We start from the raw sequence: 49,949 nt of genomic DNA on the forward strand, positions 1-49,949 counted from the left end.
ACGGGCACATCCCTACGCGCCAGCCGCCTTCAGCGCACCTCCATTTTCGGATTAGAGCGACGCCACGGAGCCGCTGAAGTGCCGGCGGCCCGAACGGGGATTCCACGCCACGAAGTCGGACCGCTGCCAGCCTTCGCCGGGCGTCTGCCCCGTGGTGATTTCCAACGCAACACGGGCCGGCAGGAACACCGGCGACTCGAAAGTGACATCCCACGTGAACGTTTCACCCTTGGCTGGCCCGACATCCGCAAGGGCCCTCGAGGCAAGGTACATCCCGTGCGCGATGGAGCGGCGCATGCCCAGGGCCTTGGCAGAAAGAACGCTCAGGTGGATCGGGTTGAAGTCACCGGAAACGGCGGCATACGCCCTTCCCGTGTCGACCCCCAAATGCCAAATCGCGGTGGGGTCCGGAGGCGTGAAATCGGCCTGGCGGTTGTGGGGCGTCGGCTTATCGATGCCGGGGAGGAACACACCCTTGGCCAGGTAGGAGGAGCGCCCGGTCCACTTGATGTCCGGCGTATCCGCGCCACGGATCTCGGACACAACGTCAAGTTGCGTGCCGGCCCGGTGGCCCCGGAGGTTCTCAACCCTGGCCTGGATGTCCAGGGATTCCGTGAAGAGCACCGGCGATCTCTGCTCCACATGGTTGCTGAGATGGACCATGCCCAGGAGCGGCAGCGGGAAATCGTCGCGGTTCATCACACTCATGGCCAGCGGAAATGCCAGTGCGTGGAGGTATCCGGCCGGGAGTGTGTCCCTGGCAGACAGCCCGATGAGGTGCTGGTACGCGGTGAGGTTGCCGACGTCGGCCCTTACCCCGCGCACTTCGTGGCTAGTAGCCGGAAGGTTTGATCCGTTGTTCGTGCCCAAGACGCGCCGCCGCGCCGCCTGCGCGGCGGCATTGACGTACAGCTTGGACAGGGAAGGCATCTCCCCGAGGATGACCGGCCCGACTGTACTCATGCCCCCACCAGGTTCTGTCCGCAGACGCGCAGCACGTCGCCGTTAATGCCCCCCGCGGCGTCGCTCGCCAGGAAGGCAATGGCCTCCGCGACGTCGGACGGTTGGCCACCTTGCTGCAGCGAGTTGAGCCGCCGTCCCACTTCGCGGACGGCAAACGGGATCCGTGCTGTCATGTCTGTTTCGATGAATCCGGGCGCCACCGCGTTGATGGACCCGCCGTTCGCCGCCAGAAGGGGCGCAGAAGCGCGCACCATACCCATCACGCCGCCCTTGGACGCCGCGTAGTTGGTCTGGCCGCGGTTGCCCGCGATGCCGCTGGTGGATGCCACCGAGACAATCCGTGGTGAATTACGGAAGTGTTCAGAAGCAAGGAGCGCTTCGTTGATCCTGAGCTGGGCGGCGATGTTGATGTTTAGGACGGAGGTCCAGCGGCCGTGGTCCATATTGGCGAGCAGCTTGTCCCGGGTAATTCCTGCGTTGTGGATGACGATGTCCAGACGGCCGTGACGCCGCACAGCGTGGTCGATGATCCGCTGGCCGGCTTCTGCGCTGCTGATATCCAGCTGAAGCGCCGTGCCGCGGACTTCGTTGGCAACGGCAGCCAAATGGTCCCCGGCTGCCGGGATGTCTACGAGGACCAGGGTGGCCCCGTCCCGGTGGAGAGTCCGGGCAATAGCCGCACCGATGCCGCGGGCGGCGCCGGTGACCACAGCAACCTTGCCGGCGAGCGGCTTCTCGAAATCCGGGGGCAGGTTGCCCTGCTCGGTTGCGACAGTCAGGAACTGGCCGTCCACAAATGCCGACCGGCCGGAGAGGAAGAACCGCAGTGCGGCAAGGGTGCTGGGGCTGGTGCTCTGCACTCTCTCGGACAGGACGATGCCGTTCGCTGTTGCGCCGGCCCGGAGTTCCTTGGCCAAGGACCGCAGGAAGCCATCCACGCCTTGCCGGGCAGCCGACTGTGCCGGGGATGCAGTTTCAGCGGCAGGCCGGGAGATGGTGATGACGCGGGCGCTGGCGCCGAGATCACGCAGCGAGGACGCCGCTGACAGCACAGGCTTTTCAAGGTCCTCGGGCCGGTTCAGCTCATCCAGGACCAGAATGATCGCGCCAAGTTTTTCGCGGGGCACCGCGTGGCGCCGGACGTCCAGGTCCCAGGAAAGCAGCGTGGCGGCCAGTTGGTCGGCTCCGGCCGTGCTGCCCTGGACCAGGATGGGGCCGGTGACCAGGGACTGGCCCGGCTTGTAGCGGCGCAGCAGCGCAGGCTGGGGCAGGCCCAGCCGCTTGGCGATGTTCCTGCCCACACCCTGGTTGACCAGGGTGGTGTATTTGTCCGACATCCGGTGCCCCTAGAGTGCTTCGAGAATTGCGACGACGCCCTGGCCGCCGGCGGCGCAGATGGAAATGAGACCGCGTGCCGGCCTTCCGTCGACAGTGCCCTTGGCCTGCAGCATCTTGGCCAGCGACGCGACGATGCGTCCGCCGGTGGCTGCGAACGGATGGCCCGCGGCCAGGGAGGAACCGTTGACGTTCAGCTTGCTGCGGTCGATGCTGCCGAAGGCACCCTCAAGTCCCAGCCGGGTGCGGCCGAACTCATCATCTTCCCAGGCGGCCAGGGTGCTCAGGACAGTCCCGGCGAAGGCTTCGTGGATCTCAAAGAAGTCGAAGTCATCCAGCGTCAGTCCGTTGCGGGCCAGCAGCCTGGGGACCGCAAACGCGGGGGCCATAAGCAGTCCGTCCTTGCCGTGGACGAAGTCCACGGCAGCAGCTTCACCGTCCACGACGGTCGCGAGCTTCGGCAGGTCATGTGCATCAGCCCAGTCTTCGGATGCGAGCAGGACCGTGGAGGCCCCATCGGTCAGCGGTGTGGAGTTTCCGGCCGTCATGGTGGCCTCGGTGCCGAGACTCTTCCCGAAGACGGGCTTGAGGGTAGCCAGCTTCTCCAGTGTGGTGTCCGCCCTCAGGTTGGAGTCCTTGGCCAGGCCGCGGTATGGCGTTAGGAGGTCATCGAAGAATCCTGCGTCATACGCGGCGGAAAGGTTGCGGTGGCTGTTGAAAGCCAGCTCATCCTGCGCCTCCCGCGAAATGTTCCACTGCGCGGTGGTCAGCGCCTGGTGCTCGCCCATGGACAGGCCGGTGCGTGGCTCCCCCGTACTCGGAGCATCGGGGGCCAGGTCCTTGGGCCGCAGCCGGCTGAGCACCTGCAGGCGCTGCGGAAGGGTCTTGGCGCGGTTGAGGTCCAGGAGTATCTCGCGAAGGCCCTCACTGACAGCAATGGGGGCATCCGACGCCGAGTCGACACCACCGGCGATGGCGGAATCGATCTGGCCCAGTTTGATCTTGTTGGCCAGGCCTAGAACCGTTTCGAGGCCGGTGGCGCACGCCTGCTGCAGGTCGTAGGCGGGGGTTTCCGCCGACAACGCCGAACCCAGGACTGCCTCGCGTGTGAGGTTGAAGTCGCGGGAGTGCTTGAGTACGGCCCCCGCCGCAACCTCGCCGATCCGCTCATCCTGGAGGCCAAACCGGGCGATAAGACCGTCAAGTGCTGCTGTGAGCATGTCCTGGTTGGACGACTTCGTGTAGGCCCCTCCGGACCGGGCAAACGGGATCCGGTTTCCACCCACAATCATGGCCCGGCGGACCGGCCGCGCCGCGCCGGACGTCGTGTGGCTGGCGAATTCGTGGGGTCCGGTGCCGGACTGTCCATTGACGGACATGGGTGACTCCTCTGATCTACGACGGTTACCGATACCCAGCGTACCTGATACGCTGAGTATCGTGAACAACCTCCACTCAGAAGCCCAGACGCCGGCTGCCGGCGGAAATGCCGACGGCCGCTCGGCCCGCTGGCAGACCCACCGGGAGGAGCGACGCCGGGAGCTCATCAAGTCCGCACGGCGGGCTGTCCACGCGCTTGGCAGCGACGCCTCCATGGAGGAAATTGCAGCGGCGGCCGGAACCTCGAAGTCAGTCTTCTACCGCTATTTCGGTGACAAAGCCGGTCTGCAGCACGCCGTCGGGGAAGTTGTCCTGAGTCAGATGCAACGCAAGATCCTCGAAGCGGCCCGGGGTGCCCAGACGCCACGGGAAGGGCTGCTTGCCATGATCTCGGCGTACCTCCAAATGGCTGAAACCAGCCCCAACGTCTACAGCTTCGTCACCCGCTCTACGCCGGTGGACGCGGACGGCCCACAGGGGTCGCCGGCCATTTCGGGAGCCCTGGGCCACTTCTTCGATTCCATCGCCGAGATGATTGCCGCACCGATGCGGACCCACCTCGGCGACGGGAAGGAAGCGGTGATCGGCTACTGGCCCACAGCGGCTATCGGGCTGGTCCGCAATGCCGGCGAGCAATGGCTGAGCACACCTGATTCGGCGGCGAAGCCGGACCAGGAAGCCATGGCCCGCCAAATCACGGCCTGGCTATGCGTGGGAATCGCGCCCGAGCTTAGCCTTGCCAGTACGCCATGATCGGGCCCCAAGAACCTCACACCCTGCTGTCAGAACCAACGAAGGACATTGACATGACCGAAGTAGTGGACCGCCGTACCGACCCGGACGCTGACGTAACCAATACAGCCGTGACCAACGCTGCGGCGGAGGGCCCGGCCGCCGGCCACGGTACGGCAGGGCAGCCCGCCGTTGACGTTGCCGCCCTCGGCGAGCAACTCCTGGGCAAATGGGCGGACTCTCGTCGCCAATCCCGCGCGCTGGCCAGTGACCCTGCATTGCACAAAATTGAAGGACTGACGCACACCGAACACCGGACGCGAGCCTTCGGCCAGTTGAAGTACCTCGTGGACAACAGCGCCGTGCACCGGGCCTTCCCGTCGGCACTGGGCGGTTCCGATGACCACGGCGGCAACATCGCGGCGTTCGAGGAACTGGTCACCGCCGACCCGTCCCTGCAGATTAAGGCTGGTGTCCAGTGGGGCCTCTTCGGCTCGGCCGTGATGCACCTGGGCACGCAGCAGCACCACACAAACTGGCTGCCAGGCATCATGAGCCTGGAGATCCCCGGCTGCTTCGCCATGACGGAGACCGGCCACGGTTCCGATGTTGCCAGCATCGCCACCACCGCAACCTACGACGTCAAAACCCAGGAATTTGTGGTCCACACACCGTTCCGCGCTGCGTGGAAGGACTACATCGGCAATGCAGCCATCGACGGCCTCGCCGCTGTTGTGTTCGCCCAGTTGGTGACCAAGGGCGTTAATCATGGCGTGCATGCCTTCTACGTTGACCTCCGGGACCCCCAGACCAAGGACTTCCTGCCCGGGATAGGTGGGGAGGACGACGGCGTCAAGGGGGGCCTCAACGGGATCGACAACGGCCGGCTGCATTTCGACAACGTCCGCATCCCCCTTACGAACCTCATGAACCGGTACGGCGATGTGGCACCGGACGGAACCTACACGTCATCCATTGCCAGCCCCGGCCGCCGCTTTTTCACCATGCTGGGAACCCTCGTCCAGGGCCGAGTGTCCCTCGACGGCGCCGCTGTGGCGGCGTCGAAAGTCGCACTGACAGCAGCCATCCGCTACGCCACCGAACGCCGCCAGTTCAACGCCTCGTCCCACACCGACGAAGAGGTACTGCTGGACTACCAGCGCCACCAGCGTCGCCTGTTTACCCGGCTGGCCACCACGTATGCCGCGGGCTTCGCGCATGAGCAACTCCTCCAGAAGTTCGACGACGTTTTCTCCGGCGCCCACGACACCGATGAGGACCGACAGGACCTGGAGACCCTGGCCGCAGCCCTGAAGCCGCTGAGCACCTGGCACGCCCTGGATACCCTGCAGGAATGCCGTGAGGCGTGCGGCGGGGCAGGCTTCCTGATTGAAAACCGCTTCGCCTCCCTTCGCGCGGACCTGGACGTCTATGTCACGTTTGAAGGCGACAATACCGTTCTGCTGCAGCTTGTGGCCAAGCGCCTGCTGTCCGACTACGCCAAGGAGTTCAGGAATGTCGATTTCGGCGTGCTGGCGCGCTACGTGGTTTCCCAGGCAACGGGCGTCGCGATCCACCGCACCGGCCTGCGGCAGGTGGCGCAGTTTGTCGCCGATACCGGATCCGTCCAAAAGGCTGCTATCGCGCTCAGGGACGAGGAAGGCCAGCGCGCCCTCCTGACGGACCGCGTCCAGACCATGGTGGCCGACGTCGGGGCCGCCCTGAAGGGCGCCAACAGGCTGCCCGTCGAAAAGGGGGCGGCCCTCTTCAATCAGCACCAGAACGAACTGATCGACGCCGCCCAGGCCCATGCCGAGCTCCTGCAATGGGAGGCGTTCACGGAGGCGCTGGACGATGTCACGGACCCCGGCACCAGGCGGGTCCTGACTTGGCTGCGTGACCTATTTGGCCTGTCGTTGATCGAAAAGAACCTGTCCTGGTACCTCATGAACGGCCGGCTATCCATGCAACGGGCACGCACCGTTGGTGATTACATCAACCGGCTCCTGGTCAAGATCAGACCGCACGCACTGGACCTTGTGGACGCCTTCGGGTACGGCGACGAGCACGTGCGCGCCGCCATCGCCACGGGTGCCGAGAAGGCCCGGCAGGACGAGGCCCGCGCGTACGTCAGGGCACAGCGGGCCAGCGGCGACGCACCCGTCGACGAAAAGGTGCTGCTGGCGCGTACCTCTGCCGGCGGCCGCACCCAGCGGAACTGACTGCCTGCTCCGCGTTACACGCCTGGGTCGACGCACGACGGCGCCGCTCCTCTCGGCGGGGAGCGGCGCCGTCGTGCGCTGTTTGGATGCTGTTGTTACTGCTGTCCGTCAGGAAGCACTGAGCGGTAGACCTCAAGGGTGGTCTCTGTGATGGAGTCCCAGGAGAAGTGCTCCTCCGCGCGGCGGCGGCCGGCCAGGCCCATGGCACGTGCCCGTTCGGGATCGGACACCACCTCGGTCAGAGCGGCGGCAAATTCCGTCACGAACTTCTCCGGATCAAGCGGTGTGCCGGTACCGTCGGTGACCTGCTCTAGGTCCACCAACAGGCCCGTCTCGCCATGCTGGACCACCTCGGGAATACCGCCCGTAGCGCTGGCCACCACGGCAGCACCGCAGGCCATCGCCTCGAGGTTGACGATGCCCAGCGGTTCATAGATGGACGGGCAGGCGAACGCTGTGGCGTGGCTGAGGACCTGGATGAGTTCGTTGCGCGGCAGCATCCGTTCGATCAGCACGACGCCGGTCCGCTGGCTCTGCAGCTCCTCGATCAGGCGGGCGGTGTCTGCTGCGAGCTCGGGGGTATCCGCCGCCCCGAGGCACAGCACAAGTTGTACGTTGGCCGGCAGCTTCGCGGCGGCACGCAGGAGGTACGGCACGCCCTTCTGGCGCGTGTTGCGTCCGACAAACACCACGCTCGGCTTGTCCGGGTCGATGCCCAGGGCGCGGACGGCGTCCTGGTTTTCGTCGCGCTGCCACAGTTCGACGTCGATGCCGTTGTGGACCACCCTGACCTTGGCGGGGTCGACGTCGGGGTAGCTGCGAAGGATGTCCTGGCGCATGCCTTCCGAGACGGCGATGATCGCTGCTGCGGCCTCGTAGGCAGTTTTCTCGACCCAGGAGGACAAGGCGTAGCCGCCGCCAAGCTGTTCGGCCTTCCACGGCCTCAGGGGCTCCAGGCTGTGGGCGCTCAGTACGTGCGGGATGCCGTGGAGCAGGGAGGCCAGGTGGCCGGCCATGTTCGCATACCAGGTGTGCGAGTGGACCAGATCGGCACCTGCCACGTCCGGCACGATCCGCAGGTCCACCCCGAGCGTCTGGACGGCGGCGTTGGCCGAGCCCAGGTCTTCGGGCACGGAATAGGAGGTCACCCCGGCACCGTGGTAGTCGGCGTCGCGGGGAGCCCCGAAAGCACGAACCTGCAGGTCAACGTGCTTACTCAGCACCCTGCTCAGTTCGGCAACGTGAACTCCGGCGCCTCCATAGATCTCGGGCGGGAACTCTTTAGTCACAATGTCTATTCGCACGCTACCCAAGGTAGTCGTTCCGCAGTATCTGTTCTAGTGTGAAGGAGTCCGGGCATGCCGGACTGTTTGGGGAGTTACGAAGGCGTACAGGAGCGACCACCATGCCGTTGAACAAAAAAGTCCTGGCCATTGTCCTCGCAGGCGGCGAGGGAAATCGACTGATGCCACTGACGGCAGACCGCGCAAAACCTGCAGTGCCTTTTGCCGGCAGTTACCGCCTGATTGACTTTGCGCTGTCCAACCTGGTGAATTCGCGCTACCTGCAGATCGTGGTTCTGACACAGTACAAGTCACACAGCCTTGATCGCCACATTTCCGAGACCTGGCGGATGTCGACGCAGTTGGGCAACTACGTGGCGTCCGTGCCGGCGCAGCAGCGGGTCGGCAAGAGCTGGTTCCTGGGCAGCGCCAACGCCATCTACCAGTCCCTGAACCTGATCTATGACGCCAACCCCGACATCGTCGTCGTCGTTGGCGCCGACCACGTCTACCGCATGGACTTTGCCCAGATGGTGGAACAGCATGTGCTGAGCGGGGCCAAGGCCACTGTGGCCGCCGTGCGCCAACCGTTGAACATGGCAAACCAGTTCGGCGTGATTGAGGTGGACCAGGAGGACCAGCAAAAGATCGCCGCATTCGTGGAGAAACCCGCCACAACTCCCGGATTGGCCGCCGATCCGACCCAGTTCCTGGCGTCCATGGGCAACTACGTCTTTGACGCCGATGCTTTGGTGGATGCCCTCCACGTCGATGCCGAACGGCTCGATACCAAGCACGACATGGGCGGGGACATCATCCCCTACTTCGTCAGCCAGGGAGAGGCTGGAGTGTACGACTTCACGCTCAACGACATCCCCGGTTCCACCGAACGCGACCGGACGTACTGGCGTGACGTGGGCACCATCGATTCGTTCTACGACGCGCACATGGATCTCATCTCCCCGTTGCCGGTGTTCAACCTCTACAACTCTGAATGGCCCATCTACACGCGGCAAAGCATCTCCCCGCCCGCCAAGTTTGTCCGCGGCGAGAATGACACCGTGGGCACCGCCCTGGACTCCATTGTTTCCAGCGGTGTGGTCATCTCCGGCGGCGTGGTGGAGGGTTCCGTCCTCTCCAATGACGTCTTTGTGGGTAACGGCAGCAGAGTCATCGACTCGGTCCTGATGGACAAGGTGAACATCGGCGAAGGTGCCGTCGTCAACCGGGCCATCCTGGACAAATACGTGAAGGTACCGGCCGGCGCCGCGATCGGTCTGGATCCGGAACTGGACCGCGCCCGCGGTTTCAAGGTGACCGAGACCGGTATCACCGTACTCGCAAAGGGACAACAGGTGCCTGAGCCTGGGGAGGCGGAACGGGCGCTTGCAGCCCGGAACCTCCACCTTGTGCCTAATGCCATCCAGGCGGCAACGGCCAACTATCCCGAGATCCGCGAATCAGTGGAACAGGCCGCGGCGGTTCATGCGGAGACGGCATTGCAGGCCGCCCAAGGCGCCCACCGCGCGTAGGCCGCAACGGGCAGGCCCGGCAGGACCGCTTGTCGCTGGATCCGGTCGGGCCGGATCTTCGTGAGGCTGTAAAATCGGTACAATGAGCTCCCCAGATCTGACGCCTGAAGAAATCCAGGCCTGCCTCAAGGTTTTGAACACCATCCACGTTTACGACGAGGAACACCCTGACTATGTCACGGTGCGCCGCGCTACCGGGAAGATGTTCAAGGCCGTGAAGCGTCACCGCCGCGTGACCAAGCGGGACTTGATCTCTGTAGCCGACCGGGCCGTCATTGCACAGACCGCTACGGCAGCACCGGACAGGATCGACGACGAGACCCGCGGCAACAAGCTGGAGACGTCAGCGACGGGCAAGGTGGCCGGGCGCCTGATCCGTTCCCGCCCCTGCTATATCTGCAAGACGCACTACACGCAGGTGGACGCTTTTTATCATCAGCTCTGCCCGGAATGCGCCGCCTTCAGCCACAGCAAGCGGGATGCCCGCACCGATCTGACAGGCCGGCGTGCGCTGCTCACCGGCGGGCGCGCCAAAATCGGGATGTACATCGCCCTGCGCCTGCTCCGGGACGGCGCCCACACCACCATCACCACCCGGTTCCCCAAAGACGCCGCGCGGCGCTTCGCGGCCATGGAAGACAGTGGCGACTGGCTGCACCGGCTCCGGATTGTGGGCATCGACCTGCGCGACCCGTCACAGGTGATGGCCCTGACGGATTCGCTCAACGCCGCGGGCCCCCTGGACATCATCATCAACAACGCCGCCCAGACCGTGCGCCGGTCCGGCAACGCCTACAAGCCCCTGGTGGACGCCGAGGACGAGCCGTTACCCGCCGCGCTGGAGCCCGCCAACGGCGGACCGGAACTGGTGACGTTCGGCCACGCCCACGACAAACACCCCCTCGCCCTGGCGAGCAGTGTCACCGATCACCCGGTGCTGGCCGGTGACGCCATCACCTCACTGGCGCTCTCCACCGGCTCGGCCTCGCTGGAGCGGATTGCCGCCGGTACAGCGATCGACGCCGGCGGGCTCGTCCCGGACCTGGCCGGCATCAACAGCTGGACGCAGGTGGTGGACGAGGTTGACCCCCTGGAAATGCTGGAAGTGCAGCTGTGCAACGTCACGGCCCCGTTCCTGCTGGTCAGCAGGCTCCGGGATGCCATGAAACGCTCCACCGCGCACCGGAAGTACATCGTCAACGTTTCCGCCATGGAAGGCCAGTTCTCGCGGGCATACAAGGGCCCCGGGCATCCGCACACCAACATGGCCAAAGCGGCCCTGAACATGATGACCCGGACCAGCGCCCAGGAAATGCTGGACGCCGACGGGATCCTGATGACCGCGGTGGACACCGGCTGGATCACCGACGAACGTCCGCACTTCACCAAGGTCCGGCTTATGGAGGAAGGCTTCCACGCGCCCCTGGACCTGGTGGACGGCGCCGCCCGCGTCTACGATCCGATCGTGATGGGTGAAAACGGCGAGGACCAGTACGGGGTCTTCCTCAAGGACTACAAGCCCAGCCCCTGGTAGGACCGACGCTGTCCTCTCCGGGGCGTTGGGCGTAGGCTCGGCGGCATGAGCAGCGAAGCAACGTCCACCGGGTCAACGTCCAGCGAACCAGCGTCCCAGGTCCAGAACCTGGAACACCACGAATGCTGGGCCCTGTTGCGGACGGTTTCCGTAGGCAGGCTGGCCGTCCTGGTGGACGGCCAGCCTGATATCTTCCCCATCAACTACACGGTGGATGGCGGAACATTGGTCTTCCGCACCGGCGCAGGAACCAAGCAGGCCGCCGCCTCGGGAGGTGCCGCTGTGGCGTTGGAGGCCGACGGCGTGGATGCCGTCAGTGGCCTGGCCTGGAGCGTGGTGGTCAAGGGACCGGCAAAGGCCATCACAGGAACCGAGGGCATCCTGGATTCCGCAGCCCTGTATCTTTTCCCATGGCAGGCCGGGAAGAAGGACACGTTTGTCCGGGTGAGCCCGGGCACTGTGTCCGGGCGCCGGTTCAAGGTCACCGCGCCCATGACGTGGTGGACCCAGCTCAGCGGAGCGGCCAAGGCAGCTCCCGAGTAGCGCCGGGCAAACCCGGCCACGCCGAGTGGAAGCCCCCGCCTAAGCTGCCTAAGCCAGCCGGGTGATTTCCACGCTCACGCTGAGCGCGGAGCCTCCACCGCCGGACAGGATGCCCTTCAGCGGCGGTACGTCCCGGTAGTCACGTCCCCTGGCAACAGTGACATGGTAGTCGCCTGCCGGCTTGTGGTTGGTGGGATCCCAGCTGCGCCACTCGCCGTCCCAGAACTCCAGCCACGCATGTGACTGGCCTGCGACAGTCTCGCCGATGGCCGCCGTCGACCTCGGGTGCAGGTAGCCGGAGACGTACCGGGCGGGAATGCCGCAGCTGCGCAGCGCGCCGATGGCGAGGTGCGCGAGGTCCTGGCAGACGCCCTGCCGTTGTCCCCAGGCCTCCTCTGCGTTTGTGGTAACCGCAGTGGAACCGGACATGTATGTCATCTCGCCGCGCATCCATTCGAAGATGGCCATGGCTGCCTCGTGCGGGTTCTTGCCCTCCACGACACCTGGAATGACGCCCAGTACCTCGTCACCGGGACCGCTCAGCTGGGATTGCGGCAGCCAGTCACTGAACGTATTCAACGACTCCTTCGATGCCAGGACGTCCCAGCCGGCGATGTCGGAATCGGCCGGGATTTTTTCCGTCCGGTGCACTTCGACAGTGATGTTGGAAACGACCTCCAGGTGGTCGTGCGGCATCTGCATGTCGAAAGCGGTGACCCTCGTGCCCCAGTAGTCCCGGTAGTTGCCCACGGCCGCCTGCGTCGGCGAGACCTTGAGCACGGACTCAAGGACCACCTGCTGGGGGTCGGTCAGCGGGGTCATGCGGGCTTCGTTGTAGGAGAGCGTGACGCGCTTGTTGTACTTGTAGGCCGTGGTGTGGATGATGCTCAGCCGGGTCATGAAACTTCTCCCACCCAGGCGAGCTCGTCTGCCTGATTGAAGTATTTACGGGAAATGGCGTCCGAGGCCTGCGAGACGGCCTTCTGCACGCGTTCCATATGCTCGGGCAGTTCGGACATCAGATCGTCCGTCCGGTGGAACTCGAGGAACGTACGGGCCTGGCCCACGATCCGACGGGCATCGTTGATGAAGCCCACCCGCTGCGCCGAAGGGTCCAGCTTGGCGAGGCACTCATCAGCGTCGCGCAGGGCGTAGACGATGGACCGCGGGAACAGCCGGTCAAGCAGGAGGAACTCGGCTGCATGCTGGTCCCCGAACGCGGCCCGGCGCGTCCGCAGGAACGACTCATAGGCCCCCGCGCACCGCAGCATGTTGACCCAGGACATACCCGCAGAAAGCACATCCCGGGTGGAAAGCATCCGCGCCGTCATGTCCGCGCGCTCCAGGGACCGGCCCAACACCAGGAACAGCCAGCTTTCGTCATGGCTCACCGTGGTGTCGGCCAGGCCGCTGACCATGGCCGTCCGTTCCAGCGTCCAGTTGCAGAAGCGGTACGTCCCCACGACGTCCTTACGGTGCTGGCTCAGCCCGTAGTAAGTGGTGTTGAGGCTTTCCCACAGGCCCGAGGACACGGTCTCCCGGGCACGGCGGGCATTCTCGCGTGCGGCTCCCAGCGACCCGGCGATGGAGGTTGCGCTGGTTTTGTCATACGCCAGGGCATGGAGAAGTTCGGGCAGGCCGAAGTCTTCGCTCTGCGGCCGGGCACCCATCACTGCGAGCAGTTCCTGGGCCACCCTGCGGCGTTCGTCCATGGGGAGGTGGTTCAGGCGTTCCAAGTGCACGTCCAGGATGCGGGCGGTGCCGTCGGCCCGCTCCACATAGCGTCCGATCCAAAATAGGGACTCAGCAATACGGCTAAGCATTCGCGGTGACCTCCTGCGCGTCCGAAATCTGTGGGAATGACCCCGTTAACAATTGTGCCGGTTCGATGGCCCGGGTCACTGCTGCTGCTCCGACTGGCGGTCGCGCCAGTTGCTCTCCACTGGCCAGACGGATACCCGTTCGCGGATGGATATGGTGGGCCGCGGAACAGTTTCTACCGGCACCTGAGGTGAGTCTGCCAGCACCCAGGTGTCCTTGGAGCCGCCGCCCTGGCTCGAGTTCACTATGAGGGAGCCTTCCTTGAGCGCCACCCTGGTGAGTCCGCCGGGGAGTACCCAGACGTCGTCGCCGTCGTTGACGGCAAAGGGGCGCAGGTCCACGTGCCGCGGGCCGAACTTGTCCCCGCCCAGGGTGGGCACGGTGGAAAGCTGCAGGACCGGCTGGGCGATCCAGCCCCGCGGGTCAGCGATGACCCGTTTGCGCAGGGCCTCGAGTTCATCGTGGGAGGCGTCCGGCCCGATGACCAGGCCTTTGCCACCGGAGCCGTCCACGGGCTTCACCACGAGCTCAGCGAGGTTGTCCAGGACATACTCCCGGGATTCCTTCTCCTCGAGCCGGAACGTGTCCACGTTCGCGATGACGGGCTCCTCGCTGAGGTAGTAGCGGATGAGGTCCGGAACGTAGCTGTAGACAAGTTTGTCGTCGGCCACGCCGTTGCCCACCGCGTTGGCGATGGTCACGCCGCCGGCCCTGGCGGCGTTAACCAGTCCCGGGCAGCCGAGCATGGAATCCGAGCGGAACTGCAGGGGGTCCAGGAACTCGTCGTCGATGCGTTTGTAGATCACGTCGACCCGTTGTTCGCCGGCCGTGGTTCGCATGTAGACGCGGTTGCCGCGGCAGATGAGGTCGCGGCCTTCGACGAGTTCCACGCCCATCAGGCCGGCCAGCAGGGTGTGCTCAAAGTAGGCGCTGTTAAAGACACCGGGGGTCAGCACCACCACCGTGGGATCGTCGACGCCGGCGGGCGCCGTTTTGCGCAGGGCGGACAGCAGCCGCCGGGGGTACTCTTCGACCGGCCGGATGAGCTGCTGGCCAAACGCTTCGGGCAGGCCCTTGGCCATGGCCCGCCGGTTTTCCAGCACATAGCTAACGCCGGACGGAACGCGCACGTTGTCTTCCAGGACGCGGAAGGTGCCCGCAGCGTCGCGGACCACATCGATGCCGGAGATGTGCACACGGACCCCGCCGGCCGGCTCAAAGCCGTGCACCTGGCGGTGGAAGTGGGCGCTGGTGGTGACGAGCTGGCGCGGGATGACGCCGTCTGCCACCACGTTCATTTTGTCGTAGACGTCGTTCAGAAAGGCTTCCAGGGCCCGGACACGCTGCGCCACGCCCATTTCCAGCACGGTCCACTCATCGGCGGGGATAACGCGGGGGACGATGTCGAGCGGAAACGGCCGCTCCTCCCCCGCGAAGTCAAACGTCACGCCGCGGTCCAGGAACGTCCGTGCCATGGAGTCCGCCCGGGCGCTGACGTCGGCCAGGGAGAGCTTGCTCAGGGCATCGGCCACCTGGCCGTATGACTCGCGTGCTTCCTGGCCGGGGGTGAACATCTCGTCGTAGGCGCCCGTGCGCCCGGTGGCCTCGGAGTAATCCTGGAATAGGTCTGACATGTCCTTTAGCCAACCATCTTTTTGTTTCGAAATCATTACTGCCATCCATTGTGGCGTGTTGCCGAGGGGCAACGGCGGTTCGTTGAATCCGTGTCCTATCGGGCAAGGTTAGTGAGTGCCAGAGACAAGTAATGCCGGGAGCATCGGAGACAGCGGCAACAGCCACAGCGGACCGCGCGCCAGGCTCCGTGAACTGAAGATACGTTCCGGCAGGCTCCTGCCCGGACTCCTGACAGCCACCCCCGCGCTTGCCGTTGCCTTCGCCGTACATGCCATGGTCCCGGCACTGCCGGCCATGACCATCGCGGTTGCGTTGGGCCTGCTCGCCGCCAACCTGCCCGGCACGGCAACGTGGATCGCCGGCCGGGCCAGGCCGGGCCTCGACTTCGCGGGCAAGCACCTTATGCGCGGAGGCATCGTCCTGCTGGGCCTCAAAGTGAGCATCATGGACATCCTGGGCCTGGGCTGGCTGACCATGGTCCTCATCACTGGCGTGGTGTTTCTGAGCTTCGGCGGCACGTACCTGCTGGTGCGGCTGTTCCGGCTGCCGCGTGAGACCGCCCTGCTGGTGGCCACCGGCTTTTCGATCTGCGGGGCGTCCGCCATCGGAGCCATGGCGGCTGTGCGCCGGATCCGGCATGCGGATACCGTTTTGCCGGTGGCGTTGGTGACCTTGTGCGGCACCCTGGCGATCGGCATCCTGCCGCTGCTGATGCATCCCCTGCACTTGAGCCCCCTCGCTTTCGGCGCCTGGACGGGTGCGTCGGTGCACGACGTCGGCCAGGTGGTGGCTACGGCGCAGACTGCCGGCACCGCGGCACTTGGCATCGCCGTCGTCGTTAAGCTCACCCGCGTGCTGCTGCTGGCACCGGTTGTTGCCGTGGCGGGCCTGCACCACCGCAGGAGCACATCGGGCAAACACGCGCTGCCGCCGCTGGTGCCCCTGTTCGTGGTGGGTTTCGTGGCCATGGTTGCGATCCGGTCCACGGGCTGGCTCTCCGACGGCTTGCTCGACGCCGGCGCCGGACTGCAGGACATTCTCCTGGGAGCGGCCCTGTTCGGGCTCGGGTCTGCCGTGCGGATCCGCACACTGCTGCACACCGGAGCGAAGGCACTGCTCGCAGCGCTGGCGGCTTGGCTGCTGATCGCGTTGCTGGGCCTCGCGGCGGCACTGCTGATGACCGCCTAGGCCGCGGCGGGATGGGGCGCGGCAGGCCCGGATCCCGTGATTAGATAGCTGAGTGTCACATGAGAATCTGCAGCGTAATGAAGCCGCTCAACGGTCAGAGCTGATCAGCACCCACAGTTACGACGTTTCCCTGGATGTGCGGCAGGCAGCGGACCCGGACGTGGCGGGCTACACCAGCCGCAGCGTCATCAACTTCTCCGCAGCCATGACGGGCCAGGGGCAGGCGGCGTCCACCTTTCTGGATTTCATCGCCGGCGAAGTCCACAGCGTGTTACTCAACGGCAAAGGGCTCTCCGTGGCCGACGTGGTGGATGGTTCCCGGATCCGCCTGGACAACCTGCAGGCCGAGAACCAGGTCACCGTCACCGGCACCGCCCTGTACAGCCGGTCCGGCGAGGGCATGCACCGCTTTGTGGATCCCGCCGACGGCCGGTGCTACCTCTACACGCAATACGAACCCGCCGACGCACGGCGCGTGTTCGCCAACTTTGAACAGCCCGACCTCAAGGCCGAGTACACGTTTCACGTCATGGCACCGTCCGGCTGGGAGGTGGCCTCAAACGGTATGGAAGCGGCCCGCACGCAGCTGTCGAGCGATCCGGACACCAGCCGCTGGGACTTCGCCACCACCCGCCCCATGTCCACCTACATCACTACCATCCTTGCCGGGCCTTACTTCAAGGCCCAGGACCACTGGAGCGCCGCGCTCAACGACGGCACACCGCTGGAAGTACCACTGGCGCTGTACTGCCGTGCTTCCATGGCGGAATCCTTCGATGCCGCGGAACTCTTCCGCCTGACCAAAAATGGGCTGAACTTCTTCAACCGGCTGTTCGACTACCCATACCCCTGGGGGAAATACGACCAGGCCTTCGTCCCGGAATACAACCTGGGCGCGATGGAAAACCCAGGCTTGGTCACCTTTACCGAAAGCTATGTGTTCACGTCCCGCGCCACCGACGCGCAGTACCAGGCCCGGGCGAACACGCTAATGCACGAGATGGCGCACATGTGGTTCGGGAACCTCGTCACGATGCAGTGGTGGGACGATCTGTGGCTGAAAGAGTCCTTCGCGGACTACATGGGCACCCTCGGCGTGGACCGTGCCACCGACTGGGACACCGCGTGGGTGAACTTCGCCAACAAACGCAAGGCCTGGGCCTACGTCCAGGACCAACTGCCCACCACGCACCCGATCGTGGCCGACATCCCCGACCTCGAGGCCGCCAAGCAGAACTTCGACGGCATCACCTACGCCAAGGGCGCGTCCGTGCTCAAGCAGTTGGTGGCGTATGTGGGGTTTGACGCGTTCATCGCCGGCTCACGGCAGTACTTCCGCGACCACGCCTACGGAAACACCACCCTGGCGGACCTGCTGAAGGCCCTCAGCGCTGCTTCCGGCCGGGACCTTACCGGCTGGGCTGCCGCCTGGCTGCAGACCTCCGGCATCTCCACGCTGTCGCTGGAGACTATAACGCACGACGGCGTCCTGGGCGCCGTGACGATCGTCCAGGAGAGCCAAGACCCCGTTACCGGACGGGAGGAACTGCGGCCGCACCGGCTGCGTGTGGGCTCGTACAACTTCGACGCCGACGGCGCCCTGGTCCGCACCGGGAGCGTCGAAACCGACGTTGCCGGAGCACGGTCGGAGATCCCGGAACTGGCCGGGCAGCCGCGGCCCGCCCTCCTGCTCGTTAACGATGATGACCTCACCTACGCCAAGGTACGGCTGGACCCGGTGTCCGAGGCGACAGTCCTGGCGTCGCTGGACCGGATCACCGACCCCATGGCCCGCGCCCTCTGCTGGACCGCGCTGTGGAACTCCGCCCGCGACGGGGAAAGCCCCGCCTCGCGCTATGTTGAGGCCGTGACGTCGTTCGGACCGGCCGAAACGGGAGTCGGCGTGCTGCTGAACATCCTCGAGAACGCCTCCACCGCCGTCGAACGCTACACCCCCGTGGCCCAACGCGACGCGGTACGCGGCACTTTCATGGCGGCCGCCGACGCCCAGCTGGGTAAGGCACCGCCGGGCTCGGACCATCAGTTGGCCTGGGCGCGTACGCTCGCCGCCGTAAGCCGTCATGATGCTGCCCTCCTCCTCCGGCTCAAGGGCCTCCTGGACGGCACGGTGGTGGTGGACGGCCTGGCCGTGGACGCCGAGCTGCGCTGGAGCCTCTGGCACGCCCTGGCGGCCAACGGGCAGGCCGCCCCCGACGAGCTGGACGCAGAACTTGAACGGGACACCACTGCCTCTGGCCGGGCGGGCCATGCCACGGCGATGGCTTCCCGGCCGGAACCCGGCGTAAAGGCCGCCGCCTGGCAGGAGGCCGTGGAGGGGACGGAGCTGTCGAACCAGCTTCTTAGCGCCACCATCGTCGGCTTTGCCACGGCTCCCGCTGCCCTCCTGGAACCCTATGTGGAGCCCTACTTTGAGTGCCTCCGCGGCGTCTGGGACAACCGGAGCATCGAAATCGCCAGCCGGATCGTCCGGGGGCTGTACCCCCTGGCGCAGAACCTGCAGGCGGGGACCCCGCCGGTGGAGCACCCCGTGGTGCTCCGCACGGATGCCTGGCTGACGGCCAACACTGACGCGCCCCGGGCGCTGCGCCGGATCATTGTGGAGCAGCGGAGCCACCTGCTCCGGGCGCTCACCGCACAGCTGCAGTAAGTCACCGGCAAGGGCTTACGGGACCCGGTGCAGCCAATCCACGGCGCCGAACTTGGTGGTCACCCGGTCCCGGGCGGCACTGAGCTCGGCTGCAGTGAGTTCGGAGGGGGTGGCGGCGTACCGTTCGCTGAACACTTGCATCATGGCGGCGATGATCTCTGTGCGTGCCAGCCCGGTCTGCCGGCGCAGCGGATCAACCCGCTTCTTGGCGCTGCGCGTCCCCTTGTCCGAGAGCTTCTCCTTGCCGATGCGCAGCACCTCGACCATCTTGTCGGCGTCGATGTCGTAGCTCATGGTGACGTGGTGCAGCATGCCCCCGTTGGCGAGGCGCTTCTGGGCAGCACCGCCGATCTTGCCCTGGTCCGTGGCGATGTCGTTCAGGGGTACGTAAAACGCCGTCACCCCGATTTTCTCGAGGGCGGCCATTACCCACGCGTCCAGGAATGCGTACGAGTCCGCGAAGCTGATCCCGTCCACCAGCGTCTGCGGGAGGTACAGGGAGTAGGTGATGCAGTTGCCGGCTTCCATGAACATCGCTCCGCCGCCGCTGATCCGGCGGACCACAGAGATGCCGTGCCGGGCCACGCCGTCGGGATCCAGCTCGTTCCGAAAGGACTGGAAACTGCCGATCACCACGGATGGTTCCTCCCAGTCCCAGAACCGCAGGGTGGGGTTGCGACGGCCGGCGCCCACCTCTTCGGTCAGCACCTCATCCAGGGCGACGTTGATATGCGTCGGCAGCACGGCGGGGGCGATGATGTTCCAGTGGTGATCTGTCCAGGCCGTTGCCTTCGCCAGCGCGCGGCGGACCGTGACGGCCACGGCGTCGGCCGAAAAGCCGAACAGGATGGCGCCGGGAGGCAGCGAAGCGGTGACGGCCGCGGACAGCTCCAACGCCGTCGTGCTTTCCGGAAGTCCTGTCAGCGCCCGGTTGATGGCGGGCAGCGCCTCATCGGGTTCAAGGAAAAAGTCGCCGCTGAGGGAGACGTCGGCGAGGCGACCGTCCACAACGTCGAAGTCCACCACCACAAGTTTGCCGCCCGGGACTTTGAACTCACCGTGGTGGCTGCGGGGGCGGTCTTCAGCGGCAAATGGTGAGGCAGTCATGCCAACCATCCTGCCCCACGATCAGGGCTCCCCGAAACGGCAAAACCCCGGACGCAAAAAGCCCGCACCGTTGCCGGTGCGGGCTTTCCAAAGAACCTTGGGGGTGAAGTGAATTACTTCGCGCCGCCGAAGCCCTTGAAGCGAGCGTTGAAGCGCTCGACGCGGCCTGCAGAGTCCATGATGCGCTGCTTGCCCGTGTAGAACGGGTGGGACTCGGAGGAGATTTCGACGTCAATGACCGGGTAGGTGTTTCCGTCTTCCCACTCGATGGTCTTCTTGGAAGACACGGTGGACTTGGTCAGGAAACTGACGCCGGAAGCCAGGTCGTTGAAAACAACAGCTTCGTACTTCGGGTGGATATCAGACTTCATAATGGGGCCTTTGTTCGCACAACTGGATTTTGCCAGCTGCCAGGTATGAATGGGATGGCTGGTGTCTGCTTCCATGCCGCAAGGCAAGAAGCGCAGGACAGCCAGCTGTTAATAATAGCGGATCAGCGCGGACCCTGCGAACTGCGGGGCCGGAGTTCCCAGAACGCCACGGCGGAGGCCGACGCCACGTTGAGGGAGTCCACGCCGGTGCGCATGGGGATCTTCACGGCGAGGTCGACGGCGGCGAGCGTCCCGGCGCTCATGCCGGCGCCTTCGGTGCCGAGCACCAGGGCCAGCCTGTCCGGATTGCGTGCGGCAAGCGCGTCCACGTCCACGGCGTCCTCGGTGAGTTCCAGCGCGGCAACGGTGAAGCCGGCTTCCTTGAGCAGCGACAGGTCCTGCGGCCAGGACTCCAGCCGCGCCCAGGGCACCTGGAAGACCGTTCCCATGCTGACCCGGACACTGCGGCGATAGAGCGGATCGCCGCAGCGCGGTGAAATCAGGACGGCGTCGATGTCCAGTGCCGCGGCCGACCGGAAGATGGCGCCCACGTTGGTGTGGTCCACGATGTCCTCCAGGACCGCGACCCGGTGCGCGCCAGCCAGCAGCCCGTGGAGGGGCACCGGCTCCGGCCGCTGCATGGCCGCCATGGCGCCGCGGTGCAGATGGAACCCGGTGATCTCTTCGAGCAGGGCGGCGCTGCCAATGAAGGCGGGAACGTCCGGGTAGGCGCTGAGGACATCCTGCAGGTCAGCCAGCCATTTCTCCGCCAGGAAGAACGATCTTGGCCGGTGGCCGGCCGCCAACGCCCGGCGGAGGACCCGCGAGGATTCGGCGATGTACATTCCTTCGGCCGGTTCGCGGAGCTTCCGCAGGTGCACGTCCGTCAGCTGCGTGTAGTCCGAGACGCGGGGGTCCCCGGCGGATTCAAGATAGTGGATTGTCACCGGCAGATTATTTCAGCAGGTTGGCGATCATAAAGCCCAGCGCCATCAGGCCGAGCGCAAAGATGATGGTCCGCAGCACAACCGGGGACAGCCGCCGCCCCACTTTGGAACCCAGGAGACCGCCGATCGTGGAGCTCACGGCGATCAGGAGCACCACCGGCCAGTTGATCCGGTCAAAGGCGAAGAGCAGGTAGGACACCGCGGCCACAAAGTTCACACCGAGGACCAGGATGTTCTTCATGGCATTGGCGTTCTGGATGGTGCCGGTCAGGAATACGCCCAGGATACCCACCAGGAGGATGCCCTGGGCGGCCACGAAGTATCCCCCATAGACGCCGGCCAGGTACACCAGGACAATTAGGAGAATGCCGTGCCTTTTGTCCTTGATGGCGTGCTCGGGGTTTTCCTCGCGATTGCGGACCCATGCCTGCAGCCGCGGCTGGAACACCACCATCAGCAGGGCAAGCACCAGGAGAACCGGGGCCACGTAGTGAAAGACCTTCTCCGGCAGGTGCAACAGCAACCATGCCCCGGTGATGCCGCCCAGCAGCGACGCCGGCAGGAGCTTCAGCAGCTGCAGGCCGCGGCCCTTGAGCTCGCGGCGGTACCCCCACGCACCCGCAGCGGTGCCGGCCACAAGGCCCATCGCGTTGCTCATGGAAGCCACTACCGGAGTGACCCCAAGTGCGATCAGGACCGGGAACGTGACCAGTGTGCCGGAGCCTACAACGGCGTTGATGGTGCCGGCCCACAGGCCGGCAAAAAACACAAAGATGCTGCTGAGAAGATCCACGGTTGGCGGCGCTGCGGCCTAGCGGCGGGCGGTGGCGGTGTAACGGCCAGCGTTGACGGTGACGTCAAGTTCCACGCCAAATGTCTTGCTGAGGTGCTCCGCCGTCAACACGCCCGCGAGGGGTCCGGCTGCCACCACGTTGGAGTCTCGGAGCAACATCGCATGGGTGAAGCCCGGTGGCACCTCTTCGAGGTGGTGGGTAACCAGGACAATGGCCGGAGCGGACTCATCACCGGCCAGTTCGCTGAGGCGGTGCACCAGGTCCTCGCGCCCACCCAGGTCCAGGCCGGCCGCAGGTTCGTCCAGCAGAAGAAGTTCTGGATCAGTCATGAGGGCGCGGGCAATCTGTACCCGCTTGCGCTCACCCTCGGACAGGGACGCGAAAGCCCGGTTCAGGAACGGACCCATGCCCCAGTCATTCAGCAGCCTGAAGGCCCGGCGTTCGTCAGCCTTTTCATAGCCTTCACGCCAGCGGCCCGTGACACCGTACGCCGCGGTGACAACAACATTGAGGACCGTTTCGTGCCCGGGAATCTGGTTGGCCAGGGCGGCGGAGGACAGGCCGATGCGGGGACGGAGTTCAAACACGTCCACGGAGCCGAGGATTTCCTCCAGGATGCCGGCTACACCGCTCGTTGGGTGAAGACGGGCCGCGGCAATCTGCAGGAGAGTGGTCTTGCCTGCGCCGTTGGGTCCCAGGATGACCCAGCGTTCGCCCTCTTTGACCTGCCAGTCAACCTTGTTCAGGAGCGTTTTAGCCCCACGGACAACGCTGACGGCGGCCAATTCAAGAACATCACTCATAGGAGTAGACACTAGGACAAAACAGGGGCGGACTGATAACTGATGCTTGGGCAGCGATACGGGTCACAGCCGCCGCCCCGCCTGCCGGCCCGCAGGGGTTCGCCATCAACCTGGCGCAATCAATTCGGAGGGCTCTCCCCCGCTGACTAAGATTGCAGCCATGACTTCGAACGTGACTGCGGTCAGCTATGGCCTAAAACTGACCGCCTCCGGGCTCGATACCGTGCACGACGCACTGACGGGCAGTGGCGCCACGGTCCAATCACAATCAAGGGGCGGGGACAATCGGTTTGAGGTCCACACTGCCGAGCTCACTATCGCCGACGGCACGGACGACGGTATTTCCGCACTCCGCAGGGCGGTGGCCGAGTCGGCGCAGGCCGGCCTGGACACCGCCATCGTTCCCGCAGGTTTGCGTTCGGCTCCGCGGAAGCTGCTGATCATGGACGTTGATTCGACGCTGATCCAGCAAGAAGTCATTGAGCTCCTGGCGGCCTACGCGGGCAAGCGGGAGGAGGTGGCGGCAGTCACCGAAGCCGCTATGCGCGGTGAACTGGACTTTGCGCAGAGCCTCCACGCGCGGGTGGCCGTGCTCGCAGGACTGCCGGCCGCCGTCGTCGATTCCGTCCGGGCGGAAGTGAAGCTGAGCGACGGTGCCGCTGAGCTGGTTGCGGCATTCAAAGCTGCGGGCCATGTGGTGGCCGTGGTGTCCGGCGGCTTCAACCAGATCCTGCGTCCCATCGCGGAGGATCTGGGCCTGGACTACTGGCTGGCTAACGAGCTTGAAATTGTGGACGGCGCCCTGACCGGCAAAGTAATTGGTGCCGTCATCGACCGTGCGGCGAAGGAAAAGTACCTGCGCGAGTGGGCGGCCGCCGAAGGCATCGCAATGGAACACACGATTGCCGTGGGCGACGGCGCCAATGACCTGGATATGCTCGGGGCCGCCGGGATCGGAGTGGCGTTCAACGCCAAACCTGCGGTCCGGGCCGTCGCGGATTCTGCGATCAACATGCCGTATCTCGACGCGGTGCGCCACATCGCCGGGGTCTGAAGCAACCTCCGCCGATACGCCCAGAAGGCACGTCGCGGCAATGGTCTCAAGGAACAATGCTGCGACGTGCCATCTCGCGTTGGTGAAGTTTAGTTGACGCCCTTGCCGAAGTAGTCGGAGCCGCCGGCGTACTCCGTGTGGCCGGATTCGACGTCGGCCGTAGCCATGCCGGCCACGACTTCAGCGAACTCCTCCACGGAGTACAGCTTTCCGGCCTCAGCGCGTCGGGCTTCGATGGCGCCCGGGTTTGAGCGGTCCAGCAGCGTGGCCGTGACGGTGCCTTCGATCATGTCGCCGGACACAACCACCAGCGAGATGCCCTTCTCAGCCAGGTTCGGGAGGAGCTCACGCAGGGCGTCCTCGCCGGCACGCTTGCTGCGGGCCACAGGCTCGTATTCGGGCATGGTGGGCACGGAGTTGATGAAGTGGGCCTGGTGGCTGGTCACGAAGACCACACGGGAGCCTTCCTTCATCAGGGGCACGGCGGCGTTGAGCATATTGACCTGCGCATCGCGGTTGAGCTTAAGTGCGTAGTCGTCTGCCATGCCGGACTCCATGCCGCCGGACGCGTTGAGCACCAGGACATCCAGCGAACCGAAGTTCTCCATGGCCGCGCTGGCCAGGGCCTGCACGCCTTCCTGGGTGGTGAGGTCCGCACCCACGGCGGTGGCGCGGCCGCCGGTAGCTTCGATTCCGGCTACCACCTTGTTGGCGCGCGGCGCCTTCTGGCGGTAGTTAACGACGACGGCGGCGCCCTCGGCAGCGAGGTTCTTGGCCACTTCGGCGCCGATTCCCCGTGAGGATCCGGTCACGATGGCGGTTTTGTTGTCCAGCAGTCCCATATGGGCTCCTTTGTTCGAAACGTCTAAATCCGTTGAGGTCTGGTGTCAATCATGCCAGCGCCCAGTCCACAATCACTTGTGTGACCCCGACAAAGAAGGCAGCTCACCCTCGTTTCAGTGGCCCATGCCGAGTCCGCCGTCGACGGGGATGACGGCACCGGAAATGTACGCGGCCTCGTCGCTGGAAATCCAGCGGACCACGTTGGCCACTTCCGAAGCCTCGGCAAAGCGGCCGGCTGGTATGCCGGAGAGGTAGTTTTTCTGGGTGGCCTCGGGCAGTTCCGCCGTCATATCCGTGTTGATGAATCCGGGGGCCACCACGTTTGCTGTGATCCCGCGTGAACCCAGCTCACGCGTCAGGGAGCGAGCGATGCCCACCAGGCCGGCTTTGGAAGCGGAGTAGTTGATCTGGCCCGGCGCGCCGTAGAGGCCCGAGACCGAGGAAATGAGGACCACGCGGCCCTTGCGCATCCGAATCATGCCCTTCGAAGCGCGCTTGATGACCCGGAAAGCTCCGGTGAGGTTGGTGTCGATCACCGATGTGAAATCGTCTTCGCTCATCCGCATCAGGAGCGTGTCCTTGGTGATTCCCGCGTTTGCCACCAAGACCTCAACGGGACCGTGGGCAGCTTCCACCTCGGCGAAGGCCGCATCGACGGAGGCTTCGTCGGTCACATCGGCCTTTACGCCCAGAATGCCGGCCGGCAGCTCCGATGGGCTCCGGAAAGTCACGGCCACCTTGTCGCCATTGGCCACAAAAGCCTGCGCGATGGCCAGGCCGATGCCGCGGTTTCCACCGGTAATCAGGACACTGCGGGCCGATGTAGCTGCTTCAGACATTAAACGCTCCGGGATTCTGCGGCACGTGCAGCCGCGGGTAGGACGGGGTGTGATTTTTGCTGCCTCCGATCTTAGCCCGCGTTTGGGCGCCACTGCCGATGGTGAGAGAATTGAGGCAAGCCTTTGGAGCGTGATCAATCAACCGTGACCCTTGAAAACCATGCCGGACAGTCCGTGCCCGGAGACCCCGAAAGTTTCTCCGGGGATTCCGGGGTCTACAGCATTACGGACGCGGCGGACGCCCACTCGGAGGACATGCGCCGGCGCATGATCAAGTACGCGCTGGCCATGGGAATCCGAATGGTCTGCCTCATCCTTATTTTTGTGGTGGACGGCTGGTTCAAGCTTGTTATGGTCGCTGGCGCCGTCTTCCTCCCGTGGATTGCGGTGGTGATCGCGAACGGCAGCGACCAGGCGGAGATCCACAGCGACTCGCTGCTCGACTCGGCCCCGCTGGCCGAGCTGGAAAGCCAGGCCGGGCTGCCGGAACAGGACGGCACCACGTCCACGGTCATCCAGGGCGAACTCATTGATGACGACGACGAACCCACGCAAGGACAGGAACGGCGCGCCTCATGAACATTTTTGACCTGGCTGCAGGGACTGCTGGTCCACCGCCGGCCATGGCTGCTATGTGCTCCCGCAAGGCGTGCCGTACGGAAGCGTCCTGGCAACTGCTCTGGAACAACCCCAAGATCCATACGCCGGAACGCCGCAAAACCTGGCTTGCCTGCAACGACCACCGTGACTGGCTCGAAGACTACCTCCAGACCCGCGGCCTGTGGAAGGAAACCCTGGTCCTGGATTCGGGGCATGCCGCCGGCCGGGCGCCGGTAGGGCAGGACGGCTGAATGTACCGCTTTCTCTTCTCCAGCAAATGGCTGGGATACCTCCTGCTGGCCGCCATTTTCGCCGCCGCCTGCGTGTTCCTTGGCCGTTGGCAGATGGACCGCCGCGCAGAGACACTCGCGGAGATCAACCGCGTGGTCACCAACTATTCCGCCACGCCCATCGCCTTCGACGCGGCAAGGGACGAGTTCGCCGCGCTGGACCCGTCGAAGGAATGGACCCAGGTGGAACTCCAAGGCACCTACGCTCCCGACGGTCAGCGCATTGTCCGCAACCGTCCGCTGAACGGGCAGCCCGGGTATGAGGTGGTTGTCCCCTTCAAGCTCGAGACCGGCGAAACTGTGGTGATTGACCGCGGCTGGCTGCCCATCGGCAACAAGAACCCGGGCAGTCCCGATTCCATTCCGGCGCCTCCTGCCGGCCCAGTGACCGCCGTCGTCCGCCTCAAGCACGGGGAGCCCCAACTGGACCGTGGCGCCCCCGAGGGCCAGATTGCTTCCATCGATCTCCCCACCTATGCGGACCAACTGGGATACCCGGTGCTGACGGGCGCCTACGGACAGCTCGCGTCTGAATCTCCCGCCCCCGCTGACGCGCCCGTCCCGTTCCCGAAGCCGGCCACTGAAGAAGGCACGCACCTGTCCTATTCCCTGCAGTGGTTTGCCTTTGGCGTACTGATGTTCGTGGGCTTCGGGTACGCCGCACGGCAGCAGGCCAGGAATGCTGCGATCGACGCCGAGGATGAGCTTGAGGGTGAAGACGGGTCGCGGGATTCCGGCAGCCCCGTGCATTCCGCCGCTGCGGCAGCCCGCCGTCGTCCGCCTGTTGCCCGCAAACGCAAGAAGGCGACCGCCGAAGAAGAGGAAGACGCCCTGCTGGACGCGCAGGGCTACTGAAGCTGACTGGGTTCGTTGCGTTTGTCGTCCCGAGAGATGCGTTCGCCTCGTCGGTTCCGTTCGCCTCGTCGGTTCCGTTCGCTTCGCAACGCGGGTGATTTCCCGCGTGCTGGCTCGTTCCTCGCCTCTGACGCACGCTACATAAATCACCCACGCTGCTCCGCTCGTGCATGGGTGCGTTAATCGCACAAGCGGAGCAGCGATCAAGATCGGCGTCAGCGCACGTGGGGGTCCAGTTAGGAACAGGAAAGTTCCGCCGGGCCACCTAAGGAAGGTCCCAAGGTGGCTGGACAAGTCCCTCGCGGCGTAGGGACTGGCGGTCCGCTGACGACTGAACCAAAGCTGGAAGGTGACAGTGGCACGCGCGCTGCGGAGCGTACCCGGCCACGGAACGAGTCAGCACGTGGGCAATCCCCGGCCTCGCGCAGCGAACGCAACGGACGCCGAGAAGGCTAAGCGAGCGTAATCAGGTCCAGGTAGTCTTCGTTCCAGTGGTCCTCGATACCGTCGGGCAGCAGTACGACGCGTTCGGGGTTCAGTGCCTCGACGGCTCCTTCATCGTGGCTCACGAGGACGACGGCGCCGGTGTAGTTGCTTAGTGCCCCGAGGATTTCGGCTCGGCTGGCCGGGTCGAGGTTGTTAGTGGGCTCGTCAAGGAGAAGCACGTTCGCGCTTGAGGCCACGATGGTGGCCAGAGCCAGCCGGGTCTTCTCGCCGCCGGAGAGCACACCGGCGGGCTTATCGACGTCGTCTCCGGAAAACAGGAACGAGCCCAGGATGTTGCGGACTTCCGCGTCGTTCATGTCCGGGGCGGACGAGCGCATGTTCTGCAGGACGGTGCGGTCCACGTCGAGCGTCTCGTGCTCCTGGGCGTAGTAGCCCACCTTCAGGCCGTGGCCCGCCACGACCTCGCCGGTGTCCGGCTTGTCGACGCCGGCGAGCATCCGCAGGAGGGTGGTCTTGCCGGCGCCGTTGAGGCCCAGGATGACCACCTTGGAACCGCGGTCGATGGCAAGGTCCACGTCGGTGAAGATCTCCAGCGAACCGTAGGACTTGCTGAGTCCGTCCGCTGTCAGCGGAGTCTTGCCGCAGGGTGACGGATCAGGGAAGCGCAGGGCTGCCACGCGGTCGGTCGCGCGGACGGCTTCGAGGCCTCCCAGCAGACGTTCGGCACGCTTGGCCATGTTCTGCGCTGCGACGGCTTTGGTGGCCTTGGCGCGCATTTTGTTGGCCTGGTCGATGAGGACCTGGGCTTTCTTCTCCGCGTTTGCGCGCTCACGCTTGCGGGCGCGCTCGTCCGTTTCGCGCTGGAGCAGGTAGCGCTTCCAGTTCATATTGTAGAAGTCGACCTTGGCGCGGTTGGGATCCAGCAGGAACACTTTGTTGACCGTGGCTTCGAGCAGCTCGGTGTCGTGGCTGATCACGATCAGGCCGCCCTGGTGGTTCTTCAGGAACTCGCGGAGCCAGGTGATGGAGTCAGCGTCGAGGTGGTTGGTGGGCTCATCGAGGAGCATCGTTTCGGCGTCCGAGTACAGGATCCGGGCGAGTTCCACTCGACGGCGCTGGCCGCCGGACAGGGTCTTGAGCGGCTGGTTCAGCAGCCGGTCCGGGAGGGCCAGGTTGGAGCAGATCGCGGCGGCCTCGGCCTCGGCCGCGTAGCCGCCGGCGGCCAGGAACTCGGATTCCAGCCGGTCATAGCGGTTCATCGCCTTGCGCTGGATCTCGGTGTCCTCGCTGGCCATGTCCTCATGGGTCTGCTTGAGCTTGTTGACGGCTACGTCCAGGCCGCGGGCGGAGAGGATGCGGTCGCGGGCCAGCTGTTCCATGTCCGGGGTGCGGGGATCCTGCGGCAGGTAGCCGATCTCGCCGCTGCGGGTAACCTTGCCGCCGGCGGGCTGGCCTTCGCCCGCGAGTACCCGGGTCAGGGTGGTCTTGCCTGCGCCGTTACGGCCTACGAGGCCGATCTTGTCGCCCTTGTCGATGCGGAAGCTCACCTGGTCCATGAGGAGCCGGGCGCCGGCGCGCAGTTCAAGATCCTGGACAGTAATCACAGCAGGTAAGGCCTTTCACAACAGGGAACGCCGCAGCTCATCGGATGACGTCTGGAAGCAGCCGGGCAGAAATGGCCGACAGAACGGCCTTTCCAAGTCTACCGGCCTCAGCTTGGCCCCATAACCGCTGCACCGCAGTCGTGCGTTGGCTCAACGGTTGTGCCCGGCCGTCAACCCCGGGCATCCCGTTTAGTAGGTCCCCTACAAAATGGCGGACGACGGCGGCCGGTAACGTCAGGATGACCCCCATGCTTCGCTTGTACAACCACGACAGGAACAACCCCATGAGCCAGACAGACACCGCCGCCACCGGCACCTCTTCCCGCCTCCGGAGCCGGTGGAATGCCACCGACCTGGGCCTGATCGCCGTCTTCGCAGCGCTCGTTGCCGGCTCCGCTATGGTTCCTGGCATCGCGGCGAACGTGTTCGGCATCCCCATCACTTTCCAGACCCTTGCGGTGATGCTCACCGGACTGATGCTCGGCCCCGGCCGGGGATTCGCCGCCGTCGGCCTGTACACCCTCCTGGGCCTGGCCGGCCTGCCGATCTTCAGCCAGGGCCGCAGCGGCCTTGGCATCCTGGCCGGACCGTCCGCCGGCTACATCATTGCTTTCCCCATCGCAGCAGCCGTCGTCGGGTGGCTCGCTACCGTGGTGATCCGACGGACAACCCGCGCACGGGCACTGTGGTTCTTCGCGTCGGCGATGGTCACCAGCATCGCCGTCGTGCACACGCTCGGAGTTGTAGGGATCGCCCTGAACACCAAAGCGTCACTGGGTGACGCCTTCCTTGCAGACCTGATCTTCTACCCCGGCGACGTGATTAAGAACATCCTCGCCGCGGTGATCGCCGTGGCACTGCACCGGGCATTTCCCGACGTCCTGGTCCGCCGGGTGAAGCGGATCAGCAACTAGTCCCGCTATGGCAACCATTTCCTTCCGGCAGGCCTCAGTGGCCGTTGCCGTTGACAACCGCCCCGAACCGAAGTCCCTGCTCCAGGACGTCACGCTTGAGCTGACGGAACAGCGCATCGGCGTGATCGGTGCCAACGGGTCCGGCAAGTCCACGCTGCTGCGGCTGATTAACGGCCTGGTCCAGCCAACTTCCGGCAGCGTGTCCGTGGACGGCGCCGATACTGTCCGGGCGGTGCGGGCAGTCCGCCGGCAGGTGGGGTTTGTCTTCACGGATCCGTTGTCCCAGCTGGTCATGCCCACGGGGCGCGAGGACGTGGAGCTTTCGCTGCGCCGCCCGGTCCGCAACGGTGCGGAGCGGCGGAGGCTGGCGGAAGCGGCCCTGAAGCGCCTTGACCTGCTGCCGCTCGCGGACCAAAGCATCTACGAACTCTCCGGCGGTGAACGCCAACTGATGGCCCTCGCCGCTGTTCTGGCCGTGAGTCCCAATGTCTTAGTGCTGGATGAACCGTCCACCCTCCTGGACCTCCGGAACCGCGAACTCCTGCGCCGCACGCTATCCGGGCTCGACCAGCAGATCGTGATGTCCACTCACGACCTCGACCTCGCCCTGGAGATGGACCGTGTGCTGGTGGTGGAGGCGGGACGCGTGATGTTCGACGGCGGCCCTGCCGCGGCCGTCGACGCATACCGGGACCTGGTCACCAACGGCCTGGCCGCGCCGTGAGGGGGCACGGCTTCCTGCTGGCCAACTACGTCCCGGGGAATTCCGTCATCCACCGGACGCCGCTGGCAGCGAAGTTCCTGCTGGTGGTGGGCTGCGGCCTCGTGTCATTCCTGGTGGTCGACTGGCTGGTATCCGCCGCGGTACTGGCCACGCTCGGCGTCCTGTTTCTCCTGACGGGCGCCGGAGCCCGCCGGCTGGTCGGTGCTGTCCGTCCGGTTGGCCTTGTGCTGATGGTCATCGGCCTGTTCCAGTGGTGGCAGCTGGGTGGACCCACAGCCGCCCGGATTGTCCTTAACATCCTGGTCTGCGTGGTGGCGGCGTCCCTGCTGACAGCCACGACCCCTATGCAGCGGATCCTCGACGGCGTGGTGGCGCTGGCCACGCCGTTCCGCCGCTTTGGCGCGGACCCCGAGCGTTTTGCGCTGACCATCGCCATCATGCTCCGCAGCATCCCGTATATCGCCGGCGCCTTTGCAGACGTCAGGGATTCCGCCCGGGCCCGCGGGCTTGAACGCAACCCGCGTGCCCTTGTGCTGCCCGTCTTTATCACCACCGTGGCCTTCGCCCGCCAGACCGGCGAAGCGCTGGCTGCCCGCGGGCTGGGCGACGCGGAAGACTGAGGGGCCGTTAGAGGTGCTTTGTTCGGCTCAGGAGTCCTGTCGCCCGCCGGCCAGCAACTCGTAGCGCAGCAGCGCCGCCGTTCCCATGCCGCCGGCAATACTGATCAGGGCCAGTGCAAGGGAGCCATGGTTCCCGGTGCGCCGGGCCTGGGCGAGAAGCCGGGTCACGAGTACCGCCCCGGATGCCCCGTAGGCGTGGCCCAGTGCCAGCGCCCCGCCGTCAAGGTTGGCCCGCTCCGGATCAATGCCCAGCTGGTCCAGGCAGGCCAGGGTCTGGGACGCGAAGGCTTCGTTGAACTCCACCAGGTCGACGCTGTCAGCGGACAGCCCCCTCGACTGCAGGAGCCGCTGTCCGGCAACCGCTGCGCCGATCCCCAGCACGTCGGGATCCACGCCGGCCGTGTCCGAGCCCAGCACCAGGAGCCCGTCGGCGGCTCCCAGTTCCCGGGCCCGCTGCAGGGAAGTGATGACGACGGCGCACGCGGCGTCTGCGTCGAAGCATGAGTTGCCTGCTGTGACCGTCCCCTCTGGCACAAAAGCGGCGGGGAACCGCTTCAGGACGGCGGCGGACAGACCGGCGCGGGGGCCGTCGTCGGCACTGATGGGACCGGCTGGCGTTTGCAGCGTGGTGATTTCGGCGGCGAAATAGCCTGCCTTAGTGGCGGCCAGCGCGCGCTGGTGGCTGCGGAGCGCCGAGGCATCCTGCCGTTCCCGGCTGACCTCGAACCGGGCCGCTACGTTCTCGGCAGCGACCCCCATGTCCGGGTCGCCGAAACTGTGCGGCACAAACTGGGCCCGGGCAAAAAAGGCGGGCTCGCCGTCGTCGTCCCGGTAGGCCCGCAACGGAGCCGTGCTGATGCTCTCCACTCCCCCGGCGAGATACACGAGGTTTCCCCCGGCGGCCACCAGCCGGGCCGCCAGGACGATCGCGTCGAGGCCTGACCCGCACTGGCGGTCGACGGTCAGTCCCGGCACGCTGACCGGCAGTCCTGCCTCAAGAAGGGCCAGACGGGCCACGTTACCGCCGCCGCCCACGGCGTTGCCGATCACCACATCCGTGACCGCTTCGGCCGGCACCTGGGTGTCTGCCAAGAGGTCAGCCAGGACCGGCGCGAGAAGCTTGTGCGCACGCAGTTCCTTCAGCGCGCCGTTGGCGCGCCGGACCGCGGTACGCCGCGCCGCGATGATCACCGGCTGCCGGTCCGCGGGCACAAAGTCACCAGGCGGCAAGCCATGGGGCTGCAGGTCAGCGGTCAAGATGCCGCGCCCTCGGGTCGTGGGAGCCGATCCATTCCAGCAGGATATTCCGGCTGATCTTGCCCCGGTCCGTCGTGGGAAGTTCGGACAGTGCGAAGTACTGGTGGGGCCGTTTCTCCCGCGGCAGGATGTTTGCGAGTCCTGCCTTGAGCTGCAAGGCCGTGATTCCGCCGTGGGACGGAATGACGCCTGCAACCACCCGTTGGCCGCGGAGGTCATCGGGTATTCCGGCGGCTACAGCAGCAGCCACGCCCGGCACGGCCGCCAGGGCGAGTTCCACTTCGTGCGGATACACGTTCTTGCCCGAAGTCAGGATCATGTCGGCGCGCCGGCCCAGGATGTGCAGCTCGCCGTCGGCGAGGTAGCCCTGGTCCCCCACCGTGAACCAGCCGTTGAAGGAACGGAGCGCCTGGCCGTCGTCACCCCAGAGGTAGCCGTTGCTGAGCATGCCGCTGCGGACGCAGATGTTGCCGGCTTGGCCGTCCTGCAGTTCGGAACCGTCGTCGTCCAGGATTCTGACGTCCACGCCCGGGAACGGGTGTCCGATTCCAGTACCCCCGGCGTCCAGCAGTTCCCCCGCCACTAGCCCCGCACCGGAGACAAAGCTCAGTTCGGATGCGCCGTAATACTCAAAGATGGTGGCGTTCAGCGCCCAGCGCCGTGCTGCCTCAAGGGTGCGTGCGTCCAGCTTCGAGCCGGCGCAGATGATGGTCCGGATGCCGGCGGCATCAACGCAGCCGGTCAGGCCGCGCTCACTCAGCAGCCGCAGCATGGTGGGCACGAGGATCAGCCGGGTCACGCCGTCGTGCGTAATGGCGGCGTGGACATCACCGACGTCGAACCTCCCCAGCGTCTGGAATTCTGAGCCCGCGTAGAGGCACTCAGCGAGGGCGTAGAGGTTAAGGCTGGCGGCCAGGGGTCCGGGCGCGAGCGTGACGTCGGTCTGGGCGAGGCCGAAGAACTCAATAGATGCGTCGAAGGACTGCCGCCAGGACTGCCTGGACCGGGTGAACGCCTTGGGCACGGAGGTGGTGCCGGAGGTGAGTCCGATCAGGAAGGTCGAGTCCGGCGGCCCGTCCGCCAACGCATCCGATGCGGAAACTGCGCCCGGCTCAGCTGATTCCGCCAGCCGTTGAACGATTTCCAGGTGCAGGGACGCCGGCCAGGCCGGATCCAGGACTGCGCATTGACGCTCGCCGGCGACGGCTGCGGTGAACTTTACGGCGAAGTCCACGGAGTTGGCCTCCGCCAGGACTGTGATGGCTGCCGTCCCTGGAAGAGCGGCTGCGGCGGCGTCCCGCAGCTCAGCCCAGCGCAGGCGCTGGCCGGCCACCACAACGGCAGTGTCATGGGGGCGTTCTTCGGCCCAACGCTGGATTTTGTCGAGAAAAGGCATCGAACCAACTTTACCGGGCTGACTCGGCTTCGGTGCTGCCGGTAAAGGCTATTGTGACTTCATGAGCTTCAATGACAACGTCCAGCTGGACCCCTCCCAGGTCCAGGACCGGCGCGGCATGGGCCGCGGTGCCAAAGTCGGCGGCGGGATCGGGGGCGGGATCATCCTGCTCATTGCAGTCCTCCTTGGCGTCAATCCAGCAATGTTGGAAGGCCTGACCGGCGGCACTGGCACGGCTGACCAAAATCAAGGGACGGCGCCGGCCTGCGCCACGGGGGCCGACGCTGACGCCCGGCTGGACTGCCGGATTACCGGCACGGTCAACAGCCTGAACGCGTTCTGGCCGGCCTATCTCCAGGAATACAACGTGCAGTACCCCCAGCCGAAGACCGTGATCTTCGATGAAGCCGTCAACAGCGGTTGCGGGACAGCCTCGAGCGCGGTAGGCCCCTTCTACTGCCCCACGGACAGCACCGCCTATTTCGACCCCGGCTTCTTCCAGGAGCTCGTGAACCGCTTCGGATCCTCGGGAGGTCCTTTGGCGCAGGAGTACGTGGTGGCCCACGAATTCGGCCACCATATCCAGAACGTGCTGGGGTACCTCGACCGTGCGCAGCAGGATCCGCAGGGGCCGGCGTCCGGTGCTGTCAGAACGGAGCTCCAGGCCGACTGCTATGCCGGGCTCTGGGTAAAGCACGCCTCAACCCAGCCCGGACCCGACGGCCAGCCGTTCCTGGAACCGATCACCCAGCAGGACCTCAAGGATGCCCTGTCCGCAGCTTCGGCGGTGGGCGATGACCGGATCCAGGAGGCCGCCACGGGCAGGGTCTCGCCCGAGGCCTGGACGCACGGCTCCAGCGAACAACGGCAGAAATGGTTCTACACCGGCTATACCAGCGGCGACATTAACCAGTGCGACACGTTCTCGTCGCCTAGCCTGTGACAGGATCTGTCGCCGACGGCAGCACGAACTAGAAAAGAACGACGACGGCCGGCTTCCTCCGCTGGGGAGGTAGCCGGCCGCCGTCGTACTTTCCATGTCAGATGTTGAAGCCGAGGGCCCGCATCTGGTCCTTGCCGTCATCGGTGATCCGCTCCGGTCCCCACGGCGGCATCCACACCCAGTTCAGGCGCCAGTCGTCCACCACGCCGTCCAGGGACTTGCCTACCTGCTCCTCGATGACATCGGTGAGCGGGCAAGCTGCCGTGGTGAGCGTCATGTCGATCAGCAGCGCACCGTCCTCGTCGGAGTACTTCAGGCCGTACAGCAGCCCGAGGTCCACGATGTTCACCCCGAGTTCAGGGTCGATGACGTCCTTGAGTGCCTCTTCGACGTCCTCGAGGCCCGTGCGGGCCACATTGATTTCGGTCATGGCAAGTCCTAACTAGGCCTGGGCAGCAGCGATGGTGGCTGCGCCGGCGCCCGTGGCGTAACGGTCGTAGCCTTCGTCTTCAAGGCGGTCTGCCAGCTCCGGGCCGCCCTCTTCGACAACCTGGCCGTCCACGAATACGTGGACAAAGTCAGGCTTGATATAACGCAGGATGCGGGTGTAATGCGTGATGAGCAGCGTGCCCATGTTGCCCGTCTCATGAGCGCGGTTGACGCCTTCGGACACAACCTTCAGGGCGTCAACGTCCAGGCCCGAGTCGGTCTCGTCCAGGATGGCGAACTTCGGCTTGAAGAGTTCCAGCTGGAGGATCTCCACGCGCTTCTTCTCACCGCCGGAGAAGCCCTCGTTGACGTTGCGTTCGGCGAAGTCAGCGTCGATGCGCAGCTGAGCCATGGCCGCCTTGACGTCCTTGGTCCAGGTGCGCAGCTTGGGTGCTTCGCCGTCGATGGCGGTCTTAGCGGTGCGCAGGAAGTTGGTCATGCTCACACCGGGGACCTCCACGGGGTACTGCATGGCCAGGAAGATGCCGGCACGGGCACGCTGGTCAACGCTCATGGCGAGGACGTCTTCGCCGTCGAGCGTGATGGTTCCGTTGGTGACCTTGTAACGCGGGTGCCCGGCGATGGTGGAAGCCAGGGTGGACTTGCCTGAACCGTTGGGGCCCATGATGGCGTGGGTCTGACCGGTCTTGATGGTCAGGCTGACGCCCTTCAGGATCTCCTTGGTGCCCTGCTCCGTGTCAATGCTGACGTGCAGGTCCTTGATCTCAAGAGTAGACATAGGTCTTGTTCTCCTCTGCACCGCGCCCTCCGGCGGTGGTGCGGTCTGTATCTGGAAGTTTTGGTTCTGTTGCTTGGTATTGCCGCGGGCGGCTGATCTGTCCGGCTGATGCTGCTAGCTGACGTTCGGGGCTTCCGCTCCGTTGAGCACGTTCGTAAAGTCCACGTAGACCTCGTCGCCGACGATCTCGACGGCGAACACGGGGACGGGATCGTAAGCGGGCAGCTGCAGCGGCTCACCGCTGCGCAGATCGAACTGGGAGCCGTGGCCCCAGCATTCGATCATGCACCCTTCCACTTCGCCCTCGGACAGAGAGATGTCCGCGTGCGAGCATGTGTCCCCGATGGCGTGGATGTCTCCCATGGAGTCCTTGACGATGGCTACGGGGTAGTCATCGATCAGAATCCGAAGAGCCTGCTTGAGCTGGATTTCATCCGTTTTGCAGACAAATTCGCCCTTTGGCTGGTCAGTCATCTGTTTTCCGCGCCGTCTAGTTGTTCGTGACGGCGAGTTCGCGCTCAACAGCCTCGGTAAGCCGCTCTTCGAGGGCCGGTACCTTGATCTGCTGGATGATCTCGTGCAGGAAGCCACGGACCACCAGGCGGCGGGCAACATCCTCGGGGATGCCGCGGGCCATGAGGTAGAACAGGTGCTCGTCGTCCAGCCGGCCGGTGGCGCTGGCGTGGCCGGCTCCCTTGATCAGCCCGGTTTCGATCTCGAGGTTCGGCACGGAGTCGGCGCGGGCGCCGTCCGTGAGCAGCAGGTTGCGGTTGGCCTCGTAGCTGTCAGTGCCTTCGGCTTCCTTGCGGATCAGGACGTCGCCTACCCACACGGCGTGGGCGTTGCGGCCCTGCAACGCACCCTTGTAGAGCACATTGGAGGTGCAGTTCGCCACCGCGTGGTCAACGAAGAGCCGTTGCTCCAGGTGCTGGCCGGCGTCGGCAAAGTACAGGCCGAACATTTCCGCTTCGCCGCCGGGGGCGGTGAAACGGGCCGAGGGCGTGACGCGGACCAGGTCCCCGCCAAGGCTGACCACGACGTGCTTGAACTTGGCGTCGCGGCCGATCTTTGCCTGCTGGGAGGAGGCGTGAACGGCGTCGTCGTTCCATTCCTGGAGCGAGACAACAGTGAGGTTGGCGCCGTCTTCAACAACGATTTCGATGTTTTCGGACACAACGGCCGAACCCTGGTGGTTGAGGACCACAACGGCCTTGGAGAACTTCTCCGCTACTATCACCAGGTGCTGGGCGGCTGCCGCCGTCGAGGTACCGTCGATCGCAACAGTGACCTCGGTGTCGGCTTCAAACTCAGCCGGGATGGTGAGGACGGTGGCTTCGCTGAAGTTTTCCCAGGCGTTCGCGGACACGCGGTCCTCCGGGATGCCGGCGGACCCGATGCGCTTGTCGCCGCGTGCCACGCTTTCAACCGTGACCTGCTCCGGGCCGCTGACGGTTACGGTCGGAGCCGCTCCCGCAAGGACCTCACTGTGCAGGCCTCGCAGGCGCTTGAGCGGGGTGAAGCGCCAATCTTCCTCAAGCCCGGTGAGCGGCTTGAAGTCCGCCAGGTTGTACGAGGTCAGCCGGCCAGCGCGTGAGCTGTCCGGAATGCCGACGCCGCCGCCGTGCGAGTGGCGCTTGACAGCTTCCCCGGCCAGCGGGGCCTTGGAAGCGTTCGAGTTGATCGGAGACAGGCTTTCGCCCTCTTCCGTGAAACCGTTAATAAACGGCTGGGCCGAGGGCGCGCCGATGCGCGCCTTTTCAGTAGTGATTTCAGTCATCGTTATCCGACGGACCCTTCCATCTGCAGTTCAATCAGGCGGTTCAGCTCAAGTGCGTACTCCATCGGGAGTTCGCGGGCGATGGGCTCAATGAAGCCACGGACGATCATCGCCATGGCCTCGTCTTCGCGCATGCCGCGGGACATCAGGTAGAAGAGCTGCTCTTCGCTGACCCGGGAAACGGTTGCTTCATGGCCCATCACCACGTCATCCTCGCGGATGTCGATGTACGGGTAGGTGTCCGAACGGCTGATGGTATCCACCAGCAGCGCGTCGCAACGGACGGTGTTCGCTGAGTGCTTGGCACCTTCACGGACCTGGACCAGTCCGCGGTAGGCAGCTCGTCCGCCGCCGCGGGCCACGGACTTGGAAATGATGGAGCTCTTGGTGTTCGGCGCGATGTGCACCATCTTCGAGCCGGTGTCCTGGTGCTGACCGGCGCCGGCGAAGGCGATGGACAGAGTCTCGCCCTTTGCGTGCTCGCCTACGAGGTAAACGGCCGGGTACTTCATGGTGACCTTGGAGCCGATGTTGCCGTCAACCCATTCCATGGTGGCGCCTTCTTCGCAGATGGCACGCTTGGTCACCAGGTTGTACACGTTGGTGGACCAGTTCTGGATGGTGGTGTAACGGACGCGGGCGCCCTTCTTCACGATGATTTCCACCACGGCGGAGTGCAACGAGTCCGAGGTGTAGATCGGCGCGGTGCAGCCTTCGATGTAGTGGACGTAGGAGTCCTCGTCGGCGATGATCAGGGTGCGTTCGAACTGGCCCATGTTTTCCGTGTTGATGCGGAAGTATGCCTGCAGCGGAATGTCGACGTGGACGCCCTTGGGGACGTACACAAAGGAACCGCCGGACCAGACGGCCGTGTTCAGCGACGCGAACTTGTTGTCGCCCACGGGGATGATGGTGCCGAAGTACTCCTGGAAGATCTCCGGGTGTTCGCGCAGCGCGGTGTCGGTGTCCAGGAAGATGACGCCCTGCTTTTCGAGGTCCTCACGCAGTTGGTGGTAGACAACCTCGGACTCGTACTGGGCGGCGACGCCGGAAACCAGGCGTTGCTTTTCGGCCTCGGGGATGCCGAGCTTGTCGTACGTGTTCTTAATGTCCTCGGGCAGGTCCTCCCAGCTGGTGGCCTGCTTCTCGGTGGAACGCACAAAGTACTTGATGTTGTCGAAGTCGATGCCCGAGAGGTCTGCACCCCAGGTGGGCATGGGCTTGCGGTCGAAGTACTTCAGGCCCTTGAGGCGAAGATCGAGCATCCATTTCGGCTCGCTCTTCTTGGCCGAGATGTCGCGGACGACGTCTTCATTGATACCGCGGCGGGCGTTGGCACCGACATCGTTCTTGTCAGACCAGCCGTACTCATACGTGCCGATGCCGTGGAGCTCAGGATTCTTTTCCAGAATCTCCGAGATCACAGTGTCTTCGGCTACCGCTTTCTCTGATAGTTGGTCCGTCATCACGGCCTTTCTTGCTGATGGTTGGTTACTTCATCCAGGCTGGCGGGGGCTGCCTGCGGGACGCGTGGTCCCCCGGCGGCCAGCCTGCCTGTGGGTATGTGGGTAGTGCAGACGTGTCCGCCGCGCGCCAGCGTGGACAGGCGGCGCACGTCGACGCCGACGAGACGGGAGAACACTTCGGTCTCCACATCGCAGAAGACGGGGAACTGGGCGGCGAGCTGCTGGATGGGGCAATGCCCCTGGCACAGCTGGACGCTGGACAGTGCTGCCGGCAGCGGGGCCCTGGCTTCGATCGAGGCGGTCGACGCCACGAACCCATCCCGGCTCAGCGCCGTGGACAGTGCTTGCGCCCTGGCGGTGATGTCCGGTCCGGCCTGTTCTATCTCGGGTGCGTAACGGCGTTCCATGTCGGCAAAACGTTCGACGGCGAACGCGCGGACTGCCTGTTCGCCCGCCACCGCCTGGAGCTGCTTGAGCGCGAGGGCGGCGATGTCGAGGTAATCGTTGCCAAGCGTGGACTGGCCCTGCGAGCTCAGGACGTAGCGGCGGGCTGGTCGCCCCGCGCCTGCACCTGCCCTGGCTGCACGCTTGACCTCAATAACCCCACTGCGGGCCAGATGATCAAGATGCCTCCGGACAGCGGCTGGCGTGAAACCGAGCATGTCACCGAGTTCCGCAGCGCTGATGGGGCCATGCTCAAGCACGGCGCCAAGAACCCGGTCCCGGGTACGCTCGTCGGAGTCAGCTACCGGCACAGCGGCCACGTGGCCGCGATCAGCGGCGGTACGTGGCGCTCTGTGCCCGGCAAACGGCACAGCAGCAGCATTGGTCATGGAATACACAACACAATCATGTCGTAATTTACTCCCCCGTACTAGTAAGGTCAGGCTGACCTGCGGCTGGGGTCACCTGCGGCCCCGCCAGTACTACATCGCGTAGAATGCTGGGGTGCGATCCCCCGAATCCCCGGTTCTGTCCATCAGCGGGTTAATCAAGGATGTTGGTCCGCTGGCCAGCCTGGACGGAAAAATGCTCCGGGTAGTCAACGGCGTATCTTTTGTGGCCGAACGCGGCCAGGTCACCGCCCTCCTGGGCGCCAATGGAGCTGGAAAAACCACCACCATCGAATGCGCCCAAGGCCTGCAGAAACGCAACGGGGGCAGCATCTCGCTGCTCGGCCAGGATCCGGGCCGAGCGGGCGCTGACCTGCGGTCCCGCGTAGGCGTGATGCTTCAGGACGGCGGCCTCCCGCCGTCGGCACGTCCCATCCCGCTCCTGCGGCACATCGCCGGAATGTACGCGAGGCCCCGCTCCGTCGACGAACTGGTGGAACGGCTTGGTATTGACACCTTCGCCAGGACAACCGTCCGCCGGCTTTCCGGTGGGCAGAAACAACGGCTGGCACTCGCCGCAGCCCTGATCGGAAATCCGGAAGTCCTATTCCTGGACGAGCCCAGCGCCGGCCTGGATCCCCAGTCCCGGCAGCTGGTGTTCGAGCTGATCTCGGAACTGCGGGCAACCGGGATGGGCATCATCCTCACAACGCACCTGATGGACGACGCCCAGCGGTTGGCCGACTACGTGTACATCATTGACGCCGGCAGGAACGTCGCCGAGGGAACAGTTCCCCAGCTACTGCAGCGCGACCCGGCGGTGGAGGCCGGCGCGGACCATATCCGCACCCTGGTGTTCGAGGCGCCCCCCGGGCTGGATTTCACCGGCGTGCTACCCCAAGCCATCGCGGTCTCTGAAACGCGGGCCGGAAGCTACGTTGCCATGGGTGCCCTCACACCCCACGATCTCGCGTCGCTGACCGCTTGGTGGGCTGCCCACGACGTTATGCCCGGTTCCATGAGCCTTGCGGCTCGAAGCCTGGAAGATGTCTTTCTCGACATCTCGGGAAAGGACATCCGATGACGGCTCCCGCAGCCAGCGCCACCCAGGGAGCGCCGGCCACGCTGCTGCGCCGCGTCCTGCTGCAGGGCAGGTATGAATCCCTGACCATGCTCAGGAACGGCGAGCAGCTGATCCTCGCCGTGGTCCTGCCGCTTCTTGTGCTGGTGGGGCTCACTGTCACCCCATTCCTTGACGGCTTCGGAGCCAGCCGAATCAATGTGGCGGTCCCAGGCATCCTGGCTTTGTGCGCGATGTCCACGGCATTTACCGGGCAGGGAATCGCCACCGGATTCGATCGGCGGTACGGAGTTCTCCGCTTCCTGTCCACCACACCCCTGGGCCGCGAAGGCCTCATCGCGGGTAAAGTGCTGGCGGTCCTGGCGGTACTCTGCCTCCAAGTTGCCGTTGTGACACTGGTGGCGCTTCCTCTGGGCTGGCAGCCGCCTGCCTCCGGCTGGCTCCCTGGCCTGTTGCTGCTGGCCCTGGGCGCCGTGGCGTTCACCGCGCTGGGACTCCTGGTGGCCGGCACCGTGCGGCCCGAGGCCACCCTCGCCATCACCAACCTGCTGTGGATCCTGCTGGGCGCCCTCGGCGGGATCGTTATTCCCGCGGGACGGCTGCCCGCGGTGGCGCAGCAAGTGGTCCACTATCTACCCTCCGGCGCACTCGGCGAGGCCATGCGCGAAGCATTCCTGCACGGCTCGCTGAACAGCGGCGCCGCGCTTATCCTGCTGCTCTGGACAGTTCTTGCCGGGGCAGCAGCCATCCGTTGGTTCAAGTGGAATTGAGATATCCGTGAGCACGGCTTCACGCCTCCCCCAGATCGCCGGCCGCCTCGTCGCGAGACTCCCCCGTACCGTTGACACCAGCGTCCGCCGCCTCGCGGTGGCGTCCCTGGTTGGCCAGACGCTGCTGGTGGTGACCGGCGGCGCGGTGCGGCTGACCGCGTCCGGCCTCGGCTGCCCGACGTGGCCACGCTGCACGGACACCTCTTTGGTGAACACTGCCGAAATGGGGATTCACGGCTTCATTGAGTTCGGCAACCGGCTCCTGACGTTTGCGTTGGCAGCGGTTGCGGTGGCCATGCTTGTGTACTTGTGGAACCTTCGCAAGGAGCGTCGGGACCTCTTCCTGCTGGCGCTTGGCCTGCTGGCCAGTATTCCGGCACAGGCGGTGATCGGTGGTGTCACTGTGCTGACCAACCTCAATCCGTGGGTGGTGGGCCTTCACTTCCTCGTGTCCATGGCCCTCGTGGTGATCGCCACGCTGCTCGTCAACCGGGCTTACGGCAGGACGGGCCGCCACGCCGGCATCCAGCTCCCCGCATTGCCGGGCGTCATGCGTCCGATGACTGCCGCCGTCGCGCTTTTCTCTGCTCTTGCCGTGATGCTCGGCGTTGTGGTGACCGGCTCCGGCCCCCACGCCGGTGACGCCGACGCGCCCCGCAACGGACTCGACTGGGATCTGTTCTCCCACATCCATGCCGTTCCGGCGTACCTAATCACGGCCGGAACATTGCTCGCAGTGGTGCTGGTGATTGTCCGCCGGATCCGGGGACCGTTCCGCACCGCCGTCCTGCTGCTCCTGGCCGTAACCCTGCTGCAGGCAGCCATCGGCTTCACCCAGTACTACAACGGCATCCCCGCGTTGCTGGTGGGCGCCCACATGCTTGGCGCGGCACTGCTGATGAGCGCGGCAACAAACACCGCCGACCTCGCCCGCTCAAGCCCGGTCACGTAAGCGCGCCGCCCGGCAACTGCCGATTAGTCAAACGCGGGGTCACTTACCGCCCATCCGGAGGCCCGGAACGGGCGGTAGGTGACCCCGCGTTGTTTGTTGAGGAGGGCTACTGGCTGATGATCGCTGATCCGACGAACGGATCCACGGCCAAGGCGATGAACAGCAGTGTCAGGTAGCTGATGGAGCCGTGGAAGACCTTCATGGCCCGCTTGTCCGAGATGTCCTCGCGCTGCGCACGGTTATACAGGGAGTGCGACTCGTTCAGGAACCAGGCACCTGCCAGGACTGCGGTGGCCGTATAGACCCAGCCCGCGCCACCGGCGGGGACCAACAGCAGCGAGCAGGCCACCATGGCCCAGGCATAGAGGACTACCTGGACAGAAACCACCTTGGCGCCGGCGATCGCTCCCAGCATCGGCACGTTGGCGTTGCGGTAGTCCTCGCCGTAGCGCATGGAAAGCGGCCAGTAGTGCGGCGGCGTCCAGAGGAAGATGACCATAAACAAAATGACGGCGGGCCACTCGACGGTGTTGGTCACAGCGGCCCAGGCAATCAGCACCGGGAAGCAGCCCGCGGCTCCACCCCACACAATGTTCTGTGCCGTGCGGCGCTTGAGAATAATGGTGTAGATGACCACATAAAAGAAGATCGCGCCCAGCCCGAGCCACGCTGCCAGCGGGTTGGCCCCGAACCAGAGAATTCCAATTGCCGCCGCGCCGAGCAGCCACGAGAAAACCAGTGCCTCGCGGGGCGTCACCTCGCCGGTGACGAGGGGACGGTTCTCAGTCCGGTGCATCAGTTTGTCGATGTCGCGGTCCAGGTAGCAGTTGAAGGCACCGGCGCTGCCGGCAGCAAACGCGCCGCCTACCAAGGTGGCCAGGATCAGCCCGATCGGCGGGAAGCCGCGCTCGGCGTAGATCATGGTGGGGAGGGTGCTGACCAGCAGCAACTCAATGACACGCGGCTTGGTGAGGGCGAAATACGCCTTGGCCTTACGGGCGAACCCGGCTCCCCCTCTGGTGCGGGAAGCGTTAAGCGGCGTATCTGTTGTGCTCACGGTGGCAGTCACCCGTTCTGGTTGGCAGTTCTGTCTGGCGGTGCAGCTGTGTTTTAAGGCCGTTGGCCGGGCAGCCCGCCAATGGTCATCACGAGTAGGTCCCGGCAACGCCTAGTCTGCCGCCGCCCTGATTAGGGCTCGGCTACCGGCGTAGGCCTGCAAATATCATACCGTGCGCATTTGTAACAGATGCCCCATGATTAGGCCCTGATGATTGCTGGCAGGGTGATTCGAGCAGATTAACTCAACCTCACGAAATGACGATTCACATAAGGGGAAATTGCGTCCAAAACGTGAGATTTGCGCTGACCGGAGAGTGGAATGGAGCTAAGCTGTCACCAGATCAGCACGCGGCAGAAATGCGTTGGAAAACGCGTTCCAATAGCCCTGCTGAATGATAGATCAACGTTTCGATGGTGAACGGCTGGTACACACCGCAGCAGGCACCATAGCGTGCCCCGGAGCGGATCCCGTGTACCGCCCACCATCAGCACAGAGAGGGGCCCGGTTTTCGTGCCACATTTGGAAGAGCAAGAACTGTCATGGACCAGCTTGGACCAGCGCGCGGTGGATACCGCCCGTGTATTGGCTGCGGATGCCGTGGAGAAGGTCGGCAACGGCCACCCCGGTACGGCCATGAGCCTGGCACCCGCCGCATACCTTCTCTTCCAGAAGCTGATGCGCCACGACCCCCGCAACCCGGACTGGCTGGGACGTGACCGTTTCATCCTGTCGCCCGGCCACACGTCGCTCACCCTTTACATACAGCTGTTCCTGTCCGGCTACGGCCTGGAACTGAAGGACCTTGAGGCGCTGCGCACCTGGGATTCGCTGACCCCGGGCCACCCGGAGTACAAGCACACCGCCGGTGTCGAAATCACCACCGGCCCGCTGGGCCAGGGCCTGGCTTCCTCGGTGGGCTTCGCCTACTCACAACGGCGGATGCGCGGCCTGTTCGACGCCGATGCTGCGGCTGGCGAAAGCCCCTTCGACCACACCATCTGGGTCATCGCCTCCGACGGCGACCTCCAGGAAGGCGTCACGTCCGAGGCTTCCTCGCTGGCCGGGCACCAGGAACTGGGCAACCTCGTGGTGATCTACGACGAGAACCACATCTCCATCGAGGACGACACCGACATCTCCTTCACCGAGGATGTCCTCAAGCGCTACGAGGCCTACGGCTGGCACACCCAGCGCGTCGACTGGACCAAGACCGGCGAATACAAGGAGGACGTGCAGGAGCTGTACTCGGCCCTGCTCGCCGCGAAGGCCGAGACGTCCAAGCCCTCCATCATCTCGCTGCGAACCATCATCGGCTACCCGGCGCCCAAGAAGCAGAACACGGGCAAGATCCACGGTTCCGCACTGGGTGCTGAGGAAGTCGCAGGCCTGAAGTCTGTGCTGGGCTTCGACCCCGCCAAGTCCTTCGAGGTGGACCAGGACGTCCTGGCCCACGCCCGCTCGGTGGTTGACCGCGGTGCCGCCGCCCAGAAGGAATGGGAAGAGTCCTTCAACGCCTGGCAGGCCGCCAACCCCGAAGGCGCCGCTCTCCTGCAGCGCATCGAGGCCCGCGAACTGCCCGAAAGCCTGGACGCCGCACTCCCGGTCTTCCCGGCCGGCAAGGACGTCTCCACCCGGGCAGCGTCGGGTAAGGTCCTGAACGCACTGGGACCGGTCATGCCGGAACTCTGGGGCGGTTCGGCTGACCTCGCCGAGTCCAACAACACCACCATCGAAGGCTCGCCGTCCTTTGTGCCCGCCTCCAAACAGACCGACACCTGGTCCGGCAACCCCTACGGCCGGGTCCTGCACTTCGGCATCCGTGAGCACGCCGCCGCATCGATCGTGAACGGAATCTCGCTGCACGGCCGGACCCGCGCGTTTTCCGGTACGTTCCTGATCTTCAGCGACTACCAGCGCCCGGCCATCCGGCTCGGCGCCCTCATGGGCGTTCCGTCACTGTATGTCTGGACGCACGACTCCATAGGCCTGGGCGAAGACGGTCCCACCCACCAGCCGGTGGAGCAGCTCTCCACGCTGCGCGCCATTGTGGGCCTGGACGTAGTCCGCCCCGGCGACGCCAACGAGGTGGGCATCGCATGGAAGACCATGCTGGAGAACCACGAAAACCCGGCCGGCATCGTCCTGACCCGTCAGAACGTCCCCACCTTCGCCCGCGGTGAAGGCGTGGCCGACGGCGACACGTTCGGTTCCGTTGACGGCGTCGCCAAGGGCGGCTACGTCCTGGCAGAAGCGGCCAAGGACGGCGCCACCGTTCCGGCCGACGTGCTGCTGATAGGCACCGGCTCCGAGGTCCAGCTGGCCGTCCAGGCCCGCGAAGCCCTCCAGGCCGAAGGCATCGCCGCCCGCGTCATCTCCATGCCGTGTGTGGAGTGGTTCAACAAGCAGGACGCGGCTTACCGCGAGTCCGTGCTCCCCGCAGCCGTCAAGGCACGGGTCTCCGTCGAAGCCGGTCTGGCCTTGGGCTGGAGGGAATTCGTTGGCGATGCCGGCCGTTCCATCTCGCTCGAGCACTACGGCGCTTCGGCAGACTACAAACGCCTGTTCCAGGAGTTCGGCATCACCGCGGAGGCTGTCGCCGCCGCCGCCAAGGACTCCCTCGCTGGCCTGCAGGCCTGAACCCGATATCCAGGAGATACAAAAAATGACTACCCCCACACAGCAGCTCTCCGCCGCCGGAGTATCCATCTGGCTCGATGACCTTTCCCGCAGCCGCCTTGAAACAGGCACGCTGCGCAAGCTGATCGAAGAGAAGAACGTCGTTGGTGTGACCACCAACCCGTCCATCTTCCACGCCGCCATCACCGCCGGCACGGACTACGACGCCACCATCGCGGCCCAGGCAGCAGCCGGCGCCAGCGTCGAGGAGACCATCTTCGAAATCACCACCACCGACGTCGCTGACGCCTGCGACCTCTTCGCACCGGTGGCAGCAGCTACCAGCGGTGTCGACGGCCGTGTTTCCATCGAAGTTGACCCGCGCCTGGCCTGGGACACGGCCGGCACCATCGCCGAAGCCAAGCACCTATACAAGAAGGTCAACAAGGACAACGTCCACATCAAGATCCCGGCAACCCTTGAAGGCCTCGAAGCGATCACCGCGACGCTGGCTGAGGGCATCAGCGTCAACGTGACCCTGATCTTCTCGCTCGAGCGCTACCGCGCTGTCATCAACGCTTTCCAGTCCGGCCTGGAGCAGGCCAAAGACAACGGCCACGACCTGTCCACGATCCACTCGGTGGCGTCGTTCTTCGTCTCCCGCGTGGACTCCGAAATCGACAAGCGCCTCGACGCCATCGGCACCGATGAAGCCAAGGCCCTCAAAGGCAAGGCCGGCGTAGCCAACGCCCGCCTGGCCTACCAGGTGTACGAGCAGCTCTTCGCCACCGAGCGCTGGGCACTGCTGGCCGAAGCCGGCGCACGTCCGCAGCGTCCGCTGTGGGCCTCCACCGGCGTCAAGGACCCGGCCTACCCCGACACCCTGTACGTCACCGAGTTGGCAGCCCCCGGCGTTGTGAACACGATGCCGGAGAAGACCCTGGACGCCACGTTCGATCACGGCGTGGTCACCGGTGACACTGTCTCCGGCACGTACACCGAGGCCAACGCCACACTGGACGCACTGGACGCGCTGGGCATCTCCTACAACGAGGTCGTCGCGCTCCTCGAATCCGAAGGCCTCGACAAGTTCGTGGCCAGCTGGAAGGAACTCCTGGCCGACGTCGAAGGTGCTCTTGCCGCTGCACGGAAGGCTTCCTAACCCACTATGAGCACTCTCAGCTACGACGCCACCGGTGCCGCGCAGCAGGCACTCGAACAGCACCTGCCCGCCCTCGTGGCGGAACGCATTGCCACCCGGATCTTCGCCAAGGACCACACCCTATGGGGTCCCGACGCCGAAGCCGAGTCAGCTGTCCGCCTTGGCTGGGTTGAGGCGGCCACCGTCTCACAGGCCCTCGTGCCCAGCATCCTCGAACTCCGGGGTGCCCTCAAGGCTGACGGCGTGACCCGCATTGTGCTTTGCGGCATGGGCGGATCTTCGCTGGCTCCCGAGGTCATCGCCGGCACCGCTGGCGTCGAGCTGACAGTGCTGGACAGCACCGACCCCGACCAGGTCCGCGCCGCCCTCGCAGACCGGCTGGCCGAAACCGCGATTGTGGTTTCGTCCAAGTCCGGTTCAACCCTGGAGACCGATTCCCAGCGCCGGATCTTCGAGCACGCCTTCACCGAAGCCGGCATCGATGCGAAGAGCCGGATCATTATCGTCACCGATCCCGGTTCCCCGCTGGATAAGGCCTCGCGTGAGGCCGGCTACCGTGCCGTCTTCAACGCCGATCCGAACGTTGGGGGCCGCTACTCCGCCCTCACCGCATTCGGGCTGGTCCCCTCGGGCCTGGCCGGTGTGGACATCCAGGCTTTCCTGGATGAGGCCGAGGAATCCGCTGAGATCCTGAACGAGGACGCCGCCGAGAACATCGGGCTGGCCCTCGGAACGGCCCTGGGCGGAACCAATCCGCTGCGCAACAAGATTGTCATCGCCGAGGACGGTTCCGGCATTGTGGGCTTCGCTGACTGGGCCGAGCAGCTCATCGCCGAATCCACCGGCAAGCTCGGCACCGGCGTCCTGCCGGTGGTGGCCGGACCCACGTCACCGGAGGTCACGTACGGTGCCCCGGACGTCCTGGTGGTGCGGCTGGTAGCCGCGGATGCCGACGTCGAACTCGGCAACAACGAAGTAGCCATCGCGGGCGGCCTGGCCACCCAGATGATGGTGTGGGAGTTCGCCACCGCGGTGGCCGGGCGCCTGCTCGGCATCAACCCGTTTGACCAGCCGGACGTGGAGGCAGCGAAAGTTGCCGCCCGCGGCCTGCTGGACGCGCAGCCTGAACCTACTCCGGCCGCGTTTGTCGACGGGGCGATCGAGGTTCGCGGCGGTGACTGGCTCGGCGATGCGGCGTCCGCACAGGACGCCGTGGATGCACTGCTGGGAACCCTCGACGAGGACAGCTACCTCAGTGTCCAGGCCTACTTTGACCGGCTGGCTTTCGCAAAGCTGGAAGGCATCCGCGACCACCTTGCCGGCGTCAGCGGACGTCCCGTCACGTTCGGCTGGGGCCCGCGGTTCCTGCACTCCACCGGGCAGTTCCACAAGGGCGGACCCGCCATCGGAGTCTTTCTGCAGGTTACGGCCGCTCCCACCGAGGACCTGGCCATCCCGGACCGTGCGTTCACGTTCGGAGAACTGATTTCCGCCCAGGCCGCGGGCGATGCCCAGGTCCTGGCCGGCCATGGCCGCCCCGTCCTGCGACTGCACCTGACCGACCGCGCCGCCGGAGTTGTACAGCTGCAGGAGATCATCGCAGCAGTTGCCACCCGATCAGCATCCGTCACCGAAAACTAAGGCTCAACAGCAAACATGCCAGAAACTGAAAACGGCAGGAATTCCGCGACGCGTTCCGGACGAACTGGCCGTAACCCGTTGCGGGATCCGCGTGATCGTCGTCTGAATCGGATTGCCGG

Annotated in this window: 45 protein-coding genes; 21 read left to right on the plus strand and 24 right to left on the minus strand. The window is 65.2% G+C overall.

Annotated features, from left to right (window positions below; all coding sequences use genetic code 11):
* Positions 1 to 51: 51 nt before the first annotated feature.
* The 3 genes from QK290_RS15225 to QK290_RS15235 are packed head-to-tail and all read right to left on the minus strand — an operon-like array spanning position 52 to position 3,677.
* The gene (locus tag QK290_RS15225) at positions 52 to 963 is read right to left on the minus strand and encodes a MaoC/PaaZ C-terminal domain-containing protein (RefSeq protein ID WP_282331473.1); all 912 of its coding nucleotides are present in this window, start codon (positions 961 to 963) and stop codon (positions 52 to 54) included.
* Positions 960 to 2,300 carry a 3-oxoacyl-ACP reductase gene (locus tag QK290_RS15230; protein WP_282331474.1) on the minus strand — a complete coding sequence of 447 codons (1,341 nt, stop codon included), beginning with the start codon at positions 2,298 to 2,300 and terminating at the stop codon, positions 960 to 962. The genes QK290_RS15225 and QK290_RS15230 overlap by 4 nt, the downstream gene beginning before the upstream one ends.
* A 9-nt stretch (positions 2,301 to 2,309) precedes the next feature.
* Positions 2,310 to 3,677 carry an acetyl-CoA C-acetyltransferase gene (locus QK290_RS15235; RefSeq protein ID WP_282331475.1) on the minus strand — a complete coding sequence of 456 codons (1,368 nt, stop codon included), beginning with the start codon at positions 3,675 to 3,677 and terminating at the stop codon, positions 2,310 to 2,312.
* Here QK290_RS15235 and QK290_RS15240 point away from each other — a divergent pair.
* Positions 3,676 to 4,431 (plus strand): TetR/AcrR family transcriptional regulator, encoded by a 756-nt coding sequence (locus tag QK290_RS15240; protein ID WP_282331476.1) that lies wholly within the window; start codon positions 3,676 to 3,678, stop codon positions 4,429 to 4,431. The genes QK290_RS15235 and QK290_RS15240 overlap by 2 nt on opposite strands.
* Positions 4,432 to 4,484: 53 nt before the next feature.
* On the plus strand, positions 4,485 to 6,632 hold the full coding sequence (locus tag QK290_RS15245) for an acyl-CoA dehydrogenase (RefSeq protein WP_282331477.1): 2,148 nt from the start codon (positions 4,485 to 4,487) through the stop codon (positions 6,630 to 6,632).
* A 95-nt stretch (positions 6,633 to 6,727) separates the two neighbouring features.
* On the opposite strand, the gene glgA is transcribed toward QK290_RS15245, so the two are convergent.
* The gene (glgA, locus tag QK290_RS15250) at positions 6,728 to 7,936 is read right to left on the minus strand and encodes a glycogen synthase (protein ID WP_282331478.1); all 1,209 of its coding nucleotides are present in this window, start codon (positions 7,934 to 7,936) and stop codon (positions 6,728 to 6,730) included.
* 101 nt (positions 7,937 to 8,037) lie between these two features.
* On the opposite strand from glgA, the gene glgC reads away from it, so the two are divergent.
* The 3 genes from glgC (at position 8,038) to QK290_RS15265 (ending at position 11,524) form a co-directional block, all read left to right on the plus strand.
* Positions 8,038 to 9,447, plus strand: coding sequence for a glucose-1-phosphate adenylyltransferase (glgC, locus tag QK290_RS15255; RefSeq protein ID WP_282331479.1), 1,410 nt, complete (start codon positions 8,038 to 8,040; stop codon positions 9,445 to 9,447).
* Between the two features lie 82 nt (positions 9,448 to 9,529).
* Positions 9,530 to 10,981: an SDR family NAD(P)-dependent oxidoreductase gene (locus QK290_RS15260; protein WP_282331480.1), complete on the plus strand. Its 1,452-nt coding sequence runs from the start codon at positions 9,530 to 9,532 to the stop codon at positions 10,979 to 10,981.
* Between the two features lie 45 nt (positions 10,982 to 11,026).
* Positions 11,027 to 11,524: a pyridoxamine 5'-phosphate oxidase family protein gene (locus tag QK290_RS15265; RefSeq protein ID WP_282331481.1), complete on the plus strand. Its 498-nt coding sequence runs from the start codon at positions 11,027 to 11,029 to the stop codon at positions 11,522 to 11,524.
* Between the two features lie 48 nt (positions 11,525 to 11,572).
* On the opposite strand, the gene QK290_RS15270 is transcribed toward QK290_RS15265, so the two are convergent.
* From QK290_RS15270 to QK290_RS15280, 3 genes are all read right to left on the minus strand, one after another.
* Complete coding sequence (locus QK290_RS15270) at positions 11,573 to 12,424, minus strand: transglutaminase family protein (RefSeq protein WP_282331482.1); 852 nt, start codon at positions 12,422 to 12,424, stop codon at positions 11,573 to 11,575.
* Positions 12,421 to 13,347: an alpha-E domain-containing protein gene (locus tag QK290_RS15275; protein WP_056339904.1), complete on the minus strand. Its 927-nt coding sequence runs from the start codon at positions 13,345 to 13,347 to the stop codon at positions 12,421 to 12,423. The genes QK290_RS15270 and QK290_RS15275 overlap by 4 nt, the downstream gene beginning before the upstream one ends.
* Positions 13,348 to 13,422: 75 nt before the next feature.
* Positions 13,423 to 14,979 carry a circularly permuted type 2 ATP-grasp protein gene (locus tag QK290_RS15280; RefSeq protein WP_282331483.1) on the minus strand — a complete coding sequence of 519 codons (1,557 nt, stop codon included), beginning with the start codon at positions 14,977 to 14,979 and terminating at the stop codon, positions 13,423 to 13,425.
* A 199-nt stretch (positions 14,980 to 15,178) separates the two neighbouring features.
* Here QK290_RS15280 and QK290_RS15285 point away from each other — a divergent pair, with 199 nt between their 5' ends.
* Positions 15,179 to 16,168, plus strand: a complete 990-nt coding sequence (locus QK290_RS15285; protein WP_282331512.1) for a putative sulfate exporter family transporter — start codon at positions 15,179 to 15,181, stop codon at positions 16,166 to 16,168.
* Positions 16,169 to 16,220: 52 nt separating this feature from the next.
* Positions 16,221 to 18,836 carry an aminopeptidase N gene (gene pepN, locus QK290_RS15290; RefSeq protein WP_282331484.1) on the plus strand — a complete coding sequence of 872 codons (2,616 nt, stop codon included), beginning with the start codon at positions 16,221 to 16,223 and terminating at the stop codon, positions 18,834 to 18,836.
* Positions 18,837 to 18,851: 15 nt separating this feature from the next.
* Here the strand turns inward: pepN and QK290_RS15295 are convergent, their stop codons facing one another.
* From QK290_RS15295 to QK290_RS15315, 5 genes are all read right to left on the minus strand, one after another.
* The gene (locus QK290_RS15295; RefSeq protein ID WP_282331485.1) at positions 18,852 to 19,943 is read right to left on the minus strand and encodes a biotin/lipoate A/B protein ligase family protein; all 1,092 of its coding nucleotides are present in this window, start codon (positions 19,941 to 19,943) and stop codon (positions 18,852 to 18,854) included.
* A 113-nt stretch (positions 19,944 to 20,056) separates the two neighbouring features.
* Positions 20,057 to 20,314, minus strand: coding sequence for a type B 50S ribosomal protein L31 (locus tag QK290_RS15300; RefSeq protein ID WP_111909496.1), 258 nt, complete (start codon positions 20,312 to 20,314; stop codon positions 20,057 to 20,059).
* A gap of 122 nt (positions 20,315 to 20,436) precedes the next feature.
* Positions 20,437 to 21,261, minus strand: a complete 825-nt coding sequence (locus QK290_RS15305) for an RNA methyltransferase (protein ID WP_282331486.1) — start codon at positions 21,259 to 21,261, stop codon at positions 20,437 to 20,439.
* Positions 21,262 to 21,268: 7 nt separating this feature from the next.
* On the minus strand, positions 21,269 to 22,054 hold the full coding sequence (locus QK290_RS15310) for a sulfite exporter TauE/SafE family protein (RefSeq protein WP_282331487.1): 786 nt from the start codon (positions 22,052 to 22,054) through the stop codon (positions 21,269 to 21,271).
* An 18-nt stretch (positions 22,055 to 22,072) separates the two neighbouring features.
* The gene (locus QK290_RS15315) at positions 22,073 to 22,858 is read right to left on the minus strand and encodes an ABC transporter ATP-binding protein (RefSeq protein WP_282331488.1); all 786 of its coding nucleotides are present in this window, start codon (positions 22,856 to 22,858) and stop codon (positions 22,073 to 22,075) included.
* A gap of 160 nt (positions 22,859 to 23,018) precedes the next feature.
* Between QK290_RS15315 and serB the strand changes: the two genes are divergently transcribed.
* Entirely contained in the window at positions 23,019 to 23,912 is an 894-nt protein-coding gene (gene serB, locus QK290_RS15320) for a phosphoserine phosphatase SerB (protein ID WP_282331489.1), read from the plus strand.
* Between the two features lie 89 nt (positions 23,913 to 24,001).
* On the opposite strand, the gene QK290_RS15325 is transcribed toward serB, so the two are convergent.
* Both QK290_RS15325 and fabG read right to left on the minus strand, forming a co-directional pair.
* Entirely contained in the window at positions 24,002 to 24,754 is a 753-nt protein-coding gene (locus QK290_RS15325) for an SDR family oxidoreductase (protein WP_282331490.1), read from the minus strand.
* 114 nt (positions 24,755 to 24,868) lie between these two features.
* The gene (fabG, locus tag QK290_RS15330) at positions 24,869 to 25,594 is read right to left on the minus strand and encodes a 3-oxoacyl-ACP reductase FabG (RefSeq protein WP_282331491.1); all 726 of its coding nucleotides are present in this window, start codon (positions 25,592 to 25,594) and stop codon (positions 24,869 to 24,871) included.
* Positions 25,595 to 25,738: 144 nt separating this feature from the next.
* Here fabG and QK290_RS15335 point away from each other — a divergent pair, with 144 nt between their 5' ends.
* Genes QK290_RS15335 through QK290_RS15345 form a run of 3 tightly spaced genes read left to right on the plus strand, consistent with a single transcriptional unit; the run spans position 25,739 to position 27,339 of the window.
* The gene (locus QK290_RS15335) at positions 25,739 to 26,173 is read left to right on the plus strand and encodes a DUF3099 domain-containing protein (RefSeq protein ID WP_282331492.1); all 435 of its coding nucleotides are present in this window, start codon (positions 25,739 to 25,741) and stop codon (positions 26,171 to 26,173) included.
* The gene (locus tag QK290_RS15340; protein WP_282331493.1) at positions 26,170 to 26,445 is read left to right on the plus strand and encodes a hypothetical protein; all 276 of its coding nucleotides are present in this window, start codon (positions 26,170 to 26,172) and stop codon (positions 26,443 to 26,445) included. Before QK290_RS15335 ends, QK290_RS15340 begins: the two co-directional genes overlap by 4 nt.
* Positions 26,446 to 27,339, plus strand: coding sequence for an SURF1 family protein (locus QK290_RS15345; protein ID WP_282331494.1), 894 nt, complete (start codon positions 26,446 to 26,448; stop codon positions 27,337 to 27,339). It begins immediately after the preceding gene.
* A gap of 452 nt (positions 27,340 to 27,791) precedes the next feature.
* Here the strand turns inward: QK290_RS15345 and QK290_RS15350 are convergent, their stop codons facing one another.
* On the minus strand, positions 27,792 to 29,390 hold the full coding sequence (locus tag QK290_RS15350) for an ABC-F family ATP-binding cassette domain-containing protein (protein WP_282331495.1): 1,599 nt from the start codon (positions 29,388 to 29,390) through the stop codon (positions 27,792 to 27,794).
* 284 nt (positions 29,391 to 29,674) lie between these two features.
* Here QK290_RS15350 and QK290_RS15355 point away from each other — a divergent pair, with 284 nt between their 5' ends.
* Genes QK290_RS15355 through QK290_RS15365 form a run of 3 tightly spaced genes read left to right on the plus strand, consistent with a single transcriptional unit; the run spans position 29,675 to position 31,648 of the window.
* Entirely contained in the window at positions 29,675 to 30,304 is a 630-nt protein-coding gene (locus tag QK290_RS15355; RefSeq protein ID WP_282331496.1) for a biotin transporter BioY, read from the plus strand.
* Between the two features lie 7 nt (positions 30,305 to 30,311).
* On the plus strand, positions 30,312 to 31,028 hold the full coding sequence (locus QK290_RS15360) for an ABC transporter ATP-binding protein (RefSeq protein WP_282331497.1): 717 nt from the start codon (positions 30,312 to 30,314) through the stop codon (positions 31,026 to 31,028).
* Entirely contained in the window at positions 31,025 to 31,648 is a 624-nt protein-coding gene (locus tag QK290_RS15365) for an energy-coupling factor transporter transmembrane protein EcfT (RefSeq protein WP_282331498.1), read from the plus strand. Before QK290_RS15360 ends, QK290_RS15365 begins: the two co-directional genes overlap by 4 nt.
* Before the next feature lie 27 nt (positions 31,649 to 31,675).
* Here QK290_RS15365 and QK290_RS15370 read toward each other — a convergent pair whose 3' ends face one another.
* On the minus strand, positions 31,676 to 32,905 hold the full coding sequence (locus tag QK290_RS15370) for a thiolase family protein (RefSeq protein WP_282331499.1): 1,230 nt from the start codon (positions 32,903 to 32,905) through the stop codon (positions 31,676 to 31,678).
* Positions 32,895 to 34,301 (minus strand): AMP-binding protein, encoded by a 1,407-nt coding sequence (locus tag QK290_RS15375; RefSeq protein ID WP_282331500.1) that lies wholly within the window; start codon positions 34,299 to 34,301, stop codon positions 32,895 to 32,897. Before QK290_RS15375 ends, QK290_RS15370 begins: the two co-directional genes overlap by 11 nt.
* A 61-nt stretch (positions 34,302 to 34,362) precedes the next feature.
* On the opposite strand from QK290_RS15375, the gene QK290_RS15380 reads away from it, so the two are divergent.
* Complete coding sequence (locus tag QK290_RS15380; protein ID WP_282331501.1) at positions 34,363 to 35,244, plus strand: neutral zinc metallopeptidase; 882 nt, start codon at positions 34,363 to 34,365, stop codon at positions 35,242 to 35,244.
* 97 nt (positions 35,245 to 35,341) lie between these two features.
* Here QK290_RS15380 and QK290_RS15385 read toward each other — a convergent pair whose 3' ends face one another.
* The 6 genes from QK290_RS15385 to QK290_RS15410 all read right to left on the minus strand — a co-directional run bounded on the left by QK290_RS15385 (position 35,342) and on the right by QK290_RS15410 (position 40,557).
* Entirely contained in the window at positions 35,342 to 35,674 is a 333-nt protein-coding gene (locus QK290_RS15385) for a metal-sulfur cluster assembly factor (RefSeq protein ID WP_185260509.1), read from the minus strand.
* A gap of 12 nt (positions 35,675 to 35,686) precedes the next feature.
* Positions 35,687 to 36,472 carry a Fe-S cluster assembly ATPase SufC gene (sufC, locus tag QK290_RS15390; RefSeq protein WP_282331502.1) on the minus strand — a complete coding sequence of 262 codons (786 nt, stop codon included), beginning with the start codon at positions 36,470 to 36,472 and terminating at the stop codon, positions 35,687 to 35,689.
* Between the two features lie 114 nt (positions 36,473 to 36,586).
* Positions 36,587 to 36,946: a non-heme iron oxygenase ferredoxin subunit gene (locus tag QK290_RS15395; RefSeq protein WP_282331503.1), complete on the minus strand. Its 360-nt coding sequence runs from the start codon at positions 36,944 to 36,946 to the stop codon at positions 36,587 to 36,589.
* Between the two features lie 16 nt (positions 36,947 to 36,962).
* Positions 36,963 to 38,249, minus strand: coding sequence for a Fe-S cluster assembly protein SufD (gene sufD / locus QK290_RS15400; RefSeq protein WP_282331504.1), 1,287 nt, complete (start codon positions 38,247 to 38,249; stop codon positions 36,963 to 36,965).
* 2 nt (positions 38,250 to 38,251) lie between these two features.
* Positions 38,252 to 39,715, minus strand: coding sequence for a Fe-S cluster assembly protein SufB (gene sufB, locus QK290_RS15405; RefSeq protein WP_185260505.1), 1,464 nt, complete (start codon positions 39,713 to 39,715; stop codon positions 38,252 to 38,254).
* Positions 39,715 to 40,557, minus strand: coding sequence for a MarR family transcriptional regulator (locus QK290_RS15410; protein WP_282331505.1), 843 nt, complete (start codon positions 40,555 to 40,557; stop codon positions 39,715 to 39,717). Before QK290_RS15410 ends, sufB begins: the two co-directional genes overlap by 1 nt.
* A gap of 106 nt (positions 40,558 to 40,663) precedes the next feature.
* On the opposite strand from QK290_RS15410, the gene QK290_RS15415 reads away from it, so the two are divergent.
* Genes QK290_RS15415 through QK290_RS15425 form a run of 3 tightly spaced genes read left to right on the plus strand, consistent with a single transcriptional unit; the run spans position 40,664 to position 43,351 of the window.
* Complete coding sequence (locus tag QK290_RS15415; RefSeq protein WP_282331506.1) at positions 40,664 to 41,632, plus strand: ABC transporter ATP-binding protein; 969 nt, start codon at positions 40,664 to 40,666, stop codon at positions 41,630 to 41,632.
* Positions 41,629 to 42,399, plus strand: coding sequence for an ABC transporter permease (locus tag QK290_RS15420; protein WP_282331507.1), 771 nt, complete (start codon positions 41,629 to 41,631; stop codon positions 42,397 to 42,399). Before QK290_RS15415 ends, QK290_RS15420 begins: the two co-directional genes overlap by 4 nt.
* A gap of 7 nt (positions 42,400 to 42,406) precedes the next feature.
* The gene (locus tag QK290_RS15425) at positions 42,407 to 43,351 is read left to right on the plus strand and encodes a COX15/CtaA family protein (protein WP_282331508.1); all 945 of its coding nucleotides are present in this window, start codon (positions 42,407 to 42,409) and stop codon (positions 43,349 to 43,351) included.
* 106 nt (positions 43,352 to 43,457) lie between these two features.
* Here QK290_RS15425 and QK290_RS15430 read toward each other — a convergent pair whose 3' ends face one another.
* Positions 43,458 to 44,420 carry a heme o synthase gene (locus QK290_RS15430; protein ID WP_282331509.1) on the minus strand — a complete coding sequence of 321 codons (963 nt, stop codon included), beginning with the start codon at positions 44,418 to 44,420 and terminating at the stop codon, positions 43,458 to 43,460.
* Positions 44,421 to 44,930: 510 nt separating this feature from the next.
* Here QK290_RS15430 and tkt point away from each other — a divergent pair.
* The 3 genes from tkt to QK290_RS15445 are packed head-to-tail and all read left to right on the plus strand — an operon-like array spanning position 44,931 to position 49,830.
* The gene (gene tkt, locus QK290_RS15435) at positions 44,931 to 47,048 is read left to right on the plus strand and encodes a transketolase (RefSeq protein ID WP_282331513.1); all 2,118 of its coding nucleotides are present in this window, start codon (positions 44,931 to 44,933) and stop codon (positions 47,046 to 47,048) included.
* Positions 47,049 to 47,073: 25 nt separating this feature from the next.
* Entirely contained in the window at positions 47,074 to 48,189 is a 1,116-nt protein-coding gene (gene tal, locus QK290_RS15440; protein WP_282331510.1) for a transaldolase, read from the plus strand.
* 6 nt (positions 48,190 to 48,195) lie between these two features.
* Entirely contained in the window at positions 48,196 to 49,830 is a 1,635-nt protein-coding gene (locus tag QK290_RS15445) for a glucose-6-phosphate isomerase (protein WP_282331511.1), read from the plus strand.
* Positions 49,831 to 49,949: the final 119 nt, after the last annotated feature.

The organism is Pseudarthrobacter sp. AL07, assembly GCF_029960665.1.
In the GTDB taxonomy this organism is placed as follows: Bacteria; Actinomycetota; Actinomycetes; order Actinomycetales; family Micrococcaceae; genus Arthrobacter.

What these genes read in the sequence shown, in the direction of transcription:
- QK290_RS15225 (WP_282331473.1), bottom strand. Translation starts at nt 963, where the DNA reads ATGAGTACAGTCGGGCCGGTCATCCTCGGGGAGATGCCTTCCCTGTCC.
- QK290_RS15230 (WP_282331474.1), bottom strand. Translation starts at nt 2,300, where the DNA reads ATGTCGGACAAATACACCACCCTGGTCAACCAGGGTGTGGGCAGGAAC.
- QK290_RS15240 (WP_282331476.1), top strand. Translation starts at nt 3,676, where the DNA reads ATGGGTGACTCCTCTGATCTACGACGGTTACCGATACCCAGCGTACCT.
- QK290_RS15235 (WP_282331475.1), bottom strand. Translation starts at nt 3,677, where the DNA reads ATGTCCGTCAATGGACAGTCCGGCACCGGACCCCACGAATTCGCCAGC.
- QK290_RS15245 (WP_282331477.1), top strand. Translation starts at nt 4,485, where the DNA reads ATGACCGAAGTAGTGGACCGCCGTACCGACCCGGACGCTGACGTAACC.
- glgC (WP_282331479.1), top strand. Translation starts at nt 8,038, where the DNA reads ATGCCGTTGAACAAAAAAGTCCTGGCCATTGTCCTCGCAGGCGGCGAG.
- QK290_RS15260 (WP_282331480.1), top strand. Translation starts at nt 9,530, where the DNA reads ATGAGCTCCCCAGATCTGACGCCTGAAGAAATCCAGGCCTGCCTCAAG.
- QK290_RS15265 (WP_282331481.1), top strand. Translation starts at nt 11,027, where the DNA reads ATGAGCAGCGAAGCAACGTCCACCGGGTCAACGTCCAGCGAACCAGCG.
- QK290_RS15270 (WP_282331482.1), bottom strand. Translation starts at nt 12,424, where the DNA reads ATGACCCGGCTGAGCATCATCCACACCACGGCCTACAAGTACAACAAG.
- QK290_RS15275 (WP_056339904.1), bottom strand. Translation starts at nt 13,347, where the DNA reads ATGCTTAGCCGTATTGCTGAGTCCCTATTTTGGATCGGACGCTATGTG.
- QK290_RS15280 (WP_282331483.1), bottom strand. Translation starts at nt 14,979, where the DNA reads ATGTCAGACCTATTCCAGGATTACTCCGAGGCCACCGGGCGCACGGGC.
- QK290_RS15295 (WP_282331485.1), bottom strand. Translation starts at nt 19,943, where the DNA reads ATGACTGCCTCACCATTTGCCGCTGAAGACCGCCCCCGCAGCCACCAC.
- QK290_RS15300 (WP_111909496.1), bottom strand. Translation starts at nt 20,314, where the DNA reads ATGAAGTCTGATATCCACCCGAAGTACGAAGCTGTTGTTTTCAACGAC.
- QK290_RS15315 (WP_282331488.1), bottom strand. Translation starts at nt 22,858, where the DNA reads ATGAGTGATGTTCTTGAATTGGCCGCCGTCAGCGTTGTCCGTGGGGCT.
- serB (WP_282331489.1), top strand. Translation starts at nt 23,019, where the DNA reads ATGACTTCGAACGTGACTGCGGTCAGCTATGGCCTAAAACTGACCGCC.
- QK290_RS15325 (WP_282331490.1), bottom strand. Translation starts at nt 24,754, where the DNA reads ATGGGACTGCTGGACAACAAAACCGCCATCGTGACCGGATCCTCACGG.
- fabG (WP_282331491.1), bottom strand. Translation starts at nt 25,594, where the DNA reads ATGTCTGAAGCAGCTACATCGGCCCGCAGTGTCCTGATTACCGGTGGA.
- QK290_RS15340 (WP_282331493.1), top strand. Translation starts at nt 26,170, where the DNA reads ATGAACATTTTTGACCTGGCTGCAGGGACTGCTGGTCCACCGCCGGCC.
- QK290_RS15345 (WP_282331494.1), top strand. Translation starts at nt 26,446, where the DNA reads ATGTACCGCTTTCTCTTCTCCAGCAAATGGCTGGGATACCTCCTGCTG.
- QK290_RS15355 (WP_282331496.1), top strand. Translation starts at nt 29,675, where the DNA reads ATGAGCCAGACAGACACCGCCGCCACCGGCACCTCTTCCCGCCTCCGG.
- QK290_RS15360 (WP_282331497.1), top strand. Translation starts at nt 30,312, where the DNA reads ATGGCAACCATTTCCTTCCGGCAGGCCTCAGTGGCCGTTGCCGTTGAC.
- QK290_RS15375 (WP_282331500.1), bottom strand. Translation starts at nt 34,301, where the DNA reads ATGCCTTTTCTCGACAAAATCCAGCGTTGGGCCGAAGAACGCCCCCAT.
- QK290_RS15380 (WP_282331501.1), top strand. Translation starts at nt 34,363, where the DNA reads ATGAGCTTCAATGACAACGTCCAGCTGGACCCCTCCCAGGTCCAGGAC.
- QK290_RS15385 (WP_185260509.1), bottom strand. Translation starts at nt 35,674, where the DNA reads ATGACCGAAATCAATGTGGCCCGCACGGGCCTCGAGGACGTCGAAGAG.
- sufC (WP_282331502.1), bottom strand. Translation starts at nt 36,472, where the DNA reads ATGTCTACTCTTGAGATCAAGGACCTGCACGTCAGCATTGACACGGAG.
- QK290_RS15395 (WP_282331503.1), bottom strand. Translation starts at nt 36,946, where the DNA reads ATGACTGACCAGCCAAAGGGCGAATTTGTCTGCAAAACGGATGAAATC.
- sufD (WP_282331504.1), bottom strand. Translation starts at nt 38,249, where the DNA reads ATGACTGAAATCACTACTGAAAAGGCGCGCATCGGCGCGCCCTCGGCC.
- sufB (WP_185260505.1), bottom strand. Translation starts at nt 39,715, where the DNA reads ATGACGGACCAACTATCAGAGAAAGCGGTAGCCGAAGACACTGTGATC.
- QK290_RS15420 (WP_282331507.1), top strand. Translation starts at nt 41,629, where the DNA reads ATGACGGCTCCCGCAGCCAGCGCCACCCAGGGAGCGCCGGCCACGCTG.
- tal (WP_282331510.1), top strand. Translation starts at nt 47,074, where the DNA reads ATGACTACCCCCACACAGCAGCTCTCCGCCGCCGGAGTATCCATCTGG.
- QK290_RS15445 (WP_282331511.1), top strand. Translation starts at nt 48,196, where the DNA reads ATGAGCACTCTCAGCTACGACGCCACCGGTGCCGCGCAGCAGGCACTC.